Origin of the sequence: Psychromonas aquatilis, from assembly GCF_038155185.1 — a bacterium.
Classification (GTDB): Bacteria; Pseudomonadota; Gammaproteobacteria; order Enterobacterales; family Psychromonadaceae; genus Psychromonas; species Psychromonas aquatilis.
Window position 1 is genome coordinate 1 of record NZ_JBAKAZ010000005.1, and the last position, 57,671, is coordinate 57,671.

53 protein-coding genes and 1 pseudogene (1 of these 54 running past the window's edge) are annotated in these 57,671 nt (G+C 37.4%); 28 read left to right on the plus strand and 26 right to left on the minus strand.

The genetic code is table 11. From position 1 onward, the window contains the following. Nucleotides 1-776, minus strand: a pseudogene (locus tag V6256_RS01905) (IS256 family transposase); the annotation flags it as partial. Between the two features lie 546 nt (nucleotides 777-1,322). On the opposite strand from V6256_RS01905, the gene rph reads away from it, so the two are divergent. Beyond that, nucleotides 1,323-2,042 (plus strand): ribonuclease PH, encoded by a 720-nt coding sequence (gene rph, locus V6256_RS01910; RefSeq protein ID WP_341596301.1) that lies wholly within the window; start codon nucleotides 1,323-1,325, stop codon nucleotides 2,040-2,042. A 4-nt stretch (nucleotides 2,043-2,046) separates the two neighbouring features. Then, entirely contained in the window at nucleotides 2,047-2,688 is a 642-nt protein-coding gene (gene pyrE, locus V6256_RS01915) for an orotate phosphoribosyltransferase (RefSeq protein WP_341596302.1), read from the plus strand. A gap of 121 nt (nucleotides 2,689-2,809) precedes the next feature. Here pyrE and V6256_RS01920 read toward each other — a convergent pair whose 3' ends face one another. The 3 genes from V6256_RS01920 to V6256_RS01930 are packed head-to-tail and all read right to left on the minus strand — an operon-like array spanning nucleotide 2,810 to nucleotide 7,605. Further along, complete coding sequence (locus tag V6256_RS01920) at nucleotides 2,810-5,890, minus strand: multidrug efflux RND transporter permease subunit (protein ID WP_341596303.1); 3,081 nt, start codon at nucleotides 5,888-5,890, stop codon at nucleotides 2,810-2,812. 8 nt (nucleotides 5,891-5,898) lie between these two features. After that, nucleotides 5,899-7,020 (minus strand): efflux RND transporter periplasmic adaptor subunit, encoded by a 1,122-nt coding sequence (locus V6256_RS01925; protein WP_341596304.1) that lies wholly within the window; start codon nucleotides 7,018-7,020, stop codon nucleotides 5,899-5,901. A gap of 3 nt (nucleotides 7,021-7,023) precedes the next feature. Further along, nucleotides 7,024-7,605 carry a TetR/AcrR family transcriptional regulator gene (locus tag V6256_RS01930; RefSeq protein WP_341596305.1) on the minus strand — a complete coding sequence of 194 codons (582 nt, stop codon included), beginning with the start codon at nucleotides 7,603-7,605 and terminating at the stop codon, nucleotides 7,024-7,026. A 185-nt stretch (nucleotides 7,606-7,790) separates the two neighbouring features. On the opposite strand from V6256_RS01930, the gene rep reads away from it, so the two are divergent. Both rep and V6256_RS01940 read left to right on the plus strand, forming a co-directional pair. Beyond that, nucleotides 7,791-9,800, plus strand: coding sequence for a DNA helicase Rep (rep, locus tag V6256_RS01935; protein ID WP_341596306.1), 2,010 nt, complete (start codon nucleotides 7,791-7,793; stop codon nucleotides 9,798-9,800). 167 nt (nucleotides 9,801-9,967) lie between these two features. Continuing rightward, on the plus strand, nucleotides 9,968-10,699 hold the full coding sequence (locus V6256_RS01940; protein WP_341596307.1) for a glutathione peroxidase: 732 nt from the start codon (nucleotides 9,968-9,970) through the stop codon (nucleotides 10,697-10,699). Between the two features lie 71 nt (nucleotides 10,700-10,770). Here V6256_RS01940 and ubiA read toward each other — a convergent pair whose 3' ends face one another. The 3 genes from ubiA to glpG all read right to left on the minus strand — a co-directional run bounded on the left by ubiA (nucleotide 10,771) and on the right by glpG (nucleotide 13,212). Then, nucleotides 10,771-11,640 (minus strand): 4-hydroxybenzoate octaprenyltransferase, encoded by an 870-nt coding sequence (gene ubiA / locus V6256_RS01945; RefSeq protein ID WP_341596308.1) that lies wholly within the window; start codon nucleotides 11,638-11,640, stop codon nucleotides 10,771-10,773. Then, the gene (locus tag V6256_RS01950) at nucleotides 11,637-12,191 is read right to left on the minus strand and encodes a chorismate--pyruvate lyase family protein (RefSeq protein WP_341596309.1); all 555 of its coding nucleotides are present in this window, start codon (nucleotides 12,189-12,191) and stop codon (nucleotides 11,637-11,639) included. Before V6256_RS01950 ends, ubiA begins: the two co-directional genes overlap by 4 nt. 181 nt (nucleotides 12,192-12,372) lie before the next feature. After that, nucleotides 12,373-13,212 carry a rhomboid family intramembrane serine protease GlpG gene (gene glpG, locus V6256_RS01955; RefSeq protein WP_341596310.1) on the minus strand — a complete coding sequence of 280 codons (840 nt, stop codon included), beginning with the start codon at nucleotides 13,210-13,212 and terminating at the stop codon, nucleotides 12,373-12,375. Between the two features lie 460 nt (nucleotides 13,213-13,672). On the opposite strand from glpG, the gene V6256_RS01960 reads away from it, so the two are divergent. Continuing rightward, nucleotides 13,673-14,017 (plus strand): ComEA family DNA-binding protein, encoded by a 345-nt coding sequence (locus tag V6256_RS01960; RefSeq protein ID WP_341596311.1) that lies wholly within the window; start codon nucleotides 13,673-13,675, stop codon nucleotides 14,015-14,017. Nucleotides 14,018-14,128: 111 nt separating this feature from the next. Here V6256_RS01960 and V6256_RS01965 read toward each other — a convergent pair whose 3' ends face one another. Further along, on the minus strand, nucleotides 14,129-14,713 hold the full coding sequence (locus V6256_RS01965) for a GGDEF domain-containing protein (RefSeq protein WP_341596312.1): 585 nt from the start codon (nucleotides 14,711-14,713) through the stop codon (nucleotides 14,129-14,131). Nucleotides 14,714-15,209: 496 nt separating this feature from the next. On the opposite strand from V6256_RS01965, the gene V6256_RS01970 reads away from it, so the two are divergent. Together V6256_RS01970 and miaE are read left to right on the plus strand one after the other, a co-directional pair. Next, nucleotides 15,210-18,452 (plus strand): DEAD/DEAH box helicase, encoded by a 3,243-nt coding sequence (locus V6256_RS01970; RefSeq protein WP_341596313.1) that lies wholly within the window; start codon nucleotides 15,210-15,212, stop codon nucleotides 18,450-18,452. Beyond that, a complete protein-coding gene (miaE, locus tag V6256_RS01975) occupies nucleotides 18,453-19,220 on the plus strand; it encodes a tRNA isopentenyl-2-thiomethyl-A-37 hydroxylase MiaE (protein ID WP_341596314.1) in 768 nt (255 codons plus the stop codon). Nucleotides 19,221-19,296: 76 nt separating this feature from the next. Here the strand turns inward: miaE and V6256_RS01980 are convergent, their stop codons facing one another. Genes V6256_RS01980 through V6256_RS01990 form a run of 3 tightly spaced genes read right to left on the minus strand, consistent with a single transcriptional unit; the run spans nucleotide 19,297 to nucleotide 21,255 of the window. Beyond that, nucleotides 19,297-20,403, minus strand: coding sequence for a YcbX family protein (locus V6256_RS01980; RefSeq protein ID WP_341596315.1), 1,107 nt, complete (start codon nucleotides 20,401-20,403; stop codon nucleotides 19,297-19,299). 14 nt (nucleotides 20,404-20,417) lie between these two features. Beyond that, nucleotides 20,418-20,876, minus strand: coding sequence for a methylglyoxal synthase (locus tag V6256_RS01985; protein WP_341596316.1), 459 nt, complete (start codon nucleotides 20,874-20,876; stop codon nucleotides 20,418-20,420). Between the two features lie 19 nt (nucleotides 20,877-20,895). After that, on the minus strand, nucleotides 20,896-21,255 hold the full coding sequence (locus V6256_RS01990) for a YijD family membrane protein (RefSeq protein ID WP_341596317.1): 360 nt from the start codon (nucleotides 21,253-21,255) through the stop codon (nucleotides 20,896-20,898). Nucleotides 21,256-21,462: 207 nt separating this feature from the next. Here V6256_RS01990 and sthA point away from each other — a divergent pair, with 207 nt between their 5' ends. Then, nucleotides 21,463-22,905: a Si-specific NAD(P)(+) transhydrogenase gene (sthA, locus tag V6256_RS01995; RefSeq protein WP_341596318.1), complete on the plus strand. Its 1,443-nt coding sequence runs from the start codon at nucleotides 21,463-21,465 to the stop codon at nucleotides 22,903-22,905. 48 nt (nucleotides 22,906-22,953) lie between these two features. Here the strand turns inward: sthA and nudE are convergent, their stop codons facing one another. Beyond that, nucleotides 22,954-23,523 (minus strand): ADP compounds hydrolase NudE, encoded by a 570-nt coding sequence (nudE, locus tag V6256_RS02000; protein WP_341596319.1) that lies wholly within the window; start codon nucleotides 23,521-23,523, stop codon nucleotides 22,954-22,956. Between the two features lie 307 nt (nucleotides 23,524-23,830). Between nudE and sugE the strand changes: the two genes are divergently transcribed. Further along, nucleotides 23,831-24,148: a quaternary ammonium compound efflux SMR transporter SugE gene (sugE, locus tag V6256_RS02005; protein ID WP_341596408.1), complete on the plus strand. Its 318-nt coding sequence runs from the start codon at nucleotides 23,831-23,833 to the stop codon at nucleotides 24,146-24,148. Nucleotides 24,149-24,229: 81 nt separating this feature from the next. Here the strand turns inward: sugE and V6256_RS02010 are convergent, their stop codons facing one another. Further along, a complete protein-coding gene (locus V6256_RS02010; RefSeq protein WP_341596320.1) occupies nucleotides 24,230-25,486 on the minus strand; it encodes an adenylosuccinate synthase in 1,257 nt (418 codons plus the stop codon). Nucleotides 25,487-25,618: 132 nt separating this feature from the next. On the opposite strand from V6256_RS02010, the gene V6256_RS02015 reads away from it, so the two are divergent. Further along, complete coding sequence (locus V6256_RS02015) at nucleotides 25,619-26,536, plus strand: LysR family transcriptional regulator (protein WP_341596321.1); 918 nt, start codon at nucleotides 25,619-25,621, stop codon at nucleotides 26,534-26,536. Between the two features lie 62 nt (nucleotides 26,537-26,598). Here the strand turns inward: V6256_RS02015 and V6256_RS02020 are convergent, their stop codons facing one another. After that, nucleotides 26,599-29,196, minus strand: a complete 2,598-nt coding sequence (locus V6256_RS02020; protein WP_341596322.1) for a penicillin-binding protein 1A — start codon at nucleotides 29,194-29,196, stop codon at nucleotides 26,599-26,601. A gap of 169 nt (nucleotides 29,197-29,365) precedes the next feature. Here V6256_RS02020 and pilM point away from each other — a divergent pair, with 169 nt between their 5' ends. From pilM to trpS, 11 genes are all read left to right on the plus strand, one after another. After that, complete coding sequence (pilM, locus tag V6256_RS02025; protein ID WP_341596323.1) at nucleotides 29,366-30,424, plus strand: type IV pilus assembly protein PilM; 1,059 nt, start codon at nucleotides 29,366-29,368, stop codon at nucleotides 30,422-30,424. Next, a complete protein-coding gene (locus V6256_RS02030) occupies nucleotides 30,424-30,978 on the plus strand; it encodes a PilN domain-containing protein (RefSeq protein WP_341596324.1) in 555 nt (184 codons plus the stop codon). Before pilM ends, V6256_RS02030 begins: the two co-directional genes overlap by 1 nt. Next, on the plus strand, nucleotides 30,975-31,544 hold the full coding sequence (locus tag V6256_RS02035; protein ID WP_341596325.1) for a type IV pilus inner membrane component PilO: 570 nt from the start codon (nucleotides 30,975-30,977) through the stop codon (nucleotides 31,542-31,544). Before V6256_RS02030 ends, V6256_RS02035 begins: the two co-directional genes overlap by 4 nt. After that, nucleotides 31,544-32,074, plus strand: coding sequence for a pilus assembly protein PilP (locus V6256_RS02040; protein ID WP_341596326.1), 531 nt, complete (start codon nucleotides 31,544-31,546; stop codon nucleotides 32,072-32,074). Before V6256_RS02035 ends, V6256_RS02040 begins: the two co-directional genes overlap by 1 nt. A gap of 23 nt (nucleotides 32,075-32,097) precedes the next feature. Then, complete coding sequence (locus V6256_RS02045) at nucleotides 32,098-34,158, plus strand: type IV pilus secretin PilQ (RefSeq protein WP_341596327.1); 2,061 nt, start codon at nucleotides 32,098-32,100, stop codon at nucleotides 34,156-34,158. Between the two features lie 159 nt (nucleotides 34,159-34,317). After that, complete coding sequence (aroK, locus tag V6256_RS02050) at nucleotides 34,318-34,833, plus strand: shikimate kinase AroK (RefSeq protein ID WP_341596328.1); 516 nt, start codon at nucleotides 34,318-34,320, stop codon at nucleotides 34,831-34,833. Continuing rightward, entirely contained in the window at nucleotides 34,833-35,903 is a 1,071-nt protein-coding gene (aroB, locus tag V6256_RS02055; protein WP_341596329.1) for a 3-dehydroquinate synthase, read from the plus strand. Before aroK ends, aroB begins: the two co-directional genes overlap by 1 nt. 136 nt (nucleotides 35,904-36,039) lie before the next feature. Then, nucleotides 36,040-36,858 (plus strand): Dam family site-specific DNA-(adenine-N6)-methyltransferase, encoded by an 819-nt coding sequence (locus tag V6256_RS02060; protein WP_341596330.1) that lies wholly within the window; start codon nucleotides 36,040-36,042, stop codon nucleotides 36,856-36,858. A gap of 92 nt (nucleotides 36,859-36,950) precedes the next feature. Beyond that, nucleotides 36,951-37,622, plus strand: a complete 672-nt coding sequence (gene rpe, locus V6256_RS02065; protein WP_341596331.1) for a ribulose-phosphate 3-epimerase — start codon at nucleotides 36,951-36,953, stop codon at nucleotides 37,620-37,622. A gap of 10 nt (nucleotides 37,623-37,632) precedes the next feature. Continuing rightward, nucleotides 37,633-38,304 (plus strand): phosphoglycolate phosphatase, encoded by a 672-nt coding sequence (locus V6256_RS02070; protein WP_341596332.1) that lies wholly within the window; start codon nucleotides 37,633-37,635, stop codon nucleotides 38,302-38,304. A gap of 21 nt (nucleotides 38,305-38,325) precedes the next feature. Continuing rightward, nucleotides 38,326-39,327 carry a tryptophan--tRNA ligase gene (trpS, locus tag V6256_RS02075; protein ID WP_341596333.1) on the plus strand — a complete coding sequence of 334 codons (1,002 nt, stop codon included), beginning with the start codon at nucleotides 38,326-38,328 and terminating at the stop codon, nucleotides 39,325-39,327. Between the two features lie 91 nt (nucleotides 39,328-39,418). On the opposite strand, the gene gloA is transcribed toward trpS, so the two are convergent. Together gloA and plsY are read right to left on the minus strand one after the other, a co-directional pair. Further along, nucleotides 39,419-39,829 carry a lactoylglutathione lyase gene (gloA, locus tag V6256_RS02080; RefSeq protein WP_341596334.1) on the minus strand — a complete coding sequence of 137 codons (411 nt, stop codon included), beginning with the start codon at nucleotides 39,827-39,829 and terminating at the stop codon, nucleotides 39,419-39,421. Nucleotides 39,830-39,978: 149 nt separating this feature from the next. Further along, nucleotides 39,979-40,572 (minus strand): glycerol-3-phosphate 1-O-acyltransferase PlsY, encoded by a 594-nt coding sequence (gene plsY, locus V6256_RS02085; protein ID WP_341596335.1) that lies wholly within the window; start codon nucleotides 40,570-40,572, stop codon nucleotides 39,979-39,981. A 244-nt stretch (nucleotides 40,573-40,816) separates the two neighbouring features. Here plsY and folB point away from each other — a divergent pair, with 244 nt between their 5' ends. The 3 genes from folB to V6256_RS02100 are packed head-to-tail and all read left to right on the plus strand — an operon-like array spanning nucleotide 40,817 to nucleotide 42,492. After that, on the plus strand, nucleotides 40,817-41,170 hold the full coding sequence (gene folB / locus V6256_RS02090; RefSeq protein ID WP_341596336.1) for a dihydroneopterin aldolase: 354 nt from the start codon (nucleotides 40,817-40,819) through the stop codon (nucleotides 41,168-41,170). Continuing rightward, nucleotides 41,170-41,661: a 2-amino-4-hydroxy-6-hydroxymethyldihydropteridine diphosphokinase gene (gene folK / locus V6256_RS02095; protein ID WP_341596337.1), complete on the plus strand. Its 492-nt coding sequence runs from the start codon at nucleotides 41,170-41,172 to the stop codon at nucleotides 41,659-41,661. Before folB ends, folK begins: the two co-directional genes overlap by 1 nt. Before the next feature lie 30 nt (nucleotides 41,662-41,691). Next, nucleotides 41,692-42,492 carry an undecaprenyl-diphosphate phosphatase gene (locus V6256_RS02100; protein WP_341596338.1) on the plus strand — a complete coding sequence of 267 codons (801 nt, stop codon included), beginning with the start codon at nucleotides 41,692-41,694 and terminating at the stop codon, nucleotides 42,490-42,492. 18 nt (nucleotides 42,493-42,510) lie between these two features. Here the strand turns inward: V6256_RS02100 and V6256_RS02105 are convergent, their stop codons facing one another. Further along, nucleotides 42,511-43,740 carry a multifunctional CCA addition/repair protein gene (locus V6256_RS02105; RefSeq protein ID WP_341596339.1) on the minus strand — a complete coding sequence of 410 codons (1,230 nt, stop codon included), beginning with the start codon at nucleotides 43,738-43,740 and terminating at the stop codon, nucleotides 42,511-42,513. A 189-nt stretch (nucleotides 43,741-43,929) separates the two neighbouring features. On the opposite strand from V6256_RS02105, the gene V6256_RS02110 reads away from it, so the two are divergent. Beyond that, nucleotides 43,930-45,621: an AAA family ATPase gene (locus V6256_RS02110; RefSeq protein WP_341596340.1), complete on the plus strand. Its 1,692-nt coding sequence runs from the start codon at nucleotides 43,930-43,932 to the stop codon at nucleotides 45,619-45,621. 7 nt (nucleotides 45,622-45,628) lie between these two features. Beyond that, the gene (locus V6256_RS02115) at nucleotides 45,629-46,411 is read left to right on the plus strand and encodes a general secretion pathway protein GspB (protein WP_341596341.1); all 783 of its coding nucleotides are present in this window, start codon (nucleotides 45,629-45,631) and stop codon (nucleotides 46,409-46,411) included. 44 nt (nucleotides 46,412-46,455) lie between these two features. Here the strand turns inward: V6256_RS02115 and V6256_RS02120 are convergent, their stop codons facing one another. From V6256_RS02120 to V6256_RS02130, 3 genes are all read right to left on the minus strand, one after another. Beyond that, entirely contained in the window at nucleotides 46,456-47,058 is a 603-nt protein-coding gene (locus tag V6256_RS02120) for a TIGR04211 family SH3 domain-containing protein (protein WP_341596342.1), read from the minus strand. A gap of 113 nt (nucleotides 47,059-47,171) precedes the next feature. Continuing rightward, the gene (locus V6256_RS02125; protein ID WP_341596343.1) at nucleotides 47,172-48,437 is read right to left on the minus strand and encodes an inorganic phosphate transporter; all 1,266 of its coding nucleotides are present in this window, start codon (nucleotides 48,435-48,437) and stop codon (nucleotides 47,172-47,174) included. 15 nt (nucleotides 48,438-48,452) lie between these two features. After that, nucleotides 48,453-49,133, minus strand: a complete 681-nt coding sequence (locus V6256_RS02130; RefSeq protein ID WP_341596344.1) for a TIGR00153 family protein — start codon at nucleotides 49,131-49,133, stop codon at nucleotides 48,453-48,455. A gap of 175 nt (nucleotides 49,134-49,308) precedes the next feature. Between V6256_RS02130 and V6256_RS02135 the strand changes: the two genes are divergently transcribed. Then, complete coding sequence (locus tag V6256_RS02135) at nucleotides 49,309-50,820, plus strand: CYTH domain-containing protein (protein WP_341596345.1); 1,512 nt, start codon at nucleotides 49,309-49,311, stop codon at nucleotides 50,818-50,820. Nucleotides 50,821-50,876: 56 nt separating this feature from the next. On the opposite strand, the gene V6256_RS02140 is transcribed toward V6256_RS02135, so the two are convergent. From V6256_RS02140 to V6256_RS02155, 4 genes are all read right to left on the minus strand, one after another. Next, nucleotides 50,877-51,218: a hypothetical protein gene (locus tag V6256_RS02140; protein ID WP_341596346.1), complete on the minus strand. Its 342-nt coding sequence runs from the start codon at nucleotides 51,216-51,218 to the stop codon at nucleotides 50,877-50,879. Nucleotides 51,219-51,220: 2 nt separating this feature from the next. Continuing rightward, complete coding sequence (locus V6256_RS02145; RefSeq protein WP_341596347.1) at nucleotides 51,221-51,868, minus strand: hypothetical protein; 648 nt, start codon at nucleotides 51,866-51,868, stop codon at nucleotides 51,221-51,223. Nucleotides 51,869-52,001: 133 nt separating this feature from the next. After that, nucleotides 52,002-52,685, minus strand: coding sequence for a PspA/IM30 family protein (locus tag V6256_RS02150; protein WP_341596348.1), 684 nt, complete (start codon nucleotides 52,683-52,685; stop codon nucleotides 52,002-52,004). Between the two features lie 13 nt (nucleotides 52,686-52,698). Further along, entirely contained in the window at nucleotides 52,699-53,112 is a 414-nt protein-coding gene (locus V6256_RS02155; RefSeq protein WP_341596349.1) for a YjfI family protein, read from the minus strand. Nucleotides 53,113-53,411: 299 nt separating this feature from the next. On the opposite strand from V6256_RS02155, the gene glnE reads away from it, so the two are divergent. Continuing rightward, complete coding sequence (gene glnE, locus V6256_RS02160; protein ID WP_341596350.1) at nucleotides 53,412-56,267, plus strand: bifunctional [glutamate--ammonia ligase]-adenylyl-L-tyrosine phosphorylase/[glutamate--ammonia-ligase] adenylyltransferase; 2,856 nt, start codon at nucleotides 53,412-53,414, stop codon at nucleotides 56,265-56,267. 50 nt (nucleotides 56,268-56,317) lie between these two features. Here the strand turns inward: glnE and lpxL are convergent, their stop codons facing one another. Both lpxL and dnaB read right to left on the minus strand, forming a co-directional pair. Next, entirely contained in the window at nucleotides 56,318-57,238 is a 921-nt protein-coding gene (gene lpxL / locus V6256_RS02165; RefSeq protein ID WP_341596351.1) for an LpxL/LpxP family Kdo(2)-lipid IV(A) lauroyl/palmitoleoyl acyltransferase, read from the minus strand. A 282-nt stretch (nucleotides 57,239-57,520) separates the two neighbouring features. Further along, nucleotides 57,521-57,671: the 3' portion of a replicative DNA helicase gene (dnaB, locus tag V6256_RS02170; protein ID WP_341596352.1), read on the minus strand. The gene runs 1,250 nt beyond the window's last position; the window shows 151 of its 1,401 coding nt (coding positions 1,251-1,401); its start codon lies off the right edge, out of view; the stop codon is at nucleotides 57,521-57,523.

Here is a 57,671-nt window from a genome sequence, read left to right on the forward strand (position 1 = left end):
ATAAATTCCTTTTAAATCACCAGTAAGTTCTTTGTAATCCTTCCAAGGCACGTACTTTACCGAGTTTCGGACCATATGTACGATACAGAGTTGTATCTGTGCTTCTGGGTAAACGGTGTTAATCGCATCAGGAAAGCCTTTGAGGCCATCAATACAGGCGATTAAGATATCTTTAACGCCTCGATTTTGAAGCTCAGTCAACACGTTAAGCCAGAACTTAGCGCCTTCATTTTCAGACATCCACATGCCCAATAGCTCTTTCTGACCTTCCATATTAACGCCCAATGCAAGATAGACCGCTTTATTAATCACTCGTTTATCCTGGCGAATTTTAAGTACAATACAATCAAGATAAACGATAGGGTAGACGCTATCTAATGGCCTAGATTGCCATTCGACGACTTGCTCAATAACCGAATCAGTAATTCTTGAAATAAGCGAAGCAGAAACATCAGCACCTTGTCATCCATAGAAGTAAAACGAGTTTGTTGTTTTTTGACTAGTTGAGGCTCAAACGAGCCTTCTCTGTCACGGGGAGTTTCAAGTTCAAATTGCCCATCATCAGTAATGATAGTTTTGCTTGAAGTGCCGTTACGGCTATTACTGGTAGATGATTGACGATGTTTAGAGTAACCGAGGTGCTCATCTAACTCTGCGTTTAATGCAGCTTCAACGGTTATCTTGGTTAACATCTGACTGAAGTTGTTGAGGTCTTTTTCTGTTTTTAATGTTTTAGCGGCTTCACGAGCAAACGCTTCTAATTGTTTCTGATCCATAACTGCTTATCCTTTTCCAAATAGTAGGATTATAAATAAGCAGTTACACAGTTTTTATTACAGTCTCTAGTACTTAGTTGTTATTAGTAGACCGCTTAACCATATCATCAACCGTTGCAATAGGATCTTCTGCATCATCTATGTGATACGTGAGTATTGAAACCATTAAATTATAATCGATGTGTTTTAATCTTATTAGCATCAATAGCTAGCTCCTCTTCAACATTGTTATTGACTGATATTTCCTTTACTTTGTTAGATCCCTTCATCAAATCATCCCTACATTACCTGTGACTTTTTGTTGCAAAATTGAGATTGTATCCAGCGAAGTTTTTATTATTTTAGTTTGGCTTAACTATCTAAATTCTGATGATGGAAAGTCATTCTTCATTTTATCAAAATTGATGGTGCTAAGATTCGCTTCATCACTTGTGCGTAGATTTACAAAAGAGCGTTAATAACGACAATAAGGCTTTTCTATCTATTTTGCAGGGGACACTATTACAGGTATAATCGCCGCTAATTTTTATGAGAAGGCTTCGCTATATGCGTGCAACGAAACGAACACCAGAACAAAGCCGTAATGTAAAAATTACCCGTCATTATACTGATTACGCTGAAGGATCTGTCCTAATTGAAGTAGGTAATACAAAAGTATTATGTAACGCTTCTGTGACGTCTTCAGTTCCTCGCTTTTTAAGAGGGCAAGGTAAAGGATGGGTGACGGCTGAGTATGGGTTGTTACCTCGTGCAACACATTCACGTAACCAACGTGAGGCCGCTCGAGGGCAGCAAAGCGGACGCACATTAGAAATTCAGCGCTTAATTGCCCGTTCGTTAAGAGCCGCGGTTAATTTAAAGGCGTTAGGTGACCATACGATCACCATTGATTGTGATGTTATCCAAGCTGATGGTGGTACACGTTGTGCTTCTATTACTGGTGCGTGCATTGCGTTGGTGGATGCATTGCGTTGGATGGTCGCGCAAGGAAAATTAAAGAAGAGCCCATTAAAGCAGATGATCGCAGCGGTTTCAGTAGGTATTTATAAAGGCACCCCTGTATGTGACCTAGATTATGCCGAAGATGCGAAAGCTGAAACTGATATGAACATTGTGATGACTGAAACAGGTGGCATGATAGAGATTCAAGGTACCGCTGAAGTAGGTACTTTTAGTCATGAACAGCTATTAGCTATGTTGAGTCTAGCAAACAACAGTATTAAAAATTTAATCATTGAACAAAAAAAAGCCTTAAGCGCGGAGTAAAATAATGAAAGATTATCAAAAAGAGTTTATTGAATTTGCTATCGAAAAACAGGTACTAAAATTTGGCGAGTTTACTTTAAAATCAGGACGTATTAGCCCTTACTTCTTTAATGCGGGCCTGTTTAATACTGGTAGAGATTTAGCGCGTTTAGGGCGCTTTTATGCTGCAGCATTACAAGATGCGGGTATTGACTATGACCTATTATTTGGCCCTGCTTATAAAGGGATCCCAATTGCAACAACTACAGCCGTTGCACTATCAAATGATTACGATTTAGATATCCCATACTGCTTTAACCGTAAAGAAGCAAAAACACACGGTGAAGGTGGTAGTTTAGTGGGTTCTGAGTTAACAGGAAAAATAATGCTGGTGGATGATGTGATCACAGCCGGTACAGCTATTCGTGAATCAATGGATATCATCAATGTACATAAAGCAGAATTAGCCGGTGTATTGATTGCATTAGATCGTCAAGAAAAAGGTAAAGCAGAGCTTTCTGCGATTCAAGAAGTTGAGCGTGATTACAGTGCTAAAGTTATTTCTATTGTGAAACTAGCAGATGTGGTGAGTTACCTAGAAACATTGCCATCAATGCAACAACACCTTGAGTCAGTAAAAGCATACCGCGAACAGTACGGTATTTAATGACACTTTAAATAGATAGTTGGTTTGAAATATTGATTATTGAATTAAAAAAATGCCACCTAATGTGCTAAAAGACATTAGGTGGCATAACATTTAATCATCTAAGTTATTATTTGATTACTTACTTCTCATTTACCTTCAATGTTTTACCTTCTTCAAACTCAGGAATCTGTTTATGATCGCTGGCAATGAAAGAATAAATAACCGGTAAAATAAATAGCGTAAACAGCGTACCAATCGATAAACCTGCAACAATTACGATACCAATACCAAAACGACTTACTGCACCAGCACCCGTTGCAAATAATAAAGGAACCAGTCCTGCTACCATTGCCGCTGTGGTCATTAAGATTGGACGTAAACGTATTGAAGCCGCTTTTTTAACTGCACTGATTTTATCTAAACCATGATGTAGCTGCTCTTCTTTAGCAACTTCTGCAATTAAAATACCGTGTTTAGTAATTAAACCAACCAAGGTGATTAATCCAACTTGAGTATAGATATTCATACTCGCAGCACCCCAAGCTAAGGCGACTAAGGCACCACTGATCGCTAACGGTACAGTCATTAGAATAACTAATGGGTCACGTATACTTTCAAATTGGCTAGCTAATACCAAGAAGATAATGAATAGCGCTAAGATGAAAGTGACATATAACGCGCCGCCTTCAGATACAAATTGACGAGATTCACCCAAGTAATCATGACGATAACCTTGTGGTAACTTAGTTGTTGCCATCTCTTCAAAGAAGGTTACCGCTTGTCCCATCGTACTACCTGGTGCAAGTACTGCCCCAACTGTTGCACTATTTAATTGATTAAAGTGTGGTAGAGAACGAGGCTCTGCAACAACATCAATACTAATGAGTTCACTTAACGGTACCATGTCATTATTTTTTGCGCGCACATAAAGATCGCCTAGTTTATCTGGTGATAGTCGATATTTACGTTCTACTTGTGCAATTACCTCATAGCTACGGCCATCTAAGTCGATACGATTTAAATAGCCATCACTTAGCAATGTCCCTAATGTCACACCAATATCTTGCATGGTAATGCCGTATGCGCCGGCTCTATCACGGTCAATCTTGATGTTCATTGTTGCTGAATCAAATGCTAAATCTAATTCAGAATAAACAAATGTTGGGTTTGCTTGTGTCTCTGCTAATACATCTGAAGCAATACTCACTAAGCTTTCAAATGGGTTAGAAGTAGTGATTACGAATTGCACCGGCAAGCCGCCTGAAGAACCTGGTAGCTCAGGCATTTGGAATGCAGTTGTGGCAACCGAAGGAATATCATTAAACTTAGGTGTTAATGTTGCTGATAGTTCCTTTGGATCTTTTTCACGTTGGCTCCAAGTTTTCATAATCGCAATACCAAATGCTTGGTTTGCGTTAGGAATACCTGACATCGCTAAACTACTTTCAACTTCTGGTTGTTTCGCAATTTCTCCCGTTACAACACGCATACTATTTTCAATAAAGTCCAAGTTCGCATTAGCTGGTGCTTTTGAAAGCATCATTAATGCACCTTTATCTTCACTTGGTGCTAACTCTGAAGGGATAAACTTGAATAAAAAAGGTAATGAAGCAAAAACCAATAGAGCAAATAAAATCACAGCAGGGCGACGCAACATGATCGTATCTAAGATACGTCCGTATTTATTCGTTAACCCTGTTAGTGCTTTATCAACACCACGTTCAAAACGGTTCGGTTGGTGGTTACTTTCTAGCATTTTACTACACATCATTGGCGATAGTGTTAATGCGACAATACCTGATACAAATACTGCGCCGGCGAGTGTTAATGCAAACTCGGTAAATAAAGAGCCGGTGATACCGCCCATTAACGCAATCGGTGCATATACAGCAGCCAAGGTAATGGTCATAGTAATAACCGGTACCGCGATTTCACGCGTACCAATGATTGCTGCACGAAACGGTTCTTCCCCAGCTTTGATATGTCTATCAATATTTTCTACAACAACAATTGCATCATCAACTACCAGACCAATCGCTAAAACCATGGCTAATAGTGTCATTAAATTGATAGTAAAACCAAACATCTGCATTACTACTGCAACACCAATCAATGAAAGTGGAATGGTAATAATAGGGATGATAACTGCGCGCCATGAGCCTAAAAATAGAATCATAACGATTAATACAATTAAACCTGCTTCAGCAATGGTTTTAACAACTTCGTTAATTGATTCCTCAATGGCTAGCGTTGAGTCATATAAAACCTTCATGTCAATCGAGCTTGGGTTACTTTTTTCCAAGTCCGGTAACATTTCTCTTACATCAGCTGTAATATCCAATGGATTTGCTGTTGGTGCTGCATCAATTGCGACAACAACTGCATCGTTACCATTGGCCATTGCACGGTAAGTATCATGACTTTTCTCTAGTGAGACACGTGCAATATCTTGAAGGTGAATAGTTTTTCCATCTTCACGAGTTGCAACAACTAAGTTCTCTAGTTCAGCTGCATCTTTTACTTGTGTTTCACTATTACCATTATACAAGGTGAAGTATCCCATCGCTTGGCCTGCAGCTGATTGGATATTATTTGCCTGTAAAATGGTGACAACTTCAGAAGTGCTGAGACCAAAGCCAGCCATGCGTTCAGGATCTAACCAGATACGCATTGCAAACTTAGTACCGCCGTATAAATTAACTTTTGCTACACCATTGATACTAAAGAGTTGTGGCTTAATAACACGCTCTAAGTAATCGGTGATTTGGCTAGAGTTAAGATCTTTACTTGAGAAAGCAATATAGATAACAGAAGTAGTGGATCCTGTACTAACATCAATGGTTGGATCTTCCGCTTCACTTGGTAGCTGAGAACTTACACTGTTAACTTTAGCTAAAATATCAGCTACCGCGCCACTTGGATCAGTATTCAACTTCATATTAACGGTAATGGTTGAACTACCAGAGAAACTTTGCGAGCTGATAAAATCGATGTTATCAGCCTGCGCAATAGCCTGCTCTATGGGTTGGGTGATAAAGCCCTGAATCAAATCCGCATTAGCGCCGTAATAGCTGGTGGTTACGGTGACTACGGTGTTGGTCATGTCTGGGTACTCACGTACCTGCATTTTGCTTAGCGCTTGTATTCCCAATAAGACAATTAACAAGCTCAAAGAGATTGCTAAAATGGGGCGCTTTATAAAGGTATCTGTAAATTTCATTCAATGACCTATAGTGATGGAAGAACAGATGGAGCCGCTAGCGTGTCAGACTCAACAATTTTGACATGAGATCCATTACTTAATCGAATTTGACCGCTTGTTACAATTTGATCATTTTCGTTTAAACCTGATAGCACATGCACCTTGTCATCTTTGGTTTTACCTAAAGTGACTATTTGTTGTTTCGCTTGTAGGAACGTTTTGCCATCTTCAGTGGTTTGCTCCGTCAGCACATAAACTGTTTCACCATATAAAGTGTAATTAATAGCAGTACTTGGGATGATTACCTGCTTCTCTACTGTCGGCAAAATAATATTGGCTTTGGCAAACATACCTGAACGTAAAATTTGTTCATCGTTTGGTATAGAAGCTTGTATTTGCACCACACCACTTTGATAGTTAACCGCAGGCTCAATAGCAGAAATGCTACCAGTGAAGCTAGTATCAGGCTGGGCATCTACAAAGACTTCCATTGCTTGACCAAGATGTACTTTTTTCAAGTCATTTTGTGCAATAGTAAAGCGCATTTGCATACGGCTAACATCTTCTAAACGAACGATATCTGAACCACTTGCTAAATATTGACCTAAGAAAACATTACGTAAGCCAGTAATACCAGAAAAAGGAGCACTAATTGTACGTAGCGCAATAGTCGCTTCATAGCCTTCTATTTCACCTTTAAGGGCATAGTATTCTGCTTCTGCATCATCCACTTCACCCTGTGAAACAGAGCCTCGCTTAAATAACGCTTTAATACGCGTATAGTTACGGTAGATTGCTGGTAATCTTGCTTTAGCCGCTTTTAAATTAGCTTTTTCAACTTCACTATCAAGGTAAACGATAGGCTCGCCTTGTTCTAGCTTTTGCCCAGATTCAAAATTGATTTTAGCGACTTTACCTGCCACTTCATTAGCAATAGTCACACCTTGAATCGGCTCAATAAAGCCAATCGCTCGCAGGTGCGGTGTCCAATCTTCTAATTTAACAGTGGTGGCTGTCACTGGAAATTCAGGTATTGGCATTGAAGCAAGGTATTCTTTAATCTTTTGTGCTTTAAACATATTAAAGCCAATGACACTGCCAAATACGACGATTGCCAAGATAATTGCTGAAGCTATCCATTTTTTCATTAGTTAATCCTGTTGGTTAAAATCTGGGTTTTGAATGATTGCCCAAGAAGCATCTCGAACCTTTTTTAATTCTGTTTGATTGGGTTCATATCTGCCTCTAATAACTTGTTTTGCTAATGCAATCGAAGTATCAAAACTAACTGAGAAGAGTGCAAATAAATCCCAATCCAAAAATCTTTTGGAATCTATACCTTGTTGGTAAAAATCAAATAATCGCTTAAATGTTTGATCCTCAAATAGGTTGATTTCTGTTTGGTGCATATTAGGAACAAAATGTAACATTTCAATTAAAGTTAAACGTTTAGGGGTAGATAAAACACAGTGAAATGCATTTTCCCAAACCAAATCATACTTTTCTTTAGCAGATAGGCTATCTTGCCAACCATTAAATAGTTTAGCTGCGGCATCTTCTCTGATGAACTTATTCAACTCACATAATAACGCTTCTTTATTAGCAAAATAGCGGTAGATGGTGCCTATCGCGACTTCTGCAGCTTCAGCAACATGCTGCATCGAGAAAGCATAAAAGCCATAAGTAGCTAATACTGTTTCAGACGCATTTAATATTTGAGTTCTTTTGCTCATGATCTAACTTTAAGTAATGAATGAATGTTCATTATCATTTTTATAAAGTGTTAATGCAATCTTAAAGTGTAATTTGTTTAAATTAGCTTTGTTAGCAAACTCAAAATTGCAAAAAAGCTTGCTAGCTTTCGCTGTAAAGATAAGTAAAATCTAATGATTTTTTCTTTGAAATATTAGGGTAATTCATGAAATTAAATCCTGGTCAGGATGCGGCTGTTAAAATGATTTCTGGACCGTGTTTAGTACTTGCGGGTGCGGGGAGCGGTAAAACACGTGTTATTACTAATAAAATTGCTTATTTAGTACAGCATTGTGATTACCATGCTAAAAACATTGTCGCGGTGACTTTTACTAATAAAGCAGCCCGAGAAATGAAAGAAAGGGTGAGTGAAACTTTAGGACGAAAAGAGTCGCGAGGACTCATGGTCTCTACTTTTCATTCGCTTGGTTTAGAAATCATTAAACGAGAAGTGAAAACACTTGGTATGAAAGCTGGTTTTACGCTGTTTGACGATCAAGATACCTTGGCCCTGCTCAAAGAGTTAACAGAAAAGCAGTTGAAAGAAGATAACGATCTTTTAAAAGCATTAGTGACTCAAATATCTAGTTGGAAAAATGCATTAATCTTACCTAATCAAGCGATTAAACAAGCAAAAGGTGAGAGGGATGTGGTTTTTGCACATTGTTACGATTTATATCAACGTCAATTAAAAGCCTATAATGCTTTAGACTTTGATGACCTAATTGTTCTCCCTACTTTATTATTAAAATTTAAAGAAGAAGTCCGTTTACGTTGGCAGAAAAAAATACGTTATCTATTAGTCGATGAATATCAAGATACGAACACCAGTCAGTATGAACTTATTAAAGCACTAGTGGGTGAGCGAGCACGTTTTACTGTGGTAGGAGATGACGATCAATCGATTTATTCGTGGCGTGGCGCACGGCCTGAGAATTTAGTGCTCTTACAGCGAGACTTTCCGCAATTAAAAGTGATTAAATTAGAACAAAATTACCGTTCTAGCCAACGTGTTTTAAAAGCGGCAAATGTATTAATTGCTAATAACCCACATGAGTTTGATAAACGCTTATTTAGTGAGCTAGCTTACGGTGATTCATTAAAAGTATTACTTGCTAAAAATGAACAAAATGAAGCAGAGCGTGTAGTGATGGAACTATCGGGCCATAAGTTTATGAATGGCTCGCGCTTTAAAGATTACGCTATTTTATACCGTGGTAATCATCAAAGTCGTTTATTAGAAAAAGTCATGATGGAAAATCGTATCCCTTATAAAATCAGTGGGGGAACGTCTTTTTTTGCACGTAGTGAAGTGAAAGATATCATGGCGTACCTGAAACTATTGGTGAATCATGATGATGAAAATGCCTTTATTCGTGTGGTCAATAAGCCCCCGAGAGGCATTGGCGCTGTCAGTCGTGAAAAACTAGGTAATTATGCCAATATGCGCCACATTAGTATGTTTGCCGCGAGCTTCGAAATAGGTTTAGAGCAAACATTAACGGGTAAAGGGCTACAATCCTTACAAGCATTCACCCGTTGGTTGGTAGAGCTGAACGACCGTCTTAAAAAAGAAGATGATATTGATGTCGTACGGGATTTAATCCGTGATATCGGTTATGAAGACTGGTTATATGAGAATAGCCCAAGTCCCAAAGCGGCAGAGATGCAAATGAAAAATGTATCGACTTTATTTAAATGGGTCACGGAGATGCTGAAAGGTGATGATTTAGATGAAGAAATGACTTTAGAGCAAGTCGTGGCAAGGCTTACATTACGTGATATGTTATCTCGTAATGAAAATGAAGAAGAATTAGATCAAGTGCAGTTGATGACACTACACGCATCAAAAGGCCTAGAGTTTCCATATGTTTATATGATTGGCATGGAAGAGGGGTTATTACCACACCAAGTGAGTATTGATGAAAATAATGTTGAAGAAGAGCGTCGACTTGCTTATGTTGGTATTACTCGTGCACAAAAAGAGTTGACCTTCACATTAGCTAAAGAGCGAAGCCAATATGGTGAAACCATTAACCCAGTACCAAGTCGTTTTTTAAATGAATTACCTGTTGAAGATGTTGAGTGGGAAAGTGGCCCTAAAAAGCGAACCGAAGAACAAAAAAAACAAGTCGCGGATAAAGGCATTGCTAGCTTAAAAGCATTATTTGATTGAACAATATTTAGCGCGGAAAACAGTGAGTTTTCACCATTCATTTGTAGATAGTATTTAATTATTACACGTTACACATTAGCGACCTATAATGGTTGAGTAGTTTTTATATAATACCCGTCGCAACAAACATAAGTTTGTTAGCAATCTTAAATAGTTAGGAGCAATACATGTTAGAGAATATCGAAGGCCAGACAGTACCGTCAGTTACTTTCCCTACTCGTAAAAATGACGAATGGATTAACGTCACTACAGATGAATTATTTAAAGGGAAAACCGTTGCTGTGTTTTCTTTACCGGGTGCATTTACGCCGACTTGTTCATCAACTCATTTGCCGCGTTACAATGAGCTTGCCGATGTATTAAAAGAGAATGGTGTAGATGATATTGTTTGTATCAGTGTTAACGATACATTTGTTATGAATGCATGGTTAGCAGATCAAGAAGCATCAAACATTACTGTAATACCTGATGGGTGTGGTAAATTCTCTCAAGGTATGGGCATGTTAGTTGATAAAAGTGATATTGGCTTTGGTAAGCGTAGCTGGCGTTACAGTATGTTAGTTAAAGACGGTGTTATTGAGAAAATGTTCATTGAACCAAATAAACCGGGAGACCCGTTTGAGGTTTCTGATGCGGATACAATGCTCAATTATCTTAACCCACAAGCTAAAGCACCTTCAGCTGTTGCCTTATTCACTAAGCCTGGTTGTTCTTTCTGTATGGAAGCAAAAGCGGCGCTTAAAGAGAATAACATCGCTTTTGAAGAAATTGTATTGGGCAAAGATGCAACTAGCGTAAGTTTAAAAGCAATCACAGGTGAAACAACAGTTCCACAGATATTTGTTGATGGTAAGCATTTAGGTGATAGCCATGCTGCAATTGCTTTTGCAAATAGCTAATTAAGCAAACTACTTAATTTTTGCAAAGCGCATGCTTTTATCATAAAGCATGCGCTTTTTTATGCTTAGCGCTAAATGAGGTAAGTTAAAATAAAGCCAATAAAAATAACACAACCAACATAGTTATTGTCTAAAAAAGCTTTAAAACAAGCGGCTCTTTGTCTTTGATGAATTTGTTTTTGCTGGTGGATAAATAATAGGGCTGCACAGCCTAATGTCATATAAAAATAGACATTCAAAGACGCTAAAATGCCGACAGTAGTAAGCAGTATTAGCGTGATTATTTGTAATAATCCAATGATTAATTTGTCATACTTCCCAAACAATATAGCAGTGGATTTGATACCAATCTTAAGATCATCTTCCTTATCAACCATGCCATACATAGTGTCATAGGCCACAGTCCAGGTTAAATTAGCAATAAATAATAACCAAATGGAAAGGTCTAGCGCGTTTGCTTGAGCAGCGTAAGCCATTGGAATTGCCCAACTAAAAGCAAGTCCCAAAAAAAATTGAGGAAGATGTGTAAAGCGCTTCATAAAAGGATAAATAAACGCTAATAACAAACCAATGAAGGAAAGTTGAATAGTTAATATGTTTTGCGTAAGAACCAGCAGAAAAGAGCAGCTAGCCAGCCCTAAAAAAAGAATAACAGCTTCTTTGCTGGTGGCTCTACCTGAAGGTAAAGGCCTGTTTTTAGTACGTTCAACAAAGCCATCTACTTTCCTGTCTGCAAAGTCATTAATCACACAACCCGCACTGCGCATTAGAAATACCCCTAAACAAAAAACAACTAATGTGCCTAAGTTTGGTGTACCTTCTGCTGCTAACCATAGCGCCCAAAGTGTTGGCCAGAGCAATAAGAGAGTACCGATGGGTTTTTCGATACGCATCAGCTGCATTAAGGCCTGACACTTAGGTCGAGTAAAGTAGGTGATCATTGATAAATTCCAGAGGCAGGTAAAAATACTTCAGTGACTAAAAGAGGATTGTTTTCGATATAAAAAAGCGATCGTCTGGCCCATAAAGAGTGATGACAAGTTTGTTGTAATGATTCACAGAGTTGATGAATCGGTGATCCGACTAAAAACTCTGCAACCTCTATTTCTCCTCGCTTTAAACTCTTTTCTTGAAATAAAAATTTCCCTAAAGGTTCCTCTCCAATGTGCTCGAGTTGTTGATATTTACTTGAAATAGTTTGTTGTGGAATTTCTGTTTGTGCAAATACATTTGCAACATGGTTACACTTTAATAAAACTTCTCTAACCAATACGGTTTCCGATGAAGGAAAGTAAGATGAAAGGGCATCTTGTTTTGTATCTGTTTTAGTTTGTAATTTTACTTCTACAGAAAAATTTTCTGCCTTTGCTTCAAGCTTCTTAGTAAGTGATGCTTGATCTACTAACCAAGATGCGACTTCTGGCGTGCAACTAATGTTATCCACATTCTTTTTCCATTCAGTAGATAATGCTATATTGAGTAATTTATTCAAGGTACGGCCTTTGATGTTAATTATTTTCAGCTTGTTAGTCGCGATACTATTAATTTGCTGCCTGTAAAGTATAACGAAGTCATTATAATGCCAATAATAGCATGCTAACGTTACCTGTTAACTTTAACAACGTGAGGGTTGTTATAAGCAGATAACTCACTTTCTTAAACAAGTATCTTTTTTATTTTAATTTTAATTTATAACAAGTTGCAGCAAGTAATAAGCCTGCGAGTAAGCCGACCAAATGAGCGTAGTTTGCTACATTGGCTGGTAATAAGTTTACAAAACCTAAGACTAACCATCCCAGTAAAAAAATAAAAATAGTGTTATTCAGGTTAACTGGACTGGTTTTATCAAGTTTACCAAATAACCAACAATAACCAGCTAAAGCATAAACAACACCACTTAATCCGCCAAAATAAGGCCCCACTAAAAAGAATTGTGCTAAGTTTGAGGCCATCGCTGAGAAGATAAATAGAATCAATAATCGCTGCCTACCTTGGCGTTTTTCAACAAGCCCCGCTAACTGCCACCACCATAATAAATTAAACACAATATGTAATAAGCTAAAGTGTAAAAAAGCAGGGGTAATAAACCGCCAACTTTGCATTAAATCAAAAGGTTGTGTTACAAAAAATGCAAAAACAGAGTGAATGGGGTTAAACAAACCTAAAGCTGTGAATGCATAGATAGCCAAGCATAAGATAAACACAGAATGAGTGATAACCCCCCCGTGTCTTTTGAAGGTCGTTAACAAGTTGGCATTATAGGTACTAAGGGGTTCAGTGCTTTTATTTATTTGACCTGACTCCCAACTTGCAGATAAATATTTACTTTGGTTGGGGTTGTCTAAGAACTTAGCTAATTCACATTGTGCTTGTTCCATATGCTTTTCATTTTCAAGCATAATTTGATGGTAAACCCCATCGTCTTGCACGCTGTTTTTTATTTTTTGAGTGTTTAAATAATCTGAAAGCGCTTGCGCTAGGCGTAATTGTTCAAAACTATGTAGTTTCCACATTATTTTCCTGTAAACCCCGTTTATTAAAATGTATCGATATTAATGTATTAAGAATGCGTTAATATAAATAAGGTGACTTATTACAGTTGTTTATATTAATGAGTATCATTATTTGTATCTATGATTACGAGTCGTACATACGTATAATTATACCAATCACACTAATTAACTGATCTATTTTACTTGCTAAAATAACTTATTTCTTCGTTGTAATTTTCGCAAATAGAACAACTATTTAACTCAAATTACGCCTTAAACTAAGTCATTTTTTCTGCGCAAAATTTAGATCACTTATTTAATATAATTGGTATTATTGTTAAATTTTAACATAATGGCTCTGAGTTGGTGAATTTAAAAGTGGCTAATGAGTACTTTTTGGTATGAGTTTAACTTCTATTATTGATTTACTGGCATGGTGAGCTAAATTTAATATTACCACCCACAACAAAAGGAAAGCATTATGATTACTAAATCAACTCGTAAGTTGGCTTTAGCGGCATCGTTATTTTTAGCGCCTGTTAGTTTCCAGTCTGTTTTAGCTGCTGACTTAGGTTCTTTAACATCATCAATTAGCTCTGCTACTGAGGCGGCAACGTCAACAGTTGATACTGCTTCAAAGATTGATATTAATACAGCAACAGCTGACCAATTAAGCACAATTTCAGGTATTGGTACTGCAATTGCTGAGTCAATCGTTGAGTATCGTGAGAAAAATGGCGATTTTTCAAACCTAACTGATTTAACAAATATCAGTGGTATTGGTAGCGCTACGCTGGCTAAAATCTTACCTTACCTAACATTATAATTCCGCTAGGTTTTGTTTTGATATCGAAAGCCATTATCTTAGGGTAATGGTTTTTTTATACTTAACATTGTCATCGATAGTATTAGGGGCTATGTTCATTTAAATTAAAGCTTATCGCTCCACATCTACCTGATTTTTTCCTGCTGCTTTTGCTGCTAATAGGTATTTCTCTGCTTTATCAATCACTTGATCGTCTTTTAGTTCGCTTTCGTAACTGGCTGCGCCAATACTCACGGTAAAATTAATAATATCTTGATTATATTCAATACAAAGCAATTCTGTTTTAGTGCGTATCGCCTCGGCAACTTGTTTAGCAATGGTGTTATTACTGTTGTGTAAAAGAATAATAAATTCTTCGCCACCCCAGCGCGCGATAACGTCAGTTTGTCTTACAAAGTCTTTCAATTTGTTAGCAAAGCGCTGTAACACAAAATCTCCAGCTGCTTGTGTATATTCTTTATTGATTGATTTGAAATTATCTATGTTAATTAACAATATGGAAAACTTTAGTTCATCGGATGGTGTAGATAATATGTTTGTTAATTGTTGGTCAAAGTGGCGGCGAGTATATAAGCCTGTTAATTGATCTGTTTCTGATAGCTTTTTTAACTTAAAGCTGTGAGTTGTGTTTTGATCTCCCCAGAGCTTGATAGCATAGAAGATTAAAACCAATCCAATTAAATGCCCTATATCCATAAGAAGCGTAGCTAATAGCCAAGGCTGAATAAGTAATTCGTTAAGAGTGGAGTTGATAACTGTTAATAATAAAGTAAAAAAACCTGCATATAAGTATTTGCAAACATCGGGTTTATACTGAATTTTACGGAGGTTGGCTAAAATAAAAAGTAATGTAATCGTAGCTAATAATTTAAAGAATAAGTTGTAAATATTTAATTTATCATCAATAAAAGGAAAGAGCATTGCCTGTAAAAGGATGTAAATCGATATAAAAATGTAAAGAGGGCTTAACTTATTATTTGCGGTCAATTAATTTTATCTCAGTTAATAGAATAAAGAATATTTAAAAAAATTAATGATAAAAAAGTATTTAGATACAACTTACTACAATTAGATTGTGTAGTAAATAATACTGTAAATTTAAAAGAGATTCTGTGAATTATGTGATTAATGCTTTATTTATGTCGACTATCTCTCTATTATTAATGATCCGTTTTTTAGATGGTTTTTTGTGATGCCTAAAGTAACTCAGCAAGATATTTCAACAAGTTTTGGTCGTAACATTATTGATCGAGGCACTCTTTATTTTAAAGAAAGTCGTGTGCTTTCTTGTGACTTTGATGAAACTAACAATACACTTGTGGGGTTAGTTAAAGGTAGTAGTGAAACACCTTACAAAACTAATGCCTCTATTAAACCCTCAAACAAAGGCGGCTATATCATTCATAGCACCTGTTCCTGCCCCGTAGGATGGAACTGTAAGCATGCAGTCGCTTTGTTGCTTGCCTATCAAGCTGATACCCCTAACTATAACGTAGAAAACAGTTATCAAAGTTGGTATGAAGTATTAAACGAAAGAGTATCGACCTCAGAAAAAGCTAAAGCAACGGCTTATAAAGGCTATTTCCGATTTTCATTTGATAAAAAAGTACTTAACCACGAACATCGTTACATTAAAGTGGAATATGGCAGTGTTCGCTTTTTAAAAAGTGAGAATGCTGAAGTTTTCAGTGAAAAAGATCTGGTTTCTGTTGCAGACAATGAAAGTTGGATGGAAAGCTATAAATGGGTTGAGAATGAGGATGTAGAAATACTACGTCTGTTGCTTACCAAAGAAGGGCGCATTTCAAAACTAGGCAAAACCTATATAAAAACGGAACTTGATTTATTAGCGCTGCAAAAAATATTACAAACAAGCCGTTGTTTTTGGGAGCATTTAGAGCAAAAAGTAACGCTAGCAGAGCCGCGCTCATTATTACTTGATTGGGAGCCTGTTGAAGATAACTTAAAACAGCTAACCGTGACTTTGAGTGATTGTGATGAGTGGTTATTAACACCTACGACGACACCGTATTACTTTGATTTAACACGTTTTCAGTTTGGTGAAATAAAAACAGACTTCAACCGAGACTGGTTACTCTCGTTATTACAAACGCCACCGTTAGGTGAAGAGCAACGAGCGCATTTCACTCAAGAGGTTTCTTTAGGTTTTTCACAAGATGTATTACCTAACCCTCAACATTACGATATTCAGCCAATTGAAGAAAAATTACAGGTTGTTTTTAAATTAGATGTGCAAACAATTAAAGGCCAACCATTATTCTTAGGTCGCCTCTATTTTAAATATGGCGATTTAACATTAACGCCTAGTATTTTAGAAGATCAGCAACGTAATCAATATATGCTGAAAAATCAAATCGTTAGTATTGATCGTGATATCGAAGCAGAGCAGGCAGCACTGGCTGAATTCAATGACCTATGTCTTCTTGATGTGCATATGTATGATCCGAAGTTTAAAGTTACAAAAAATGTACAAGGGATCTTGCCGCCAGAATTAGGCGGGACTCAAGAGTTCCAGTGGTTATCTTTATTAACCGCGCATAAAAGCAGATTAGAAGTACTAGGTTGGCAGTTTGATATTGCTAAAGATCTAGCGCTTGAAAGCCAACAAATTGATAGCATTGATATTGCGATTGATGAAAAAGGTAATTGGTTTGACTTAGGGGTTTCGATCGAAGTCGAAGGTAAGAAAATTGAGTTATTACCCCTCTTATTAGAGTGGCTGAGAAGTAATGAAGACTGGCAACAAAACAGCTACGATATTTTATTAGCGCAAGGTAATGGGCGTCCTTTACGTGTTAAGCGTGAATCAATTCAACCGATCCTTTCTATTTTACAAGAGCTGGGAGAGGTTAACGAAAGTAAAATCAACTTACCGCAAAACCAAGCTGCTTTATTAGCACAATTACCTGAGATAAATCGTTGGGTTGGCGGAGAGCACGTTCAAAAACTAGCTAAAAAACTAGCGAATTTCAGTGGTATTCAAGATGTAGAGTGTCCTCAAGGTTTAGCCGCGGACCTGCGTGATTATCAAAAAGAAGGCTTGAATTGGTTGATGTTCTTAAATGAATATGGATTTTCTGGTGTGTTAGCTGATGATATGGGATTAGGGAAAACCGTACAAACGCTAGCCTATTTATTATATAAAAAGAATCACGATTTATTAACATTACCAGCGATGGTTATTTGTCCAACATCATTAGTAGGTAACTGGATAAATGAGGCTGCCAAGTTTACACCAGACTTAAAAGTGTTAGTTTTACATGGTGTGAATCGACATCAATTTTTTGCAGAGATTAATGATTATGATTTGGTTATTACTACTTATCCGCTAATTGCACGTGATTTTAAGGAAGTCGGGGAGTTTTCTTTTTCTGATTTGATTTTAGATGAAGCGCAAACGATCAAAAACCCACTTGCGAAAATGACCAAAAGCATAAAATTAATTGAAGCTAAACAACGCTTATGCCTCACTGGTACGCCAATGGAAAACCATTTAGGTGAGTTATGGTCTTTATTTGACTTCTTAATGCCTGGTTTCTTAGGTTCTCATAGCACCTTTAATCGAGTGTATCGTAAAGGGATTGAGGGTGAAGGTAATCAGCAAATTCAACACTGGCTGATTCAAAAAACTAAGCCCTTTCTATTACGTCGTACAAAAGATGAAGTTGCTAAAGAGCTCCCAGCAAAAACAGAGATTATACACACTATTGGCTTACAAAATGATCAGAGAACGTTATATGAAAGCATTCGTATTACGATGGAAGCGAAAGTACGTGATCTGTTACGAGAAAAAGGAATGGCAAGAAGCCGTATTGAGTTTTTAGATGCGTTATTAAAACTGCGCCAGGCTTGTTGTGACCCACGTTTAGTTAAGTTAGAGCATGCAAAAGATGTTAAAAGTTCTGCTAAATTAGACTTTTTAATGAACATTGTGCCAGAAATGGTTGAGGAAGGGCGACGCATCCTGATCTTCTCGCAATTTGCACAGATGTTGAGTTTAATAGAAGAAGCATTACAAGAGAAAGGCATCGATCTGGTGAAACTAACTGGCCAGACTCGCAATAGAACTGAAGTGATTGAGAAGTTCCAAGCAGGAGATGTTCCTGTGTTCTTAATCTCACTTAAAGCAGGTGGTGTTGGCCTTAACTTAACTGCTGCTGATACTGTTATCCATTACGACCCATGGTGGAATCCTGCCGTTGAAAATCAAGCAACGGACCGAGCATACCGAATAGGCCAAGAAAAGCCTGTCTTTGTTTATAAGCTTATCTGTGAGCAAACAGTAGAAGAGCGTGTATTGGCCCTACAATCACGCAAACAAAAGCTTGCTGACAGTGTTTACGGTAAGGAACAAGAAGATAGTTTTGCGCCTGATAATAGTGATGCATTATTAAAACTATTTGAGCGTTATTAGATGCAAGACGATGAGCAGCTGTTAATACCGATTAAGCAGTTTTTAAAAGTCGAAACACCACAAGCTTGGATTGAGAAAGCCAAGCTTGAAGAGAACCAAACGGCTTTATTAGTTGATCATATGATTTGTGAATTAAAGGCCGCTCAAACAGCCATGTTATTAATTCGCCGTTATGCTGTTGATAAGCAAAGTGGTGATGCATTAATGGCTTGGTTAACGCCTTATAAGGACTTTGTTTATCGTAAACAAGGTGACTGGAAATTATTGGCGAACAATAGCTTGTCTAAAAACATAGTAGCAAAAACTAACACACCTTATAGCCAACAGTTAATCGATAAAATGGTGTTATTAATTAAAGAAGAGTTGCACCACTTTTATCAAGTGACTGAAATTATGCAAGCACGTAATATTAGCTTTGATTTTGTTGGTTCAAGTCGTTATGCAAAAGAAATGCTCAGCCATGTACGGACACATGAGCCTGAAACCTTAATTGATAAGTTAATTTGTAGCGCTTATATTGAGGCAAGATCTTGTGAACGTTTTGCAAAGATTGCCCCTCACTTAGATCCTGTTTTAAATAAATTTTATCTTTCTTTATTACGTTCAGAGGCGCGTCATTATCAAGATTATTTAGCATTAGCTGAGTTAATATCAGATAAAGATATTACGCAAAGAATTGTATTTTTTGGTGAAGTGGAAGCTGAATTAATTACCCGCCCTGATAGCGACTTCAAATTTCATAGTGGTTACCCTGAAGAGTTGCTTTAACTAAAGCAGACCGAGGAAGATATTGAATGATGTTATTTAAATTAGCCTAAATAACATCATAGTTTACAGGTTAGTATTAATGCTCAATACTGATATCTGTAAGTGGAATACAACTACATGCTAAAATAAATCCAGCTTCTTTTTCTTCTTTAAATAAACCTTGTTCGTTTAATACCTTCACTTCACCGTCTATTAACTTGGTTTTACAACGCCCACATTTACCACCACGACATGAATATGGGATGTTAATACCAGCATCTTCCGCTTGTTCTAATAACACTTGTTGGTCATTACCGGTAACGCGGACCTGTGACTGTGTAAAATTAATTTCAAGGGGATTAGTGGCTGTGCTCTTTTCTTCTAGCATTGAGTCATACACCGGTGCGGATTGTGTTTCAAGCACCTGCACTTGATCGCCATTTCTTATCACACCACTGTTGAGAGGAATAAGGTTTTGACCAAAGTCGATATCACCCTTTGCCGCATTGAATCTAAATTGAGCGAGTGTTTTCAGCGGTTGTTCTAAATCAGCAATGCCTGTTTTAGGGTCAACGTTGGTAAAGTTACAACGAGAACAAGGCTTACTCACCTCAAATTCTATTTCACCTATTTTTATACGCGCCCAATTATCTTCAGCAAAAGCTTCCCCTGTATCAATAATAATATTGGGGCGGAAATGCAATGCTGTGACAGGTTTTTCTAAATGTGTATTCAAATGATTAACTGACGATTGATTGATCAACAGTAAAGGGTAACCATCTGCAAAGCCAACTTGTGTTTGTTTATTTTTAACACAACGCGTGCTGGACTCTGAAAAATAGACAAGCTTACATTGTTGTTTTAAAAAGTGAGAAAACCATTGGTCATAATCACTGTGACAATGTTGTGCTTCTACGCTATCAGCCCAAATACCCACCATTAACGTTTCTTCTGAAAAACATTCTGGTTGGATATAAAAACTGGGGTGGCGTGGGGCACTCACCAATAAACCCTTTTTAGAAAACTCGATATTAACTTGAGTAAGCTGAGGGTGGGTTCGTCCTGTGATAAATTGCCCTTGGTCATCAATCAGCATATAGCGTCTGTCGTCTTTTAAACCCTTCTCTTCAACCAATGTTTGAGGAAGCTCTATCCCTTTTGCTGATTTTATTGGATAAATATAAAGGTGAGTTAAGCTTTGCAAATCGGCCGTCCTAACTATTGAGTTCGTTCAAGTAAATAGCCTGGATAATCAGGTATACGTGTTGCATAGCTCTTATCAATATGGATTGAATCCATGATAAAATCAGCGGTGGCCATATTAGTTGCAATAGGAATATTCCACACCGCAGCTAAACGTAATAATGCTTTAACATCAGTATCATGTGGCACTGCATTCATTGGATCCCAGAAAAAAATTAATAGATCTAATTTCCCTTGAGCAATTTTAGCGCCTAGCTGTTGATCACCCCCCATTGGTCCTGATAACAGGCATTCAATAGGTAATCCCGTTTGCTTGGCTAATATAGAGCCAGTGGTGCCTGTTGCGAGCAGGTTATGGTTTTTCAATTGCTCAGTTCGCGTTGCTACCCAGCTACTTAATAACGTTTTCATGTGGTCATGTGCTACTAAGGCAATATTTTTGGCCTTTGGTATCTCACGTGTAATGTAATCCATACTTTCCCTTTAAAAATAATTATGCTGAGTAATGTTTATCACCAAACATTAACTTGTACATTAACCAAATCACTAAAATTAAAGTAATTGTAAGGGATAAGAAGTTTGATCCTCTTTCAGGGTACAGCGCACCAATGAAGGCTGAATATGAGAATATACCGACGAAGAATGCTGCCCAAGCAGGTCTAATCGTCGCTTCGTTATTTGCCTCATTAAGGTAAAGGCCATAAAAATGACTGATGGCAAAAAACAGAGTTAAGAATGGGAATGGAGAAAAGCTGGTTTGCGAAATGGTTAAAATAGAAAAACAGGCATTAGCGGATAATCCAATTAAAAAAGCATAAATTAACCATTTGACCGATATATTCGTCTCTTGCATTCTTATTACTCCTAGGGGGTTACTCAATTTAAATAATGAAAATAACATGAAGTGATTTTTATTGCCTCTTTTTTTAAATGGTTGTGAGAGTTAAATAAACATTATGAGTATAAATAACTGTCTATAACCTTCAGTTTGTTATATGAATGTGTGACAAATGCTATGAAATTGTTAAGATGAACTTTATTTCCCATTTGAGGTTATCCAATGTCTACACCGAAATCTGTGCCAAAAAATCAAAAAAATAGTGTTGTGAATTACGATTATGATGTCATTGTTATTGGCACTGGACCCGGTGGAGAAGGCTCTGCAATGAAGCTTGCAAAAGCAGGCAAAAAAGTAGCGGTTATTGAAAAGTATAAAGATATCGGAGGTGGCTGTACTCATTGGGGAACGATTCCTTCTAAAGCCTTACGCCATAGCGTTTCTCAATTAATTGAGTTGAAAAATAACGCATTATTTAATAATCGTTATCCGCAACAACACTCTTTTACATTTGCTGATGTATTACGTCATACGGAGCAGGTTGTTGGTAAACAAGTTAAAATGCGTGCTAGTTTTTATAATCGTAACAATTGCTCATTATTTTTTGGTAGCGCCTCATTTGTTGATAACCACACGGTGCAAATCAGCCATGCAGATGGCTCTGTAGAAAAAATAACAGCGAAAGATATTGTTATTGCAACGGGATCTCGTCCTTACCACCCTGATGACATTAACTTCAATGCTCCTAATGTTTACGATAGTGACACTATTTTATCTTTAGATTATCAACCTAAAAATATTATTATTTATGGTGCAGGTGTTATTGGTTGTGAATATGCTTCTATCTTTAGAGGCTTAAGTGTAAAAACTGATTTAATTAATACTCGTGATCGACTGCTATCTTTTTTAGATGCGGAAATGTCAGATGCCATCTCTTACCACTTTAGAAATTCAGGCATTATTTTACGTCATGATGAAGAATATCAAAAAGTAGAGTCTACAAAAGAAGGCGTTGTGGTTCATTTTAAATCGGGTAAAAAAATGAAAGCCGATTGTTTATTATATGCTAATGGCCGTACTGGTAATACAGATCAACTTAATTTACAAAATGTCGGTTTAACACCAGATGGGCGTGGTCAGTTATCAATTAATGAATATTATCAAACAGCGGTAGAAAATATTTATGCGGTAGGCGATATTATTGGTTATCCAAGCCTAGCAAGTGCTGCTTATGATCAAGGTCGAATTGCGGCAAACTTAATTATTACTGGGGAAGGTAAAAGAAAACTTATTAAAGATATCCCAACGGGGATCTTTACTATTCCTGAAATTAGTTCAGTAGGTAAAACTGAACAAATGTTAACTCAGCAAAAAGTTCCTTACGAAGTAGGGCGCGCACAGTTTAAAGATTTGGCTCGTTCTCAAATTTTAGGGTCTGAAGTTGGTAGCTTAAAAATATTGTTCCACCGTGAAACGAGAGAGATTTTAGGGATACATTGTTTCGGCGAAAGAGCTGCTGAGATTATCCACATCGGCCAAGCGATCATGGAGCAACCTGGTGAAGGTAATACATTGGATTACTTTGCTAACACAACGTTCAATTACCCAACTATGGCTGAAGCTTATCGTGTAGCCGCGCTAAACGGCCTAAATCGTTTATTTTAAGGTCTAAATTGAATGGGCGATATTAATATTTTCGCCCATTAAATTCTCTTAATTAATATCGTTGTTTTGCGCTAAGTCTTTTAGCACTAATAATAATGCGCTGATACAGCGTGATTCTTGAAAATCATCTCGAGCTAATAGTTCATCAGCCTTACTCAATGGCCACTTTATCACTTCTAGTGGTTCTGGCTCATCGCCCGGTAAACGTTCAGGGTATAAATCATTCGCGACAAATAAAGTCATTTCACTGCTAAAATAGCTAGGGGCCATGACGACTTTTTTCAGGACAGAGTACTCTTTAGCGCCAAAGCCTACTTCCTCTTTTAACTCTCTATCAGCTGCTTCTAAAGGTGTTTCTCCGGGGTCTATTAACCCTTTAGGAAAACCCAGTTCATAACTGTGGGTACCAGCGGCATACTCACGTATTAGCAGAAGTGTGTCTTTATCATAAAAAGGAACAATTAATACGGCACCTTGTTTACTTCCTTTCATGCGCTCAAAGTCTCGTTCTTCACCATTGCTAAATCTAAGTTGCAAAGTTTCAATTTGAAAAAATCGGCTACAGGCAACAATGCTTTTATTTAGTATCTTGGGTAATGTTAATGATGATTTACTCATAGAGCCTCATATTGATTGTTCAGAAAGAAACCCTATCTTACAATGCTTATTGGATATTCGATACTGTATTATAAAGTGAAGTAATGGTATTTAATGGCAAAATTGTTCTCTATTTGTTTTGCATGCACAAGCTCACTTTTGTATTGATTGATTAAACCATTAAAATAATACTCATTTTTATATTCAGGTTTTACATTGGTGAGTATAATCAATATTTTTTCTCTTGATTAGAGAGAGGTAACACGATGTGGGGACGACCTCACCGCTCTATAAACTGCAGGGGACGACCTCTATTATTGAGGTTTTTATGAGTTGGTTAATTCTTTTATTAGCTGCATTATTCGAAGTTATTTGGGCCGTTGGCCTGAAGTATACTGATGGTTTTAGTCGGTTGTGGCCGACCCTTGGTACAATAACGGCATTAATGATTAGCTTTGGATTATTGGGTGTCGCTGTAAAAACATTACCGATTGGCACTGCTTATGCTGTTTGGGTTGGTATTGGTACTGTAGGGACGGCATTGCTAGGTATCTTTTTATTTGCAGAATCAGTCAGCCTGATAAAAATAATAAGCTTATCTTTAATCTGTGTTGGGATTATAGGTTTAAAGCTCGCACATAATTAATAACCTAGTGTTGTAAAATTACCTTTAATAGCCTTTAAACACCATCATCTGGGTTTAAAGGCTATCAAGCGTTATCAGTCGTTATCTAATAATCATTTGCTCGCGTTCTGGACCAACCGATACCATGCTCACAGGTACGCCCATTAGTTCTTCAATGCGGGTAACGTAATTTTGTGCCGCAATTGGTAGACTGTCAAAAGTACGACAACCGCTAATATCTTCACTCCAACTTTGCATTTGCTCATAAACTGGCGTTAACGACGCTGTTTGTGGCCAAATTGGGTTTTCTGGGTGTTGACCTTCATAAGCAACACAGATTTTTAGGTCTGCCATGCCTGACAAGCAATCAATTTTTGTTAATGCGATCTCAGTTGCTGCCTGTAGCTCTACGCCATTACGAGTGGCAACTGCATCAAAGAATCCCATATCACGTGGGCGACCTGTTACTGCGCCATATTCATTAGCACTTTCACGGAAGTTATCTTGATGTTCCATTGCGGTCACTAATGTTCCTGTGCCAACAGATGAGCTAAATGATTTTGCCACTGCAACAACACGCTCTGGGTACAAAGCTGGCAAGCCACTGCCAATACCTGCATATGCAGCAGTGACGTTAGATGAGGTTGTCCAAGGGTATTCACCATAGACTAAGTCTCTACCTGCGCCTAATTGTGCTTCGAATAGCAAGTTAGCTTGTTCTTTTTGTAATGCTTTTAATGGTTCGGTTACGTTACAAATAAATTGGCGCCAAGGAGCGGTAACCTCTAATAACCAGTTGGTCATCTCTTTTGCTGTTTGATTAAATTCACAGTCAGGATAAAGGGCTTTTAATTGAGGAAGCTTCCAATCCAATAGGAATTGAATACGTTGTTGTAGTACTTCAGGCTGTTTTAACCAGCCGACTAAAATACCTTTTTTCATTACACGATCGCCATAAGCAGGTGCGATACCCTGCCTTGTTGAGCCATAAGCAGCATCACCAAGGCGTTTCTCTTCTAAGGTATCTTCTAATGCGTGTAAAGGCAGACAAAGGGTTGCTCGGTCTGAAATAGACAGTTTTACATCAATATTTGCTTCTTTTACTTCGTTGATCTCTTCAGTTAATGCAGCAGGACTAATCACCATACCTGGGCCCAGTACAGCTAAACAATTTGGGTTAAAGATACCGCTTGGTAGTTGATGCAATTTAAAGGTTCCAAAGTCATTAACAACAGTGTGACCTGCATTATTACCGCCTTGGAAGCGAATACTTGCGCTTGCATCTTCTGCTAAAAAATCAACGATACGACCTTTACCTTCGTCGCCCCAGTTTGCGCCTACAACTACTATCGATGTCATGCTTTACCCCTTGAATGATGAAAAGGGTATGCTACATAATGATTACCAATATGGTAAATTAATAATCATTATAACATTGATAAGTATTACATATAGGTTTCTGTGTAAAATTAAGAGATGGGAAATTGTATTATGCTCGATATTAATTGGTTAAAAACCTTTGTAACTTTAGCGGAATTACAGCATTTTGGTAAATCAGCTATTGCTTTACACATGACACAACCTAACGTTAGTTTGCATTTAAAGCAGTTAGAGAAAGTCACGCATACTAAGCTAATAGAGCGTAGCCCTTTTAGATTAACTCAAGCTGGACAGCGTTTATTAAAGAGCAGCCAAAAAACCTTACAAGAGCTAAAGGTTTGCCAAGCGGATATAAATGCTTTGAATGACCTTCATCAAGGTACGTTGACGATTGCTGCTAGTGATATTATTTCTAGGGCGCTGTTAATTGAACCTTTTCAATTATTCAAACAGGAATACCCGAATATAGATCTGGCTTTATTTAATACGACTTCTTCACAAGCATCATCATTAGTGAAAAGTGCAGATGCTGAATTAGGCTTTGTGATTGCACAGAAACAGAGTTTACCCCTACATTTTAGTGAGTTAAAAGCAGTACATTGGTGTGCAGTTGGTCAGCAACTGGAATTAGTACAAGGTAAAGTGGCGCAAAAAGAGAATACAGAGTGTCCCACCTTAATTTTACTGGGCCATGATACAAGAACGCGCGATTTAATTGATATGGCTTTACCCTCTTTAAATATACCAAGCTATCGAATCATGGAGGTTGGTAGTGTTGATGCACAATTGGATTGGGCTGAAGCCGGCTTTGGTACTGCTATTGTCCCTGACTTTTCGCTAGATAGTAGAACACACTTAAAAACTCAGGTGCTGACTTTAGTTGACTTCCCTTGTACCAGTTTGGGGTACGTGGTGCGTAAAAACCAAATTCTATCAAAGGCTGTAAAACGTTTATTACGATTAGTGAGTGATAAAATAAGCGCTAATAATAAAAAACCTAAAAACGCACTAAATAACTATTATAAATAACTATTAGTGCATTTTTAGGTTGTTGTGATTATTGATCAGCTTTTAGGGTGTCAATTTAACGCTTAAAATAATTCATCATCATAAAGTAGGTTAGATGAACCACCTCTTTGAAGACCTTTCCCTTGAATCATAGGTGCTGGTACTGAGTGAGTTGGTGCAGTACCTTTCGTAAAGTACTCATAAAATGCGCCAGATGAACCCGAGCCAGCTAGTAAGCCTGTTTTTCTATCAATACGCACTTTGCTGATTGTAGAAGGTCGTTTAGGGTTATATACAGGTTGATCTGACATGGTTGCTTTCATATAGGAAATCCAAGCAGGAAGTGCTGTTCTTGCGCCAAACTCTCCCCCAGCGACTTGGTTTTTTCCTAGATTACTATTATAAACAGCACGGCCTAGCTCTCGATTGAAATCATCAAAACCAACCCACGATGTCGCTACCATATTGCCAACAAAACCCGAGAACCAAGCATCTTTTGAGTTATTTGTTGTCCCGGTTTTTCCGCCCATGTCTTGTCGACCAATGGCACGTGCAGCTCTCCAGCCGGTACCGCTCCAATAAGTGTTAGAACGACGGGTACCTCCACCCCACACAGCAGTACGTAATAACTCTCGCGTTAAAAATGCAGTTTCAGGAGCAATCGCTGATGGTGCAATTTGATCTCTATTTATTGGAGAAATAGCACATACCTTGGCACCGCCATCGGTCAATGTCATTGTTGCTAATGGATTGGTTTGTGTAGCTGTTTGCTGTGCTTCATATGTTGTAACACATTCAGGGCAAACTATTTTAGGTTGTGCTTGATATAATACGTTGCCGTAAGCATCTTCTATACGCTCAATAATATAAGGATCTATTTTATATCCACCATTTGCAATAATTGCATAACCTGTTGCTACGGTTAATGGAGATGCTGATGCAGAGCCTAAAGCAAGCGAGTTACTTTGTGGCATATCATCAGGATCAAAGCCAAATTTTGCTAATTGTTCAGTGACTTTTTCAAGACCTACATCATCTAATAATCGTACTGAAACAACGTTTTTAGATTGCCCTAGTGCTTGACGTAAACGAATAGGGCCTGCATAAACTTCAGGCGAGTTTTTAGGCCTCCAAGCATCTGAACCACTCCATTGACTAATCGGAGTATCATTCACTAATGTTGCCAAGGTATAACCGTTATCTAGTGCTGCAGAGTAGATAAAAGGTTTAATATTTGATCCGACTTGACGTTTTGCTTGTGTTGCGCGATTAAATTCACTTTGTGCAAAATTAAATCCACCAACCATTGCGGTAACAGCGCCATCTTGTGGATTCAAAGCAACAAAAGCAGAACTTACTTCTGGGTATTGAGATAATTGTAGCTGCTGCGTTGTTGTTACTTTTCCTTGCGCATCTTTAGTTTCTACAGGAATAGCTCTTGTTAAGATTTGCTCGCCGACTTGTACAATATCCAGTGCTTTTTTAGGTGCGTAACCTTGTCTTGAGTCACTCTTAAATGGGCGAGCCCAGCTTAATCCATCCCAATCAATGGTAGAGACTGTCTCTTTATTGCCTTTAATAATAACATCAATACTTTTATCATTGACTGCAACAACAACCGCAGGTTTTAAATCTGCAAGGCCGGCTGCTTTATCAAGTGTTTTGATTATTTTCTCTGTGCTCCATGGTGTTTCTTTTGGATCCCATAGCACTTTTGTAGCGCCGCGGTAACCATGTCGCGTATCGTAACCATAAACGTTGTCAATAACAGCCTTGTTAGCTGCTTCTTGTGTTTTTTTAGTAATAGTTGTGTAGACATTAAAGCCTTCGCTATAACTTCTTTCTTCACCATATAATTCAATTAACTTATGGCGAGCAAGCTCTGCAACATAGTGTGCAGAAAGTGTAATTTCAGCGCCGTGGTAATGGCTTAGTATTTTCTCACTTTTAGCTTGTTCATATTCTTCTTGGGTAATGTAACCTTCATCTAACATACGACCTAGTACAACATTTCGTCGTTCTGTCGCTCTTTCAACTGAATAGATCGGATTAACACGCGAAGGGGCTTTCGGAAGACCAGCTAAAACAGCCATCTCAGATAATGTTAACTCAGATACGGTCTTGCCAAAATAAACTTGAGCTGCAGCACCAACACCAAAAGAGCGATGCCCTAGTGATATTTTATTGAGATAAAGCATCAGTATTTCATCTTTTGTCAGCAGTTGCTCTATTTGTATCGCGATGAATATTTCACGCACTTTACGCAAGATAGTTCTTTCATTGGTTAAAAAGAAATTTCTAGCGACTTGTTGTGTAATCGTACTCGCGCCTTGCTTAGCGCTACCCGATAAAATATAGACACTTGCTGCTCGCATGATACCAATTGGGTCCATCCCCACGTGTTGATAAAAACGACTATCTTCTGTTGCAATAAAGGCATTAACTAACTGATCTGGGATATCTTTACGAAGTAAAGGTATACGTCTTTTCTCACCAAATTGTGAGATTAATTCGCCATCTTTACTGAATACCTTCATTGGTACCTGTAAAGGGATATCTTGGATGCTAGTAACATCCGGAAGGTCTGATTTTAATTGATAATAAATTACTGTAACCGTGGCTATGCCTGCGATAAGTAAAATAAGAGCGAGTAATAATAATCGCTTAATCCATTTAACCATATTTAAATAATTCCGTTGATTATGTCAATACCACATCTATATATCAGGTATGTACTATAGTTGTTATAGCATTGAGTTAAAAAGAGGTATGAGTCTGGCCTGCTATTTTAATTCAACATTATACACTTTTTTTAAAGAATAAATGAATGCTTAATGTAGTGAGGAAGTTATGCTTACTAGATATAACAGGTTAGGAGTACAAGGAGTTATTGGAATTGACTTCGGCTCGCACTCAATTAAAGCGGTTGCTTTAACAAAAAAACAAGGCGTATTAGTTGTAGAAGGAGCCATTGAAATCTGTTTAAAAAAAGATTTTGTAATAGATGGCCGATTACAAGAAATTGATGAAATAACGACCATTCTTAAAAAGGTCAAACGTTTATTTCCTGCTAGTTTTAAGTATGTTGCGATTGCCGTTAGTGGCTCAGATGTGATTACTAAAACAATGGTAATAAATAATTCGTTGAGTGAACAAGAACTGCTATCTCGTGTAGAGATGGAAGCTGAAAATACTATTCCTTTTCCGCTAGATGAGATATTTATTGATTTTGAAGTGATCGGGGTAAACCTAGATGATCCATCATGCAACGATATTTTAGTCAGTGCGGCGCGTAAAGAATGCGTTTTATCTCAGGTTCAATGTGTTGATCAAAGCGGTTTAAAGACGGTTATTGTGGATGTAGCAACTCATGCTTTAGCACGCGCTGTCGGTTTATTCATAGATAGTGAGTCTTATCATCGTGGTGTCGCAATATTAGACATAGGGGCATCTCAGATGACCTTAAGTATTTTATATAAGGGCAATCTACTTTTCACTCGTTCAAAAAACCATGGCTGTGCCGTTTGTAATAAAATGCTATCTGAAACTTATGGTTTATCTATGGCGGAGGCTGAAAAAATAAAAACAGAGGGTAGGTTTACGTCTGATTGTATTGCAAATGTAATTTCCCCTTTTATTAACATGACAATTAACCATCTTCGCTTTGAATTAAGAATGTTTACTAACTCCCAACATCATCTTTCTATTCATAAGCTTCTTTTAACAGGCGGAGGTGCATTAATGGAAGAGTTGGTGACACAGTTGACTTCGATATTAGATCTTGACGTTGATATTGCAAACCCATCGCATTGTTTTCAGTTTAAAAATCAACAAGATAAAAAGATATTTGCAGCCAACGCGCCTCAATACATGTTAGCGATCGGTCTAGCGCTTAGAGGGTGTTTATAATGTCTGCGATTAATTTATTGCCTTGGCGAGAAAGCGAAGCAAGATATAAGCAAAGAAGTTTTTACATGCTTTTAGGTATTAGTTGCTTTATGACACTTATTTTATGCTACGCATGGAACAATTATATCGACCAAATGACTGTTGCTCAAAATCTACGTAATCAATATCTTCAAAGCGAAATTGCAATTGTTGATCAAGAAATAGTAGAAATCACTAATATTAAACAACAAAAAGCTGAGCTAATTCGCCGTATTGAGCTGATTCAAACATTAGATCAGAAGCGTCCTTTGATTACGCGTTTATTTAATAGGCTACCCGACATCACACCTGTCGGAGTTTATATTGATTCAATGCATTTAAGTGCCGGTACTGTACTCGTTAAAGGAAGGGCTGAGGATACGAGTAAAGTGAGTGAAATGCTTAGAAATGTTGAAAAAGAGGGTTGGCTAAATGATGTAACTCTTCCTTCTATTATTAGTACTCAAACTCAACCTGTGAAGCTTTACCATTTCTCAATGCATTTTGTTGTTATGTCAGAAGAAGAACAGATATGAATATTAACGACATTCAACTAAGCGATGCTGGTCATTGGCGTCTATATTATAAGTTATTGGTTACTTTGTTTACCTGTTCATTGCTAGTCACTGGTTTTTATTTTTACATTATTCAAGAGCAAAGTAGTCACCTGAAGAGGCTACAAACTAAAGAATTAGCGCTTAAAGTTCAATTTGAGAGTAAAGCCAGTTTAGCTTCAAATTTAGCTGCTTACAGGGAGCAGATGGTCGAGGTAGCTATTATTCTGGAAGGGCTGGTTAATAGGTTACCCAGTAAAAAGGAGTTAGCGAGCTTATTAGATGATATTGGAACAATTGGAAAGCAAAATGGCTTGCAGTTTCAAAGTTTAAATTGGGGGATGAAAAAGCAGTTAGCGTTAGCTGAGGAAATGCCAATGAGTATCAAAGTGCTTGGTACTTATCAGCAATTGGGCAGGTTTACTGCAGATATCGCTTCTTTACCGCGTATTGTGATACTAGATAATTTGCAACTTACGCGCTATGACAAGCAAGTCTTGTTACTCGATATAGTCGCAAAAACCTATCGTTATCAAGGGGATGAGTAATGAAGCTTAAATGTATTATGGTGCTTAGCTGTTGCTTATTCTCCTGTGTTGATCCTCAGTTACAGGAACTACGTCAGTATGTCTCTGAAACTAAACAAAAAGATTACCTTTTTGATGAGGCAGTCCCATCGGCTAGTAAAACTCAACTGGTTGATTTTACTGAAAATAAAATAAGAGATCCTTTTTCACAACCTAGTAAAGCCGTAATAACAACAGTGACTAATACAAACGCACCGACTATCGATAGTTGTATTTCAGCTGATTTTCCTGAACAAAATCGAGCTTTAGAAAAGGCCACTATAGAAGCCATCGAGATGCGTGGAACGATTATGTTAGATCAGGAGTTGTGGGCTTTGGTAAAGACCATTGATAGCAATATATATCGAGTTAAATTAGGCTCTTATCTTGGCTTAAATAATGCAAAAGTTATCAAAGTAAACCACGATAATATTGAAGTATTAGAGTATATATCGGATCTAAATGGTTGTAGTAAAGAGCGTATTAGTCAAATCAATTTAGTTGCGAAATGAGCATAAGTTGTGGGGGAATTTCAATGAAACTGAGCAATATACGAAGAACTTTAGGGATTAGCTTTGCTTTGATTATGTTATTGACCTCAGCTTCAGTGACTGCACAGCAGCTTTTAGCATTGAATGTAAATCCATTTTCAGCACAAAAAAACCAACTACAGTTTAAATTTAGTGAAAATGTCAGCGTATATAGAGAGAAATTTCAATATAACCCCACACAGCTGATTATTGATATTCCAAATAGCACTTCAGCTATGCATGTTAACCCCGTCGATATCGCTAAAAGTGGCATTAAGCATGTCTACACTAAAAGTACTTCAGCAGGACTTTCGATAAAAATTAATTTATATAAATTAATGCCTTATCAAGTATTTAAACAAGGAAAGTATATTATTGTTAATTTTGGTGAAGCGCCTAACAAAATCATATTGTCAGCGCAAGAATCAGCGATAGCTGCAGCCATCTTACAAAATGGTGATTTTGGCAAAACCGAACAAGCCAATAACAGTAAACAGAACCAACAGAACAAAAGCACCTCTAAAGAAAGTATTAAAGGAGTTATTAATAATATCAGCAATATTGACTTTCAAAGAGGACGTCAGGGACAAGGCAAGCTGTTTGTGTATTTGGATAATGCCAATATTGCCGTTGATTTACACCGTCGAGGAAGTAAGTTAATTGTTGATTTTAAAAGTACTGGTATTCCTAAAACGCTTTTATATGTAATGGATGTAGTCGATTTTGCAACCGTGGTTAATTCAGTTGAAACCTTTAGTGATAATCGTACCGCGCGTCTTGAAATCAATATTAAAGGTGATTTTGATTATCGCTCTGAGCAAATAGATAACCAACTTATTATTGATATAAGCAAAAAAGAAAAAACCAGTAAGGCGAATAGCAAGTATCAAGGTAAAGCCATTTCTTTGAATTTTCAGGACATCCCAGTCCGCACTGTATTACAGTTAATTGCTGACTTTAATGGTATGAATTTAGTGATTAGTGATTCAGTTAATGGCAACATTACCTTACGTTTGGATGATGTGCCTTGGAGACAGGCGCTAGATCTTATTTTAAAAGTAAGAGGGCTAGATAAACGTATCGATGGCAATGTATTAATGATTGCACCAGCAAGTGAAATTGCAGCTAAAGACAGAACGCAATTAGAGAGTGACCAGCAGGCTGCTAAATTGGCTCCCTTATATTCTGAATTCATTCAAATTAATTATGCTAAAGCCGCTGATATCGCCGCTATGTTATCTACTGAAAAGGCAAGCTTATTGTCTGAGCGAGGCAGTGTCAGTGTTGATGAAAGAACTAATACTTTACTAGTGAAAGATACAACCGTGGTCATTGACCGTCTTAAAGAGATGCTTGAAGTATTGGATATCGCGGTGCGTCAAGTTGTCATTGAAGCGAGGATGGTGACGGTTAGTGACTCAGTGGGTGAGGATTTAGGCGTGCAATGGTCTGGTATTACAGAAACAGGCAATACACTAAATACATTAGGTGTTAATTTGCCAATTAGCTCACCAGCGGGAACACTAGGTATTCAGGTTGCTAAATTAGCTGATGGTAATATATTAGATTTACAACTAACGGCGTTAGAACAAGAAAGCAAAGCAGAGATTATTGCCAGTCCGCGTATTACAACCTTAAATCAACAAACCGCCTATATTGAACAGGGGACTGAGATTCCCTATGTTGAATCGGCTTCTTCGGGAGCAACTTCAGTTAGTTTTAAAAAAGCGGTATTAAGTTTAGAGGTTACACCACAGATAACACCAGATAATAAACTTATATTAAGCTTAACCATTACTCAGGACTCGGTTGGAGAGACGATTTCTACTAGCACTGGGGAAGCGGTATCAATTGATACACAGGAAATATCGACACAAGTATTGGTTGATAACGGTGAAACCTTAGTACTTGGCGGTATTTATCAACAACAAGTAACAGACACTGTGAATAAGGTGCCTATTTTAGGCGATATACCTTATCTTGGTTTTTTCTTTAGAAACACCATTAAAGATAGTAGTAAATCAGAGCTTTTAATCTTTGTCACGCCGCGTATTGTCATGCAATAAAGGCATGAATAACTATGATCTAAGTATGATGGATAGCTCAATTCTTGTTTCGGTTTTTTTATATCTTGCAATGTATTGTTAACAATTGCGATAATAAGACACTTCTCTTTAATTTTTAAGGGGTTTCCCAGTAATCAATCACTTGAGTAAAATACCAACATGGCAGAACAGCGTAATATATTTTTAATTGGCCCGATGGGGGCAGGTAAAAGCACAATTGGCCGTCAACTAGCACAAATGCTGCACTTAGACTTTCTAGATTCAGATACTGAGATTGAGCGTAAAACAGGCGCTGATATTGCTTGGGTATTTGATGTGGAAGGTGAAGAAGGTTTTAGAAACCGTGAACATGATATGTTAGACGAACTAACAAAAAGGCACGGTATTGTTTTAGCGACAGGCGGTGGAGCTGTGATTCGACAAGAAAATCGAACGCATCTATCTGCTCGCGGTATTGTCGTTTATTTAAAAACGAGTGTGAAAAAGCAATTAGCAAGAACGCTGAAAGATAAGCGTAGACCATTACTGCAAACAGATGACCCACAATCTGTACTAGAGTCATTGGCAGAAAAGCGTAATGCTCTTTATGAAGAAGCTGCTGATTATACAATTGAAACTGATGAGCAAAGCGCGAAAGTGGTTGCAAGTCAGATTATAGAGTTATTGGATTTTTAATGGAAAAGTTATTCGTTGATTTAGGTGATCGTAGCTACCCAATTTCTATTGGCGTAGATTTATTAGCTGACGCTTCATTATTTGATAGTGCAATAAAGGGCAAAAAAGTCATGATCGTAACAAACGATGTGGTTGCACCTTTATATCTTGATGCGTGTAAAAAAACACTAGCGCATTATCAACTAGATGAAGTTATTTTACCGGATGGCGAGCAGTATAAAACCTTATCGACGTTTGAGACTATCTTAAGTGAGCTATTAGCTAAAAAGCATGCCCGTGATACAACCATTATTGCATTAGGTGGTGGTGTTATCGGTGATATGGCTGGTTTTGCTGCGGCATGTTATCAACGAGGTATTCCATTCGTGCAAATACCGACCACTTTGCTTTCTCAAGTAGACTCTTCAGTTGGTGGTAAAACAGCAGTTAACCACCCACTTGGTAAAAACATGATCGGTGCTTTTTATCAACCTCAAGCTGTTGTGATTGATATTGAATGCTTAAAAACGTTACCTGATCGTGAGTTTGCAGCTGGTATGGCTGAAGTTATTAAATACGGCATCATTTATGACCAAGCATTTTTTACTTGGCTTGAAGAAAATATTGCTGCGATTAAATCATTACAAGCTGATGCAATTATCTATATGTTAAAACGTTGTTGTGCAATCAAGGCTGAAGTAGTGGCTTTAGATGAAAAAGAGCATGGCATTCGAGCGTTATTAAACTTAGGGCATACATTTGGACACGCTATAGAAGCTGAACAAGGGTATGGCAACTGGTTGCATGGTGAAGCGGTTGCTGCAGGTATGGTTTTAGCGGCAAAAACGTCATTAAAAGAAGGCTTGATTAACGAAGCTGAGGCATCGCGTATTAGTCAACTTATTGAACAGTTTGACTTACCATTAACAGCACCTTCTGAGATGAAATACACTCATTTTGCAGAACATATGCAACTCGATAAGAAAGTGCTTGATGGAAAATTACGTTTAATCTTGCCAACTTCTGTTGGTACAAGTGCAATTGTTGATAACGTCAGTGAAGACGTACTTCGTGAAGTAATAGAATCTTAAGCACTATGGTTAAGAAGGTGTTGATTTTGTTACATTCGCAGTTGCAACTTATTAAAAAGTTGCAACTTCTTTCCTCTTTATCTTATTTTTGTTTCACTTGTAAGTGGATCGACTGTTGAAGATTTACGGTTGAGTGATGAATAAAAAAAATAGAGCTTTCCTTAAGTGGGCTGGTGGTAAATATTCGTTAACCGAGCAAATCAATGCTCGATTACCTGCTGCAACGCGTTTAATAGAACCCTTTGTCGGTGCTGGTTCTGTTTTCTTAAACAGTGACTTTGATGAATATATACTCAATGACATCAACCCTGATCTCATTGAAATGTATAAAATAATTAAGCGTAGGCCAAAGAAGTTTATTGCCGACGCAAAAGTATACTTCCAAGCAAAATACAACCAAGAAAAAATATATTATCAATTACGAGAAGAGTTTAATAACAGCGATGACGTGTATTTACGTTCATTGTTATTCTTGTATATGAATAGACACGGTTATAATGGCCTATGCCGTTATAATAAAAATGGTGGTTTTAATGTACCTTTTGGCCGCTATAAAAAACCTTATTTTCCTGAAGAAGAACTATTATTCTTTGCAGAGAAAGCAAAAAAGGCGACGTTTACCTGTAAGTCTTATCAAAAGCTATTTTTGTATTTGCGTGATACCGATGTGTTGTACTGTGATCCCCCTTATGTACCATTAAGTAAAAGTGCTTCTTTTACAAGTTATGCGACGCAAGGTTTTACCTTGGATGATCAAGCTCAGTTAGCAAAACTGGCGCGTGAGAGTAAGGCGGCAGTGTTGTTAAGTAATCATGACACGACATTGACACAAGAATTATATCGCGATGCACAATGCGATAGTTTTTTTGTTACGCGTACGATTAGCAGTAAGTCAACAGAACGTGTGCCAGCTGCCGAGCTTTTTGCTTTTTTTCCTGCGAAAGATAAAGTTTAAGAGAAACAACATTAGTGTGTTAAGTGCCGCTTAGGTAGAATAATGCACAGAATATTTATTTACATAATATACCTAACTGGGAACAGACCACTATGACAGATTATTTAATTGCACCTTCAATCCTTTCTGCAGACTTTGCTCGTTTGGGTGATGATGTTCAAAAAGTATTAGATGATGGTGCTGATGTAGTGCACTTTGATGTGATGGATAACCATTACGTACCAAACTTAACAATTGGTCCAATGGTGTGTAAAGCACTGCGTGATTTTGGTATTACAGCACCTATTGATGTACACCTAATGGTGCAACCTGTAGATACAATGATTGTTGAATTCGCTAAAGCCGGCGCATCTATTATCACTTTCCACCCTGAAGCTTCACAACATGTCGACCGTTCTTTACAACTTATTAAAGATCATGGTTGTAAAGCTGGTTTAGTATTAAATCCAGCAACCTCTTTAGAGCAGTTAACACATGTGATGGATAAACTAGATGTTGTCCTATTAATGTCTGTTAATCCAGGGTTTGGTGGTCAATCATTTATCCCTCATACACTAGAAAAACTACGTCAAGTACGTAAGCTTATTGATGAAAGTGGTCGCGATATTCGTTTACAAGTCGACGGTGGTGTTAAAACAGATAATATTAAAGAAATTGCAGAAGCTGGAGCTGATATGTTTGTTGCAGGGTCTGCTATCTTCAATAAACCTGACTACAAAGCGGTAATTGATGAAATGCGTGAACAGTTAGCAAAAGTAAAATAAATTACTGATTATGTCTCAACTTACTGATATTAAATTAATCTGTTTTGATCTTGATGGAACGTTAGTTAATAGTGTTCCTGATCTACGTTTGTCTTTAAATGCCATGTTAGATGAGTTATCGCTAACTAATGTTAATGACCTAATTGTAAAAACTTGGGTTGGTGATGGTATTGTCAAAATGGTTGAGCGTTGTTTGCAGCATGTTAATGGCAATGCTTGTTCTCAAGAAATGCTGGCTAATGCCGTGAGTATTTTTGAGGGGTATTATCAGCAGTTTCTAAACACAGAATCTGGTTTGTACCCTGCAGTAAAAAGTACGTTGTTTAAGCTGCAAGATAAAGGTTATAAGATTGTATTAACAACTAACAAAGCTGAAAAATTCTTACCCGACTTACTAAGCTATTTTGGTATTAACCGATGTTTTGATCTGTTGCTAGGAGGTGATACCTTAGCGCGTAATAAGCCAGATCCAATGCAGATTGAATATGCATGTGAGCATTTTAATATTAATGTTTCACAAGCCGTTATGGTTGGTGACTCTCGTAATGACATTTTAGCCGGACAGCATGCTAAAGTATCTACCATTGCCTTAACTTATGGCTACAATTTTGGCGAGCCGATAGCACAGATTAACCCAGATTATATTGTTAATCATTTCGATGAATTATTAACATTGCTGTAAAGGCAATGAAGGAAAGTAAAAATGACTAAACCTGTTGTATTAAGTGGATGCCAGCCATCAGGTGGCTTAACGATTGGTAACTACATGGGTGCGTTACGCCAATGGGTAGTAATGCAAGAAACTAACGATTGTTTATTCTGTTTGGTTGACCTACATGCAATCACTGTTCGTCAAGATCCTAAAGCGTTACGTAATGCGATTTATGATGGCTTAGCAATGTACCAGGCAGTCGGTATTGACCCACAAAAAAGCACCATGTTTATTCAATCTCAAGTACCTGAACATGCAGAATTATCTTGGATTTTAAACTGTCATACGCAAATGGGTGAATTAAACCGTATGACACAGTTCAAAGATAAATCACAAAAAAATGTGACGAATATTAATGCTGGTCTATTCAGTTACCCAGTATTAATGGCTGCTGATATCTTATTATATGGCCCACAAAGCGTGCCTGTAGGTAGCGATCAAAAGCAACATCTTGAATTAGCGCGTGATATTGCAACTCGTTTTAATAATGCTTACGGCGATACCTTTATAGTACCTGAGCCTGCTATTCCAGAGCATGGTGCACGTATTATGAGCTTACAAGAGCCGACTAAGAAGATGTCTAAATCTGACGATAATGAAAAAAACTTTATCGGGTTATTAGAAGATCCGAAAAAAATAGCCAAGAAAATCAAAAGTGCAGCCACAGACTCTGATGAGCAAGCTCGTATTTACTTTGATACTGCTGAAAAGCCAGGTGTGTCTAACTTATTGACTTTATTGTCATGTTCAACAAATCGTTCTATTGATAGTTTGATTCCTGAGTATGAAGATAAAATGTATGGCCATCTAAAATCAGATACTGCTGATGCAGTTGTGACGCTGTTAGAGCCAATTCAAGCACGTTTTAAAGAGTTACGTGCCGATGAGCAAGCGTTACAAGCAATGGCAAGAGTAGGGGCTGAGAAAGCCCGTGAGCGTGCAGCTGCAACGTTAGCTAAGGTTTACGATCGTATTGGTTTTTTACCTAAATAAACTATCCGTATAAACCTTATAAGTAAAAAGGGGCTGATAACATAGCATGTTATCAGCCCCTTTTTGATTGTCGGTAATGATTGGTTGTAGATTAAACTTCGCCTAAACCTTTACCTGCATCTTTTTTATTGATTAACTCAATCATGTAGCCATCAGGGTCTTTCACAAAAGCAATTACTGTCGTGCCGCCTTTAACAGGGCCTGGTTCGCGTGTAATAATGCCACCTAGACTTTTTATTTTTTCACAAGTTTGGTAAATGTCATCGGTTTCAATAGCAATATGTCCGTAAGCATTCCCCATATCGTAGCTATCAGTGCCCCAGTTATAAGTTAACTCAATAACCGTGGTGTCTACTTCATCGCCATACCCAAGGAAAGCCAGTGTATATTTATATTCCGCGTTTTCTGATTGACGTAATAACTTCATATCTAACACTTGTTGATAAAAATCCAATGATTTCTGTAAATCACTAACACGTAACATTGTGTGTAATAAGCGCATAAAATTTCCTTCCTACCAAAAAACAAAAATTAAAAAGACCAATATAAACTCGTCTTTTCTGTGCCCTAAGTATAAACGTTTAAGGCTACCTTTGTCATAATCCTTTTGGCTAAGTATGGAAACTGTTGTTATGCCCTTAACAGGATTATTTATTTCCAATTGACTATTTTTTTCTCTTTACCGCGTATTAAACGACGGATATTACCGATATGCCTAAGAATAATTAAACTGGAGAGCATGATTACCGGAACAGTGAACTCTGGTTTGATAAAGTAGATATAAATAGGTGCACTAAGTGCAGTGATAATAGCGGCTAAAGAGGAATAGCCAGTCAAAGCCACAGACAATAACCAAGTAATAACGATTAAGCCAGTCATATTCATGCCTAAAGGGAGTAAGGTCCCTAGTCCAGTTGCTACAGCTTTCCCTCCTCTAAAATCATGGTAAGGGGGAAAAATATGCCCTAAGCAAGTTGCAATCCCAACAAAGCCAATGGCGAGTGGCGGCAGGCCTATTAAATAAGCGCAGTAAACGGGAATCGTACCTTTTAATAGGTCAAAAATAAGCACTAAACTAGCGGCTTGTGCATGATGAAGACGCAACATATTGGTTGCACCAGGATTTTTTGAACCATGTAAGCGAGGATCGGTCCAACCCTTAAATTTAGATAATAAGATTGCACCATTTAACCCCCCTAAAAAGTAGGCGAAAAGACTAAAAATAAGCGTTATTAATATAAACATGATACTTATTTCATCCTATTAAGGTAAAATGCGCGGCAATTCTAATTAAGTGGGCAGATAAATATTTGCTGATTGTATGGCTCAGTGAGATGCAATAACTGTTTTGTGTTTGCATCAACAAGTACCGGTCATCATTGAGCTCTTTTACTGCTTTATCAACAAAGGTCGCGCAGAGTTTACGCGTTAATAGTGATAAACAAAAGTGCAGCTGTCTAAAAAATGCTCATAATAAAAAAGGTTTAAAATGGATATTGTTTTTATCAAGCAGTTAGAGGTTATTAGCACAATCGGTGTTTATAATTGGGAAAAGTCAGTACAACAAAAACTCTATTTTGATTTGGAAATGGCCTTTGATAATAAACCTGCTGCTAAAAGTGACGATATTAACTTGGCGTTAAATTATTTTAGTGTGTCGGAGCGAGTAAATAAATTTGCCCAAGAAAACGTATTTGAACTCATTGAAACGATGGCTGAGCGTGTGGCTGCGTTAATTATGGAAGAGTTTTCGGTGCCTTGGATCAAGCTTACGTTACATAAACCGGGCGCACTTCCTAAGGCACAGAGTTTAGGTGTACAAATTGAGCGTGGTGTAAAATAGTGGCGCATATTTTTATTGGTATTGGTTCAAACTTTAACCGAGACAATAATATTATTGCTAGTATTAATATCTTAAAGAAAACCTTCGGAAAAGTAACTGTTTCACATGTATATGAAAGTGAAGCTGTTGGTTTTAAAGGACAAAATTTCTATAACTTAGTTGCTGAATTTCATTGTGATTTAACTATTAAAGCATTAATTAATAAGTTAAAAGAGATTGAATTACATTTAGGGCGAAGTAGAAAAAAGACAGATCAGGTGGTTACTGCAATCGATCTCGATCTTCTTTTGTACGATCAAGTGATCGATACCGCATATAATATTCCTCGTGCCGAAATCACTAAAAATGCATTTGTTTTAAAACCTCTAGCGGAATTGGCTAAAAATCGACAGCATCCAGTGTTAGCAACTAGCTATCAAGAGTTATGGTTAACATACCCTGCGCATAAACAAAAACTAAAGGAAATAGTTTTATCAACTAGTCCTCAATAATAAAAAATAAGCTGCTTAAAAGAGATAATAATGAGTATTCTAGAGATTGTTGTATTAGCCTTAATTCAAGGGTTGACTGAGTTTTTGCCTATTTCCAGTTCTGCGCATTTAATTTTGCCCTCAGTGTTATTTGGCTGGCAAGATCAGGGGTTAGCATTTGATCTGGTGTTGAATATTGGCACACTAGCGGCAGTGCTTATTTATTTTTATCGTGAAGTCAGTTGCATGTCAGTCGCTTGGGTTGATTCTGTAAAAAATAAAAAGCATACACAAAATAGCCAATTAGCTTGGTGGATTATTTGGGCAACCATACCGGCTGCTGTGATTGGTTTTTTGGGAAAAGATTACGTTGAGTTATATCTACGCAGTGGTTATGTGATTGCCATTACTACTATCGTATTTGGGTTATTATTGTGGTGGGCTGATAGTAAGGCAAAGCAAGTTAAAACAGAATATCAAACAGGCCTAAAAGGAGCTATTCTATTTGGTTTTGCTCAAGCATTAGCCTTAATTCCTGGGACATCACGTTCAGGCGTTACAATAACAGCGGGCCTTATGTTAGGGCTAACGAGAAATGCTGCTGCTCGTTTCTCTTTTTTAATGTCAATTCCCATCATCTCAATGGCATCAGGTTATGATTTGTTAAAATTTGTTACTTCTGATGAGTATGTTGATTGGCCCTCTTTATTACTTGGGGCTGGCGTTTCGTTTGTTAGTGCCATTTTATGCATTCATGTATTTCTTATCTTATTAAATAAAGTTGGCATGTTACCTTTTGTTATTTATCGTTTGATTTTAGGTGCTTGCCTGTTTTATATCTTAGCAAGCTAATGAGACAAAGCAGCACATTTATTGACTGTGCTGCTGTTTAAATGCTTGTACTAATTGAATCCGTTGTTGGTTTAATTCCTGTTTAATCTCAGCCCCTTTAAAGCCTGCTTTAATGATTGCTTGAATATCGACTTTGAGGGCTTCTTGAAAAGCTTCCCACATATAATCAGCGGTAGGGTAAGGCAATAATTCAAACCCTGTTCTGCCTTTAGAATCAGCGACGCAACATTGCAGCATTTGATGAAAGCGTTGTGGTTTACGCCAAGCATCACATCTATCCATTATGCTGACCATGGTACTTGCTTTTAATTCAAATGCAGTATGAATAGTAGTATGAAATTCACTGACAATTAATGCTAAATCACGACATTCATTAGGTACCTTAAGGCGTTTACAGAATTTTTTAATAACTGCTAAACCTTTTTGTCCATGGCCTTTATGACTTGGCCATTCACTTGGAGGCGTCAGGGCTTTTCCTAAATCATGTACTAAACAGGCAAAACGGAAAGCCAGTGAATCGGATAATAGGCTGGCTTGTTCAACAACCATTAAGGTGTGTATACCAGTATCAATTTCAGGATGCCAGCGTTTTGGTGCAGGCACACCATAAAGGTTATCTATTTCAGGGAATAAAGCGGCTAGGGCTCCACAATCACGTAACACTTGAAAATAAATGTGAGGGCTATCACTTTGTAATGCTTTCTCTGTTTCTGTCCATACACGTTCAGGGCTTAGGTTTTGTAATTCACCGCCTTTGACAATATCAGCCATTAATTTCTGTGTTTCAGGAGCTATTGTGAAGCCGATTTTATGAAAACGAGCAGCGAAGCGAGCGACACGTAATACCCTTAATGGATCTTCACTAAATGCGGGGCTGACATGTTGTAATATTTTATTTTGTAAGTCTTGTTGGCCACCATAGGGATCAACAATTTTATCATCTGATGATTGTGCCATTGCATTGATGGTTAAATCGCGACGAGCCAGATCTTCTTCTAGGGTAACATCTTGTCCTGCATAACAAGTAAAACCAGTGTAACCAGTGCCTTGTTTGCGTTCTGTTCTAGCCAACGCGTATTCATCGCCTGTTTTAGGGTGTAAAAAGACAGGAAAGTCTTTACCAACTTGGGTAAAGCCCTCTTTTAACATCTCTTCTGGCGTACTGTGAAGTACAACGTAATCACGATCTTTGATTTCAATGCCTAGTAATTGATCTCTTACTGCACCACCAACTAAAAATACATGCATTGTTTACCCCTTAAACGATTATTTTGGTTATTATAACCAAAGTAGTAAAAAATATAGTAACTTGTTCTTGTTCAATATAATTAATATCCGTCATTTTTGTCTTCTGTATTACAATCAATTTAATACATAAATGGTTTATGATGAGGATCAACGCTAGAATAAAGCTCAATACTCAGTTAAAGGTTTACAATGTACCAAGACTTTTTCTCTTTAAAAGAACAGCCATTTTCGATCTCACCTGATCCTGATTTTCTTTTTTTAAGTGACCGACATAAAGAAGCTTTAGCTCATTTAATGTATGGCTTACAGGGTAATGGTGGCTTTGTTTTATTAACAGGTGAAGTAGGGACAGGTAAAACCACTGTTTGCCGAGCGCTATTAGAAGATATATCAGATAAAACAGATATCGCCTTCATTTTAAATCCTGCACAAACAGAAATTGAGTTATTAGCGACCATTTGTGATCAGTTAAATATTGCTTATGATGTTGAAAGAGCAAGTTTAAAAGTATTATTTGATGCCATTAGTAGTTGGATGTTGAATAACTTAGATCAAGGTAGAAGTGCCATCGTATTAATTGATGAAGCACAACATTTAAGTTTTTCAGTGTTAGAGCAATTAAGATTATTGACCAATATAGAGTCAAATAATAAAAAGCCGCTGCAAGTTATCTTGATTGGTCAAACAGAATTACAGCAGAAATTAAAAGAAAATCAACTACGCCAGCTTGCACAGCGTATCACAGCTCGTTATCACTTATTACCATTGAATTTGCAGGAAACTGAATATTATATTCAACACCGGCTTAATGTCGCGGGCGCAAGTTACCCCATTTTTGAAACTAAATTATTAAAACGTATCTTCAAATATAGTGGTGGTATCCCACGTTTAATCAATTTAATTTGTGATCGTAGTATGCTCTGTGCATACACATTAAATTCCCCTAAAGTTACTGCAAAAATGATCGACTCTGCTGTCAAAGAGATGGATTTAAGTCTTGATACTTCAATCTTGAATAAACCATTTAAACAAATTTGGCGAGTGGTTTTACTGATTTTATTGGTTATTTTTACCGCTGTTCAAGCACCAAAGATAATCCATTATTTTAATCAGCCGCAACAAGCACTCGATGGCATTGCAGAGCTAGGGGAAGCACTTAGTGATACGAATCAAGTTGATCCGCCGGTAGTGATTGATGATCGAACATCAACCATTGTCGATAATGGCGAGGCTATTGCGCCTATCGTTAGCGAGAGCTCAATTATAGATCAGCAAGCATCGTTACCTTGGTTTGATGCCTACCCAGAACTTGATTTGAATAATAATCGTTTTACCAATGCACTTAAAACCCTTTATGCGGTTTGGGGATATGAGGTTAGTTTAAATAACGTTAGTTGTGATCAGGGAGAAGGCGCTTTATTACAATGCTTCTCAGAAAAGACCAGCTTACAGAAATTAGAGTTGCTCAATTATCCTGCCGTAATTGAATTGGTTAATGATGAAGATTCTGTCTATACCGTACTTTACCAAGTAGGAAAGAATTATCAGCTATTAATAGGCTCACAAATGATTACTGTGACTAAAAAGTGGTTATTAGAATATTGGAGTGGTGAAAGTACTATCCTATGGAAAACACCTATCAATGCCAGTAATCCATTAAAATTTGGTGAAAAAGGCGATAGAGTATTTTGGTTAAGTAGCCACTTGAATCGATTAGCAGGCTTACCTGATGGTAATAAAACCCGATTTGATTGGAAGTTAAAGTCACAAGTTATCGAATTCCAAGAAAATAATAATCTCGTTGCTGATGGCATTGCAGGAAAGCAGACCTTGATGCTGCTGTTGCAACAAACAGACTCAAAAGTACCTTCACTCTTATAAGAATATTATGTCTACTATCTTGAAAGCATTAGAAAAAAATAAACAGCAAACACCGAGCTTTATTGACAAATCATCTGACAATCGTTGGAAGCTGGTGGCGGTAATCGCCTTAGTGACTATCGCTATTTTATTTTCGATTGTGATTTATTTGTTGGTTAAACCTACGTCAAAAACAGCCTTGGAAGTGCCAGTAAAGCCTATTCCTATTATTGAAGTATTACCAGAAATTGAGAGTAACGCTCCTTCAGAGGCACCTGAAAGCCTGGTTGGTGTGATTCACTTTGATACCGCGCCACTAACACTTGCGCTTGAGAACGAAGCGCCAAAATGGATCAAAGCAGATCTTAATGACGTTAAAAAATCGACCTCAAAACCTAGCGTTGCAATACAAAAAACTAATAATGAAAGTAGTACGCCTATTAATGAAGATGTTTCGGTAGATGATATCTCTGCTGAGCTCAGACAACGCTTTGCATTAGCCGTTGAGTTAGAGCAAGGGAAGAAGTCTAGCTTTGATCTTCAGCCGGTCGAGGAAGCCCCTGTACTTGTTGCATCAGACATCTCATCGATGCCAGCGAAGTTCCAATATCAAGTACCTGTGATGCGTTATGATTCACATGTTTATTCAACAATTGAAAAAGATAGATGGATTCGTATTAACGGTGTTGATTTACGAGTCGGTGATCGTATCGGTGATATTGAACTATTAGATATTTTGCCACAGCAAAGTGTATTTAGATTAGGTAAACAAAGCTTTACACTAGAGTCATTAGAAGACTGGGAAGGGTAATAAACAAACGCAGCAAGGTACGTTTGTTTATTAAATGTCTGGCTTTACCAGTTTTCTGAACGTTTTCTACGGCGTGGTAGGAATGGAATGATTAGGCCAAATAATATGCCGACGAATAAAACACTACCGCCGCCCATTAACCATTGCATTTGTATCCGTTCTTCTTTGGTATCTTGCAAAATATCTAGCTCTTTATTACGTGCTTCCAACTCTTCTATGGTACTACGTAACGATCTTTTCTCGCTTTCTAATTGAGCAATAAGACTATCCTTATTAAGGATAGCTTGTTCTTTGCTGGCATTAGCTTGTTCATTTTTACTATTAATTTCATTGAGTTTGGCTTGGCTCTCTTGATATTTTTCTTGTAGTGCTGGTAATAACGCTTTAGCTGGCTCTTCATCCTGGATTTGCGAAGAGTTAACCCAGCCTACTCGCCCTGTTGGAGTTTTTATTTGAGTAAATTTAGTCGTGTTATTTGACTTAAGCGTGGTTAGCTTTGTCCCCACATTAATACTGCCGATAATACGATATTTTGTACTCGGACCTGAATGCATAAAAATGGATAAGTCATCACTGACATATTGTGTTGCAGCGAAGCTAGTAAACGGAAAAAATAAACACACGAGTAATATTTTAAATAATTTCAAGAGAAAGCCTTTATTACAAAAAATTAAATGAATTGTTATTCTAAAAGTTATTTCTATGCAGTAAAGCAAAAAGAGAGCAACAGCTCTCTTTTTTCAGTTTAAATTAACTATTTTTAAGAAAAAATAGCCTTTAACATATAGAAAAAGATAATTGCTAATGTTGCACCAATAGGCAATGTAATTACCCATGAAATAACAATATTACGAATAACGCCTAAATTAAGAGCCGCGATACCACGCGCCATACCTACACCTAGTACCGCACCCACTAATGTTTGAGTTGTTGAGATTGGTAATCCTGTGCCAGATGCAATTACGACAGTAGAAGCTGCTGCGAGTTCAGCCGCAAAGCCTCGACTAGGTGTTAAATGTGTAATACCTTGTCCAATGGTTGCCATTACGCGCTTACCAAAAATAGCGAGACCTAATACAATACCGATACCACCTAACGGTAGAATCCACCACGCTAAAGCTGCTTGTGCACTGATTTGTCCGTCATTATGAACAATATTGACCACTGCTGCTAGTGGGCCAATTGCGTTTGCAACGTCATTTGAACCATGTGCAAAGGCCATTGCACATGCAGTGATCACCATTAATACAGCGAATATTTTTTCAACATTTGAAAAATGCATCTCTTTATCTGCTTCAGGATCTATTTTTACTCGATTAATAAATATTTTACCGATAACAGCAACAATAATACCAATAAGTACAGCTAAAATAGCCGCTTCAACCGTCGAGAAATGTAATCCAACATGTTTAAGGCCTTTAGTGATTGTCACTAATGAAAGAATAAAGCCTGCTAAAAACATATAAAATGGAACATAACGTTTGGCATTTTTGATCGGATCTTTGGTATTAAAAATGAGTTTTTGAGAACTCATAAAGATCATATAAGCAATAACACCGGATATAAGCGGGGTGACAACCCAGCTACCTACTATCCCTACTACCTTACTCCAAGTGACACTATCAACACCGACACCCACAGCAGAGAAGCCGACAATAGCCCCTACGATTGAGTGTGTTGTAGAAACAGGCCAGCCGTAATAAGAAGCTATAATTAACCATAAACCAGCTGCCAACAGGGCTGCGGTCATCCCATAGACTAATAATTCAGGTTGATCGATGAAATAACTGGCATCAATAATACCTTTACGGATCGTTGAAGTTACTTCCCCACCTGCTAGGTAAGCGCCGGTAAATTCAAAAATCATGGCAATAATAATTGCCTGTTTGATGGTTAAGGCTTTCGAGCCAACAGAGGTTCCCATTGCGTTTGCTACATCATTGGCACCGATGCCCCACGCCATTAAAAAACCTACAATGCCAGCAAATAATATTAATGTGCTGCCGTATGTGTTTAAAATATCCATAATAAATCCTTAAAACTACGATCTTGCTAGAATCAGTTCTAGCTGGGTGCCAATCAATTCTGAGTGATCTGCAAGACTGCCTACCCATTCTAAAATTTTATATAAAAACATAACATCTACAGGTTTGTAGTTATCTTCTACGCTTAATAAGTCTTGACGTAATTTAATTTGCAGTGAATCTGTGTGATCTTCAATTGACTCAAGCTTTTCGATCATTTTTGTTACAGAATCGACTTCTCTGCCTTTAAAGCCTGTTTCAAGTAATTCATCTAGCTCACTGATTGCATTCTTAGCTTGATGTATGGCATCTAAGCTACGTTGAATGTAAGTCATAAAGTCTGATTGTATTTCTTCTGGTATTTGAAGGTGTCGGCCAAAAGTTCGCCCTGCAATATCTTTTGCTGTATTGGCAATCTTATCTTGACGATTGACCAGTTCTAACAGATCAGCTCTATCAATTGGCATAAATAAGCCTTTAGGTAAGGCTAAACGAAGCTCTCGTTTAAGCTCATCTGCTTGCTTTTCATATTGCGAAATATCATTGCGGATTTTGTCTGCTTTCACCCAATCATTCTTTGAACTTGCCTCAAAGAAGGATAAAAGTAGATCACTACATAAACAGACTTTATCCATATGTAGTTGGATTGGTCTAATTGGAGACTTTGCAAACATTCCAAGTATTGAATTAACTGGCATGAATCACCTTACTTCTTATGGTTTAGTAACCAAATCTGGTTTAATTGAACAAATTATTGAGGCGCATGTTAACTTTCTTTTGCACACAATAGAACATCAATTTAGAATTATTAAGATATTTCATCATTTAAAATGATCTAGACTATTAAATATAAGGTAATCATTGGTAAACGTTATGGAAACAGAGATAGAAATAAAGTTTTTTTTTAATCCTCACTTTGCCGATCAACTTTTGGCCAAAATAAGTCAATACATCACCATCTCACACAAAGACCAAATGATGTATAACGTCTATTTTGAAACACCATCGAATTCACTAAGAAAGATGGATATGGGGTTAAGAGTACGTCGTATCGATGATAAGTGTACACAAACTATCAAAACATCAGGCAGGGTGATCGGTGGGCTGCATCAGCGCCCTGAATATAACGAGAATATTGAAGGACTGCATCCTGAATTAGCGCGATTTAACAGTAAAATATGGCCAGAAGGTTGTGATCTTGAAGCATTGCAAGCTTCCATCTCTCCGTTATTTAACACTGACTTTAGACGTTTACATTGGTTACTAGAGATGCAAGATGGCACATTAATAGAGCTGGCTTATGATTGCGGCAAAATTACTGCGCAAGAAAATGAGTCAGCCATTTGTGAAGTTGAGTTAGAACTAGTAAAAGGCGATGAAAATCAGCTGTTTGTATTAGCTGAAGATATTGCTTCTCTTCCGCAAGTACGTTTAGGTAATGTCAGTAAAGCACAACGTGGCTACATGCTAGTAAACAATGCTCAATTTCAATCTAGACCGCTCGATTTCTCTGAGTTAAATCCTAAAATGAGTATTCGAGAAGCCCTTTCAGTTAACTTTCAGCACGGTTTAAAGCATTTGCAATATCATGAGCATTGTTACCTAGCAACCGGTGACTTTAATGCTTTAGTGGAATTAAATAAAAGCATTATGTTTTTACATCAAAATATTCACCTGTTTAAAGAAGCGGGCGTGTCATTTATTGGTTGCCCTTGGATTGAAGACTTACAGTGGTTGGCACGTAGCTTCTCATGGGTGGAAGAGCGCTTAGTTTTTCAAAAACTATTAGAAAATAAAGCTTATTACATTCGTAAGTTACCGAAATTAAAGCAGTTAAAAAAGAAGCTTCGTTTAGCTGAACAGTCTTTGCCTAATGAAGAAGATATTTTTAACATGTTGCATAACTCACGTTACTGTAATTTTGTTTTAAGGTTAACCGAATGGTTAATTCAGCTTGAAAAAAGAAATGACATAGTAGAAAAAGACATCTCAATGTTAACTTTCTCAGATAGCGTATTGACTGAAAGTTGGTCTAGTTTAAAAACAACATTATCTTCGCAGTCTAAATTAACCATCGAAGATTTGTTAAAACAGGAAGGCGTATTGGCAGCTAACTTGATGACTGGTTTTAGCTTAGGTAACTTATTTAGTACAGAGAAGAGCGTTGAGTACTGTTATCCATGGTTGGATATATATCAGGGAATTCAAGAGCTTAGTATGTTAGAAACCATTTATGAATTAGCTATTTCAGAAGAGGACAATGAAACTCAGGTGGAATATTTTAAATGGGTTCAACGTAAACAATATTCTTTATTAACTGCGATTGAGCAATCTAAGCAACGTGCAATAAGCAATGATATGTATTGGATTGAACCAGAAAACTAATCATATAAAAGATTAAGCACAGGCCACCTGGCAGCTGTGCTTTTACTCGAATAGTGCTATTTATGCTTTGAAAAGTCAGTTGTTGAAGCAAATTTTGTTAATTCTTCCACAACTGACTTCTTTATCGCAAGTTGATTATCTGCGGGAATACCGTAACGCTCCCCTAACTGGCTATAATCATCAGTACTTAAACTAACCGTTAAGCGCGGACGTTTAGGCTTTTTATTGGTCGGTAACGCTAATAAATCACGAATTTTTTCTGATGGGCTAATGCCTTCATCCAGCGCACTACGGCGAATACTGTATTGCAGTTTGCTATCCATATCAAAAGCGATTTGAACGGCCTTAACGACTTTTGCTGACTGCTGCCATTTCTTGGGTAATTTACCATCTGGCATTATTATTCTCCTTTAATCCATAATTCTGCGATGTCATTACGAGGACGTAAACTTGATAAATATACGTCAGTATCGCCATTCTCAAAAATAAAAATATCTATTAAGCGCAAGCCTTGATCGCCTTCTAGTGAGAAATATTGAAATTCTCTACCATGCTCTTGATCGGTAAATTGAGGTGGTGTGCCATCTCGATAATCAGCTTGATGAAGGTAACCTGAGGTTTCAAAGTCTTGTTGAATATACTCAGACGCTAGCATATCTCCATAAGCTGGGTCTTTCCTTAAAGGAGTTAATCGCGCTTTTCCTGGTGCTTCAAAAATCTCAGCAAAATCATCAAGGTCAAATAAACTTTCCACTTGTGAACGATTAAGCAATAAGCTGCACTTTATAAAGTGCTGTGGATTTCTAGGGAAGCTTATATAAACTAATTGATTATTGCTACTTTGAGCAATTAATTTCGCATAGTGTTCATGTTCAAATTCAATGGTAGTGACTTCGTTGACCTGAAGCTGTTGTTTTCTGATTGCTGTTGGCAAGGCAAAACTATCACCAAAACAAAAAATATCGCCAATCTGCAATTGTTGCGGTTGCTCTAATACTCGGTTAAGCGTTGCTGTTTTTTTGCTGAATAATGATTTTAAAAAGCGCATGACGTTCCTTTTATCACTTATAAAATAACCCTATTTTGTGTTTATTATTTTTAATAAGTAATGACTTTTTAATGCAAAAAACACGATTAGCCTTAACTAGTCGTGTTTTTATATTGTAAGAGGCAAGCCTAGATTATTTCTTTTTTAGACGGTCGAGTACTGATTGTGCATTTGTTTGCTGCTCACCAATACCTGCTTCTTGTAATTTACTTTTTAAGCCTTGGTCTAACGTCTCTGCTTCTAGTTGTTCCGCGGCTTTTAATTTGTCATCGTACAGCGCTTGTTTTTGCTTAATGCGGTCAAGTGAATCTTTTGCATTAAGCAGTTTAGAGTTACTTGCTGTAAAGTTTTCAGTAATCGCCGACGTTGCTTTCTGTACGCTTTCTGTGGTTTTAACCATAGTTAATTGACGTTTGTAATCAGTTAATTTGCGTTCACTTTTCTTAATTAAATCTTTTAAGCGCGCTGCACTGCCTAAGAAGCTTTCATTTGTTTGCTGTTGTTCTGCTTCTGTTACTTCTAATTCAGCAATTTTCTCAGCAACTTCAATTGCTAATGCTTCATTGCCTTGATTTAAGGCTTGCATTGCATAACCTTCGTGCTCTTTAATGCTCGCTTGTGTTTGCGTTAATTCACGGGCTGTTTGCATCTGTTTTGCCATGACTTCTGTTAAATCACGTTTAGCAACTGCAATGTGCTTTTCTGAGTCACGTATTTCTTGTTCAAAGATACGGGTTGCGTTAGCGTCGACAACGGCTTCACCAGCTTCTCTTGCACCACCACGTACCGCAGTAATAATTTTTCTAAATATACTCATTGTTAACTCCAAATTAATTTAAATAACTATCCATTTCGCTAATTACTTCTAAGCTATTATCGCTCAGAGTTGCTAATTCAAGCTCAATATCAGATAGGCTTGAGTTAATCGATAGGGCACCAAAGACAACATATTTATCTTCTACTTTTGCGAAAGAAGATAAAGGCATTGGAATGTTCATTTCTAACATTGCTTCCATCATACTGGCTCTTAGGTCAGTCTTAATTTCATCTTCTCCCCAAAGGTAGGAGATACATAAAATTTGGTTATCGCTGATAGAAACAAAAATTGGAATCTCTTCACGGCCAATAATTTCTACTTGTAAAACATCTATTTCGCCATCGATTGGCGTACAGTCAAAGTTAAAACCCGTTTCGGTCGTATCAGCCAACTTATTTAAGTGAGTTGCTATAGTATGAATATCCATCGTGTTCCTTAACAGTTTTGACATTAAATGTCTTGTGAGTATTAATTTAGACCCTGTGTCATTATATGTCAATGAGTTTTTGTCATGCTTATATAAAAGAAATGCACATTATATAAACGATTTTGTCGTGATTGGTGGTTTGAGAATTTACTCAATATGCGCTTCGCGCTATTAAATAACAACTATAGTGACAATAATGAGGCCTTTTAACCACTTTTCAATGTTAAAGGTGAAAAAGTACTGATTAGATGTATAACTCCTGCTAAATTAATTGCTTATTTCTTGATTGAGAGTGGTTTATGTCTTTAATGTCAGAAGTTGCCCAAAAATATATGGAGCAACTAAAGGAACGTTGCGATTTATCTTTTTTAACTGATCAGCAAAGATCAGAGTTAATAAATGTTTTTGGGCTGAGTGACTTTATTGCTGATTCTTTAATTAAACAGCCAGCCTTACTTCCAACTTTATTCGATAGCGGTTTATTAGATACTGCTGAACGCCAAGCTTCGCTTACCTTAGAGCTACAAAATATACTGGCAAGTGTTGATAGCGAAGCCAACCTTCATCAAGCGTTACGTTTATTCAGACGTAAGCATATGGTGGTGATTGCATGGCGAGAATTATTAAATAAAAGTACATTAGCAGAAAGCCTTGAGCATACGTCATTATTAGCAGACCAACTTATTTATCAATCATTACAATGGCTGCATAATTTACAATGTAAAGAACAAGGAACACCACTCGCTGACTCGGGTAAAGAACAGACTATGTATGTTTTTGCGATGGGTAAACTAGGCGGTCAAGAACTTAACTTTTCCTCTGATATTGACCTGATCTTTGCTTATCCTGAACGAGGACAAACACAAGGCGGACGTCGAGTGATTGAAAATAGCGCCTTTTTTACTAAATTAGGGCAGCGTTTGATTGCAGCATTACATCAAATTACGGTGGATGGTTTTGTATATCGTGTTGATATGCGCTTACGTCCTTTTGGGGATTCTGGTCCGCTTGTCAGTACTTTTAATTCCATCGAAGATTATTACCAAACCCATGGCCGTGAATGGGAGCGCTATGCCATGGTAAAAGCACGTGTTATCGGTGCTGAAGGAGAATATAAAGAAGAGCTAGAGAGTATGTTAAGGCCGTTTGTATTTAGGCGTTACATTGACTTTAGTGCGATTGAGTCTCTACGAAAAATGAAAGCGATGATCAGTGCTGAAGTACGACGTAAAGGATTAAAAGATAACATTAAGCTAGGTATGGGCGGGATACGTGAAATTGAATTTGTTGCCCAAGCTTTTCAATTGATTCATGGTGGACGTAATGCCCAATTACAATGTAAAAGTTTACAGGAAACATTACATGTATTGGCTGATCTTGAAATATTACCAAAAGAGAGAATAGATTGCTTATTGCATTCCTATCAATTTTTGCGCGCGGTAGAAAATATCTTGCAACAGATTGGCGATCAGCAAACACAAACATTACCTGATAATGAGTTAGATAAATTACGTTTAATAAAAGTAATGAAGTTTGACGACTGGGAGGGCTTTTATAGTCGCTTAAATCAGGTCATGGAAAATGTACATGATGAATTTAATTGGGTGGTTGGAGAAACTGAAGAACAGCAACATGAACCCGATAAAGAGTTTATTGAAATTTGGGAGTTGGATTTAAGCAGTGAATACATTGAGCCTTTATTAACTGAAAGTATTAACTGTGAAGAAGTCAGTGAACAAGAGATTGCTAGCTTCGCGACTTCTATTGTTTCGCTGAAAGCGGAAATGAAAAGACGCCCGATTGGCCCGAGAGGGCAAGATACTGTGGATAAGTTATTACCACGATTGATTTCATTAATTTGTTCCTATCCAAAACCGGCACAACTATTTGAGCGTATTCATCACCTTATATTAAATATTATGCGTCGAACCGCTTATTTAGAGTTACTTAATGAAAATGAAGGGGCATTAAAGCAACTATTAAAACTCTGTGCTGCGAGCCCAAGGGTATCTTCTCAATTAGCTAATTATCCAATGTTATTAGATGAATTATTAGACCCTCAAAAGCTTTATAATCCGACTAAACTGGGTGAGTACCAAAGCGAGCTGCAACAATTTATGCTGCGTATTCCTGAAGAGGATATGGAGCAACAGATGGAAGCCTTGCGTCAGTTTAAACAAATGCAATTGTTACATATAGCAACAGCGGATATTGCCAAAGGCATTAAGCTACCACAAGTAAGCGATCATTTAACCTGTTTAAGTGAAGCTATTTTCAATTATGTGGTGCAAATTGCATGGAATCAAGTCACTGAAAAATTTGGGACTCCTAGTAATGTCGTTGGCACGGATAGAAAAGGTTTTGCAGTTATTGCTTATGGGAAAATGGGGGGCTTCGAATTAGGCTATGGGTCTGATCTTGATGTTGTTTTTCTACATGAAACTAATATAAAAGGCATGACAGATGGTCGTCGTAGTATCGATAATCAATTATTTTATTTCCGCTTAGCACAACGCATTATTCACTTATTCATCTCTCGCACAACTTCTGGGATTTTATATGAGATTGATATGCGCTTACGTCCTTCAGGTGATTCAGGCCCGTTAGTTGCTGGGTTAGCTGGATTTAATCGTTACTTAAAAGAAGATGCTTGGACATGGGAGCATCAGGCGCTAGTGAGGTCTCGACCGGTATTTATTGATAGCTGTATGAGAGAAGAGTTTGATAATATTCGTCGTGGGATTTTAAGTCAGCAACGCGATCTGCTCACATTAAAAACGGATGTCTCGAAAATGCGAGATAAAATGAGAGCGCATTTAAATCGTGCTAAAGCCGATCAGTTCGACCTTAAACAATCACCGGGAGGTATGGTTGATATTGAATTTATTGCCCAATACTTAGTGTTAGCTCATTCTCATCAGTTCCCTGAATTGTTAACTCAATGGCCTGATAATCTACGTATTTTTTCTGCATGTCAGGAAGCTGGTTTATTAACAGAAAAAGAAACGAATGCGTTGATTGATGCTTATTGCCATATTCGAGATATGGCACATCGTTTGACGTTAAGCAAAGAGCATCGGATTATTTCCAATGCCGGATGTGAAGAAGATAGAAAAACCGTGATTGCGATATGGGATAAACTATTTACTTTGTAATAAAAAGCGAAAGCAGTGTATCTACACTGCTTTCAACTACTATCGCCTGATTAGTAAAGAGAAGGTTCCCCTTCAGGACGTGTTTTGAAACGTCTATGTAACCACATATATTGCACATCACACTCTTTGATCATTTGCTCTATTTGTTGATTAATACGCGTCGTATCCTCAATGACATCTTCACCAGGAAAGTCAGTTAATGGTTCGTAAAACACTAATTCATAACCTTCAGCCTTGGGCAGCCTCTTTAAAAAGACTGGAATGACTGTGGTATTTTTAATACGCGCTAATGTACTGGTACCTGAGACAGTATTAGCTTGCTCTACATTAAAGAATGGTGCAAAAACATTACTGTTGTGTTTTCCGTAGTCATGATCTGGTGCATACCATAGTGTTTGGCCTTTTTTTAATGCGCGTAACATGCTTTTCAAATCTTTACGATCTAACATCGCTTTGTTATGACGCATACGGCCTCGGTAGAACCAATAATCTAAAACTTCATTACTGTTTTTTCTATAAACGGCATGACTTGGTGAGTGTAAGCCAGCAACACAACCAAACATCTCTAAAGTAAGAAAATGTGCACCTAAAAAGATAACACCTTTATCTTCTCGTAATGCTTTATCTAAATGCTCTGCACCACGTACTCTTGATAAGCCACGAATACGCCAGTTAGGCCAAAACCATGCCATGCCTATCTCAAATAAGGCAATACCAGTATTTTCAAAATTGGTTTTCACTTTTTGATCGACTTCTTCAGCTGTTAACTCAGGAAAGCACAGCTCTAGGTTACGACGTGCAGTGTGGAAACGTTTATTAGCAAAAGGAATAGCTATACGGCCTAATCCTCTACCTATGATTAAGATAGTTGAATAAGGGAGTAGTGACGATAAAAACAAGCAAAAAATACCTAGCCAAGCTAGCCAGTATTTTGGGTGAGCAAAACGCCACTGTAATTTGTATTCTTCCATAACTATTCTCTATTAGATTGTGAAAAAATGATTGTTACCCACGCTCTTAGATGTGATGAGCAAGCTATTAATGATGCTTATAAGGCAGTGTACAACATTTTTATATTCTTGAATGCCACTGCGATTATAACTGATATAAAGCACAGTGGTTAGGCGGAACTCAGCATTTACCGATCAAATAAATGCCCTTAAATGTTCGCTTATTAAATGGACAACAGACTGTTTTAAAAGACTTTTGTTATCACTCGCCACAGTTTTCATGCTGTGGTTTATTAAAACCGTTTATTCTTCACCGTGATAGGCTGTGCCAGTGTAATCATCAAAGCGCGAATAGCGGCCTTGGAAGGTTAAGCGTACTTTACCAATCGGTCCGTTACGTTGTTTACCAATGATAATTTCTGCAATCCCTTTATGCTCACTATCTTCGTGGTAT

Excerpts from the sequence above, each read along its gene's own strand:
- V6256_RS01990 (WP_341596317.1), bottom strand. The coding sequence starts at position 21,255 with ATGCAAGAGACGAATATATCGGTCAAATGGTTAATTTATGCTTTTTTA.
- aroB (WP_341596329.1), top strand. The coding sequence starts at position 34,833 with ATGGAAAAGTTATTCGTTGATTTAGGTGATCGTAGCTACCCAATTTCT.
- V6256_RS01940 (WP_341596307.1), top strand. The coding sequence starts at position 9,968 with ATGTTAGAGAATATCGAAGGCCAGACAGTACCGTCAGTTACTTTCCCT.
- V6256_RS01920 (WP_341596303.1), bottom strand. The coding sequence starts at position 5,890 with ATGAAATTTACAGATACCTTTATAAAGCGCCCCATTTTAGCAATCTCT.
- pilM (WP_341596323.1), top strand. The coding sequence starts at position 29,366 with ATGCTTACTAGATATAACAGGTTAGGAGTACAAGGAGTTATTGGAATT.
- V6256_RS01970 (WP_341596313.1), top strand. The coding sequence starts at position 15,210 with ATGCCTAAAGTAACTCAGCAAGATATTTCAACAAGTTTTGGTCGTAAC.
- V6256_RS02105 (WP_341596339.1), bottom strand. The coding sequence starts at position 43,740 with ATGCATGTATTTTTAGTTGGTGGTGCAGTAAGAGATCAATTACTAGGC.
- aroK (WP_341596328.1), top strand. The coding sequence starts at position 34,318 with ATGGCAGAACAGCGTAATATATTTTTAATTGGCCCGATGGGGGCAGGT.
- V6256_RS01965 (WP_341596312.1), bottom strand. The coding sequence starts at position 14,713 with ATGGATATAGGGCATTTAATTGGATTGGTTTTAATCTTCTATGCTATC.
- trpS (WP_341596333.1), top strand. The coding sequence starts at position 38,326 with ATGACTAAACCTGTTGTATTAAGTGGATGCCAGCCATCAGGTGGCTTA.
- sthA (WP_341596318.1), top strand. The coding sequence starts at position 21,463 with ATGTCTACACCGAAATCTGTGCCAAAAAATCAAAAAAATAGTGTTGTG.
- V6256_RS02040 (WP_341596326.1), top strand. The coding sequence starts at position 31,544 with ATGAAGCTTAAATGTATTATGGTGCTTAGCTGTTGCTTATTCTCCTGT.
- gloA (WP_341596334.1), bottom strand. The coding sequence starts at position 39,829 with ATGCGCTTATTACACACAATGTTACGTGTTAGTGATTTACAGAAATCA.
- V6256_RS02110 (WP_341596340.1), top strand. The coding sequence starts at position 43,930 with ATGTACCAAGACTTTTTCTCTTTAAAAGAACAGCCATTTTCGATCTCA.
- V6256_RS02135 (WP_341596345.1), top strand. The coding sequence starts at position 49,309 with ATGGAAACAGAGATAGAAATAAAGTTTTTTTTTAATCCTCACTTTGCC.
- glnE (WP_341596350.1), top strand. The coding sequence starts at position 53,412 with ATGTCTTTAATGTCAGAAGTTGCCCAAAAATATATGGAGCAACTAAAG.
- V6256_RS01930 (WP_341596305.1), bottom strand. The coding sequence starts at position 7,605 with ATGAGCAAAAGAACTCAAATATTAAATGCGTCTGAAACAGTATTAGCT.
- V6256_RS01925 (WP_341596304.1), bottom strand. The coding sequence starts at position 7,020 with ATGAAAAAATGGATAGCTTCAGCAATTATCTTGGCAATCGTCGTATTT.
- V6256_RS02130 (WP_341596344.1), bottom strand. The coding sequence starts at position 49,133 with ATGCCAGTTAATTCAATACTTGGAATGTTTGCAAAGTCTCCAATTAGA.
- lpxL (WP_341596351.1), bottom strand. The coding sequence starts at position 57,238 with ATGGAAGAATACAAATTACAGTGGCGTTTTGCTCACCCAAAATACTGG.
- ubiA (WP_341596308.1), bottom strand. The coding sequence starts at position 11,640 with ATGATCACCTACTTTACTCGACCTAAGTGTCAGGCCTTAATGCAGCTG.
- V6256_RS02045 (WP_341596327.1), top strand. The coding sequence starts at position 32,098 with ATGAAACTGAGCAATATACGAAGAACTTTAGGGATTAGCTTTGCTTTG.
- miaE (WP_341596314.1), top strand. The coding sequence starts at position 18,453 with ATGCAAGACGATGAGCAGCTGTTAATACCGATTAAGCAGTTTTTAAAA.
- V6256_RS02010 (WP_341596320.1), bottom strand. The coding sequence starts at position 25,486 with ATGACATCGATAGTAGTTGTAGGCGCAAACTGGGGCGACGAAGGTAAA.
- folB (WP_341596336.1), top strand. The coding sequence starts at position 40,817 with ATGGATATTGTTTTTATCAAGCAGTTAGAGGTTATTAGCACAATCGGT.
- V6256_RS02015 (WP_341596321.1), top strand. The coding sequence starts at position 25,619 with ATGCTCGATATTAATTGGTTAAAAACCTTTGTAACTTTAGCGGAATTA.
- rph (WP_341596301.1), top strand. The coding sequence starts at position 1,323 with ATGCGTGCAACGAAACGAACACCAGAACAAAGCCGTAATGTAAAAATT.
- plsY (WP_341596335.1), bottom strand. The coding sequence starts at position 40,572 with ATGTTTATATTAATAACGCTTATTTTTAGTCTTTTCGCCTACTTTTTA.
- V6256_RS02030 (WP_341596324.1), top strand. The coding sequence starts at position 30,424 with ATGTCTGCGATTAATTTATTGCCTTGGCGAGAAAGCGAAGCAAGATAT.
- V6256_RS02060 (WP_341596330.1), top strand. The coding sequence starts at position 36,040 with ATGAATAAAAAAAATAGAGCTTTCCTTAAGTGGGCTGGTGGTAAATAT.
- sugE (WP_341596408.1), top strand. The coding sequence starts at position 23,831 with ATGAGTTGGTTAATTCTTTTATTAGCTGCATTATTCGAAGTTATTTGG.
- rpe (WP_341596331.1), top strand. The coding sequence starts at position 36,951 with ATGACAGATTATTTAATTGCACCTTCAATCCTTTCTGCAGACTTTGCT.
- V6256_RS02020 (WP_341596322.1), bottom strand. The coding sequence starts at position 29,196 with ATGGTTAAATGGATTAAGCGATTATTATTACTCGCTCTTATTTTACTT.
- V6256_RS02145 (WP_341596347.1), bottom strand. The coding sequence starts at position 51,868 with ATGCGCTTTTTAAAATCATTATTCAGCAAAAAAACAGCAACGCTTAAC.
- V6256_RS02125 (WP_341596343.1), bottom strand. The coding sequence starts at position 48,437 with ATGGATATTTTAAACACATACGGCAGCACATTAATATTATTTGCTGGC.
- nudE (WP_341596319.1), bottom strand. The coding sequence starts at position 23,523 with ATGAGTAAATCATCATTAACATTACCCAAGATACTAAATAAAAGCATT.
- glpG (WP_341596310.1), bottom strand. The coding sequence starts at position 13,212 with ATGTGGAAACTACATAGTTTTGAACAATTACGCCTAGCGCAAGCGCTT.
- V6256_RS02150 (WP_341596348.1), bottom strand. The coding sequence starts at position 52,685 with ATGAGTATATTTAGAAAAATTATTACTGCGGTACGTGGTGGTGCAAGA.
- V6256_RS02140 (WP_341596346.1), bottom strand. The coding sequence starts at position 51,218 with ATGCCAGATGGTAAATTACCCAAGAAATGGCAGCAGTCAGCAAAAGTC.
- V6256_RS01985 (WP_341596316.1), bottom strand. The coding sequence starts at position 20,876 with ATGGATTACATTACACGTGAGATACCAAAGGCCAAAAATATTGCCTTA.
- V6256_RS01960 (WP_341596311.1), top strand. The coding sequence starts at position 13,673 with ATGATTACTAAATCAACTCGTAAGTTGGCTTTAGCGGCATCGTTATTT.
- pyrE (WP_341596302.1), top strand. The coding sequence starts at position 2,047 with ATGAAAGATTATCAAAAAGAGTTTATTGAATTTGCTATCGAAAAACAG.
- V6256_RS02100 (WP_341596338.1), top strand. The coding sequence starts at position 41,692 with ATGAGTATTCTAGAGATTGTTGTATTAGCCTTAATTCAAGGGTTGACT.
- rep (WP_341596306.1), top strand. The coding sequence starts at position 7,791 with ATGAAATTAAATCCTGGTCAGGATGCGGCTGTTAAAATGATTTCTGGA.
- V6256_RS02070 (WP_341596332.1), top strand. The coding sequence starts at position 37,633 with ATGTCTCAACTTACTGATATTAAATTAATCTGTTTTGATCTTGATGGA.
- V6256_RS02035 (WP_341596325.1), top strand. The coding sequence starts at position 30,975 with ATGAATATTAACGACATTCAACTAAGCGATGCTGGTCATTGGCGTCTA.
- V6256_RS02115 (WP_341596341.1), top strand. The coding sequence starts at position 45,629 with ATGTCTACTATCTTGAAAGCATTAGAAAAAAATAAACAGCAAACACCG.
- V6256_RS02155 (WP_341596349.1), bottom strand. The coding sequence starts at position 53,112 with ATGGATATTCATACTATAGCAACTCACTTAAATAAGTTGGCTGATACG.